Raw genomic sequence first — 57,671 nt, 5'->3', positions numbered from 1 at the left:
TGATCGAGTAGAAAGGCACGCTGCCCACACCTGCAATATTCACCAGTGCTGCACCGCCGTTACTTGGAATTCGAACCTGTTCAACCGTGCCAGCCAGCAAGATATTAGGATTCGCCTGTCCGTCCTGAACCTTGACAGATAGTGTGTATTCACCCGGTTTTAGCCCCAGCTTTTCCGGGTCGATAGAAAAATCCACATCGCCCTTTCCGTGAGCGCCCAGCGGCACTTCGGTTTTCTGACCATAGGCATCCTGTACCACCAGCGTGACCTGATTAGAGGCATGCTCCAGCTCGATTTTTCCGTTCTGGATGCCTTCCCCAAGGCCAAACTCGTTGGAATCCACATACACGGTTTGACCCACCAAACCTGCCGTAGAAAGCACCTGCATGTTGTCCATTAGCACCATGCTGTTTTGCATCATGCCGGACATGTTCTCCATGCTCTGAACCTGGGAAAACTGCGCTAGCTGGCTGACATATTCAGTGCCATCAAGGGGATTGAGCGGATCCTGATTCTGGATTTGCGCTACCATCAGAGTGATAAATTCGTTTTGCAGAGAGGTAGAATTGTTCATGTCGAGCGGATTATTGGCGATCCCAGACTCGTCAGCGGAAGTTTTCACCGGCGTATCTGCAGAAAGAGCGGAATAGTGTGCAATGCTCATTAGCTGCCCTGCCCTAATTTCAGCAAGCCTTGCTGCATGCTTTTCACATTCGACATCACTTCAACATTGGTTTCGAAGCTTCGGGTGGCCGACATCATGTCTGCCATCTCAGAAACCACATCAATCCCCGGGTAGTAAACATAGCCCTCGTCGTTTGCCAGCGGGTTATTTGGCTCAAAGCGCTTTTCTGCTTCGTTGCTGCCCTGCACCACATCAACAATTCGCACTTCGGCATTCGGGTATGTATTCTTCCCCGCGGTGAGTTGGGTATTGCTGTAAACAGTGGCAAATACTGGCTTGAGTGCCTTGTAAGCATCATCCGGATTCGCTGATACCGCATCAGCGTTGGCGAGGTTACTCGCGACGGTATTCAGGCGGACAGTCTGAGCTGTCATAGCTGAACCTGCGATGGTGTAGATATCCGTAAATGCCATGGTTAACGTCCTTCAATCACTTTCGCCAGGCCATTGAATTTCATATTCAGGAAGGTCAGGCTGGTTTGAAAATCCATATTGTTCTGGGTGAACTTGGCTTGCTCGACCCCAAGCTCAACGGTATTACCGTCTTTGCTGTTCTGATAAGGAATCGAATACTGTGCAGCTATCTGCATTTTTGGCGGCGCTTTCTTCACGCTACCAGATGACATTTCACCCATCACAGTGGTAAAGCTCAGGTCCTTGGCGAGGTATCCGGGCGTATCAACATTCGCTAGGTTACTCGCGAGGACTTTGGTACGCTGGACGCGAAAATTCAGCGCATCCGGGTGCACACCCAAGGCTTGTTCAAATGTGATAGCCATGCCTCTCTCCTTTTCGGGTTAATTCCAATACCCAAGGAACAAAACAAGATGCATGCCAGAAATATAAGCATTAAATTTCAATGATTTACAAAAAAGAAAGGAAGCCTAACTTCCGCATGTCGGAAGTCTCCGCCAGAAGAGGGAAACACCAAACTTCCCTTCAGAACGTGTTGCTGGTGTTAACGTTAGGACTGGTGACATCACCCGCTTTCGCCAAGCCTGAAACCATGACACTCAAAAGCGTTGAAGATGCGGTTTCGAAAGCCTATGAAGACGAAATAAACCACATTGCCGCATTGAGAAACTGGCCAAAATTTCAATTCAGCACAGACATTCGGGTGCCACCCTCTGCCGTACACTTACCAAGATGCCAATCCGAGCTTGTGATAGAAGGAAGGGACAACCAATCTCTGCCTATCGGTAACCTGCGCAGAACCGTGAGCTGTGAAGATGGGGATAGAAACTGGCGGCTGAATGTATCGCTCAAAACCTCCCTGACCCTGCCCGTGGTCGTCGCGAAGCATAATCTTCGACGCGGTGAGACAGTGACCCCCCTGGCACTCTCAGTTGAGCTCCGGACATTGACCCGCAACGATCCCTTTTTCACCAAAATATCTCACGCCACCGACTATCAAACAGCGAGGCGAATTCGAACAGGACACATCTTGAACCCCGACAAGCTGATTGCTGTCCCCCTGATAGAGAAAGGCAATGAAGTGGTGGTGATTGCCAGTAAAAATGGCTTCTCGGCCAGCACGAAAGGTGTAGCGTTAGAAAGCGGGAAGAAAGGAGAACAAATTGACGTGCAGAACCATTCTTCTAACAAAGTCGTTCGTGCCATCGTGACGGGACTCAATCAGGTTCACACTCAGTTTTAAACCTTAAAAGCTCAAAATGCTTTCTATTTAGTTTAACTTTGAGCTTTTGTGTAAACTTACTCTTATCATTGCTCGGTATTCTGGCTCTCACTTAATGAAAAGGAGAGCCAAAATGAAATTCACCGTTTTAATTCCAATCCTTGCAGCCGCCGCATTTAACAGCCAGGCATTCACCTTGACGAGCAATGATATTCAGGAAGGCTCACGAATGGCTGACACCTATGCGTTTCAGGGTTTTGGTTGCAGCGGAGAAAACCTCTCACCGCAACTGAGCTGGAAAGATGCTCCGGAAGGCACCAAGAGTTTTGCCATTACCGCTTACGACCCCGATGCACCGACAGGTAGCGGATGGTGGCACTGGGTAGCATTGGATATTCCCGCTTCCACCAACAGCATTAAACAAGGCGCTTCGGGGCATTTGAAGCAAGTGAGTGAGATGGCAAATGATTATGGTGCAATTGGCTATGGCGGCGCTTGCCCACCTGTAGGCCACGGCATGCACCGCTATCAATTTACAGTATGGGCGATGCCTGCCGAAAAGTTAGCGTTACCAGATAACCCATCCAATGCGCTAATCGGGTACATGCTCAATGCCACCGCATTGGATAAAGCGACGCTGACTGCAACCTATGTGAGAGAGTAAGAAATAGAATGACGAGAGCATTGGTACAAACAGGACAATTTCGAGGCATCACTAATCAACCACTGCGTAATGTGCTCGTATACGCTCCGACGATTGTCTGGGTTAACCGTGGGCTCAAACAACTCTGGTGGCACGACAGTTCCCGTCATTACTCGCCACAAGACTGGTTGGTGGTTCCAGCCAGTCATTCCCTCACATTCGTTAATGAGCCTTCACAGACCGATTTCTTTTCAAGAACACTGACTTTTTTGGAGCCGCCGCCACGTGAATGGCTAGAGGAAACGCAGCAAGTATCGATCACTGAAGAACCACGGCTCACAGTGACACCGCAACTCGCCTATTGCTTTGAAACCCTCTATGAAATGGCTGGAAAGTCGCTGTCAGAAACCACGCAGAGGCATTTCCTGATGGGATTCTACGCTGAGCTGAAAGAGGCTAAGGCACTTCATCTGCTCTATCCTGGCGCAGAAACCTCACTAAAAGAAAAGCTCGCCAGCTACCTCAGCCTCAACCCTGGCGAGGCACATAGCATTGAAACCATTGCGGCAAACTTTTCCATGAGCCCCGCAACGTTAAAACGGAAACTGGCCGCGGAAGACACTTCCTTCCGCACTGTTCTTACCAATGTTCGCATGGTCTACGCCTTATCACTGATGCAGAAATCCCGTTCACAGCTCAACGTGGCGCTGGCATGTGGCTATCAATCAGAAGCACGGTTTTCCAGCCGTTTCAAAGAAACATTTGGTCTTTCACCAAAGGAATACGTTCAAACCCTGCGGTGATCAAAGATTGACCAAGATTCCCGTTTTTCTGGACTGAGCTTGGCATTTTTTGCCCAGGCTTCTCGCGCCCGGATTCGTTTCTCGGTTAAAAGAGGCTTTGCGAAGGTAGAAAATTCATCATTGTATTTAATGTGGCAAATGTTCCGGTCGCATAACCTCAGTAAGCACCAACACCACTGATGAACCAGGACGAATACCATGAAAATCGACAAAGTCGCAGGTGGCCACGTTAACCACACCAACTTGAGCCAGACCGCCCCTAAATCGCCGGAAACCCCTGTTCGCCCATCAGTTTCTGAGACTCACATCAATACTAATACTGCTGCAATCGAAAAAGCACAGCAAGACATGGGAAAACTGCCAAATGTGGATATGGCGAAAGTTGAACAAATCCGCAGTGCGCTTCAGCGTGGCGAACTGGGCTTAGATATGCTGGCGTTGTCACAGGCTGTTATGAAGTTTCACACCGGACACGAGTGATTGAGAGATGATGGCGTCAGACAAAAAGCAGTTGATTCAGGTTTTCCTACGAACAGTTGGACATGATATCCGGCACTATCGGGCGCTTTTACCTTTACTCAAAGCGCAGCGAGCGCTCTACCTGACGTTTGATGCCAACTTACTTGACGCCAACACCAAGCAGCAATTACCGCTCTTGGCGGCGTTAAAACGTTCGTCCAATGAAAGATCGCAAAGCCTGACGCAGTTGGGGCTTTCCGCAGATGATAACGGAGTAGCCCGGCTACTTTCAGTGTTGCCGAATACGCTATCGACACAAGCCAAAAACCAATGGTCGATGCTCAAAAATCTCATTGAACAATGCCAAAAGTACAACGCCGAAAATGGCCAAACCTCTGCCAGTTTCCATGAAATGCTGAGTCAAATGACGACCGCTTCATCACCGACTTATCAAGAAAACACGCTCTAAACCATGCTAAGCAAGCACTACCGAAAAACACGTCAAACACTGCTGCTTTCGTGTGTTCTGTTTTTTGCTGTTTCGGTTTTTGCAAAGCCTTCTCAACAAGCCATTTCAAAAGAGCTCGCGGTGCTTTCGCCTTATGAAAAACAAATCCAGCAACGCTTCAATGCCAATACCTCATTGGTCTCTGACATCCTGAACAGGCTAAAAGCATATCATTTACCCCAAAGCTTTGTGCTAGTCCCCATGCTGGAATCCTCTTTCAATCCCAATGCAGTTTCACCGGCTAGCGCCACTGGCTTGTGGCAATTGATGCCCGCCACCGCAGAGCGTTTTGGATTAAGCGTTTCACCCAATCATGACCAACGTTTTGACGTCTCCGCGAGTACAGACGCCGCGTTGGCTTACCTCAGCTTTCTGCACAAGAAATTTAAAGGCGATTTGTCACTTACACTGGCTGCTTATAATGCAGGTGAAGGACGTGTATCCAGAGCGATAAAGCACGCTGGCAATTCGCGATTTACCGCACTGACACTGCCATCAGAAACCCATCAATACGTCAGCCGCTTTTACGCCCTTTCCAAGTTGGTCGATGTAAACGACCTCACCCCTTCACCACGATTCTTTTTGTTTGCCAATGGCGCAGAGGTTTCAACCTCTCCGTTGATCGAGTTCGAGACACTTCCACCTTTGATCAAACTTTAGTCGGTCAGCTATAAGGAATTTAAGATACAAATAAGCCCGCTCAGTGAACGGGCTTAATCTAATTTGGCGGAGAGATAGGGATTTGAACCCTAGATACGCTATTAACGTATGCCGGTTTTCAAGACCGGTGCTTTCAACCACTCAGCCATCTCTCCGTAAGTGCGGGGAATATTAGCGGCAGTTCAGAAAACTGTAAACATTTTTTTATCCAATTAAGTTTGTTTGATGCTTTTAAAATCAATATGCTTCTATTCTGTCCTCATGCAAGCGCAATCTTAAGAAACAACCACGAAACACATTCACATTTGCCTTACTTTAAAGACAAACTTTCAGAAGTTTTAGAGCATAATATGTAATCGCAAATGGCACTTCACTTTGCTGTATCATCCTGTTAAAACAGATCGTTAAGGAAATGCTTGGCGAGGCTTTTAAACGAATGGCCTAATATTTAGCTCATTCCAAATGCACACTAAAAGCCAGTTTATTAAGCAATAGCAGTTAGGATTATCATGCAACTCAGTAACTTCTTACTTAAGCTCTCTAACACTCCCGAGCTCGTTGAATTCGAAGACACCATTTCAGTTATTGATCGTTTTTATCAGTACTCTCCGGCGGAATTCATGAATGGCGACTTGATCAACAAAGCGGGTCAAAACACGGGGTCATGCAAGATTTTTGCGTTTGGAAAGTTACACGGACTTGATGAACGTTCTGTATTAGCATGTTTTGGCAGATACTACAGAGATGATGTTCTGGGCCACCCTAGCGGTAAAGACCACCTAAACATTCGAAATTTCATTCATAATGGTTGGAAAGGTGTTTCCTTCGACAGACTTCCGTTGTCACCCAAAGAACCTCGAAATAACTAAGAGAAATCCCCTCGTTTGAGGGGCTTTCAATCTTTAACCATCTTTGTTTATTTGCACGATGAGTTCGTCTTCTATTTGCGCGGCCATCTCATTGGCGACCTGACATGTCCCTGCATTTTCATGACCACCTCCACCATACTTCAACATTAATTCACCAATGTTTGTTTGTGATGATCTATCAAAAATAGACTTACCACATGCGAACACTGTATTTTGTTTTTTGAGTCCCCACAGCACGTGAATAGAGATATTACACTGCGGATAAAGCGCGTAAATTTCGAACCGATTGCCAGCCCAAATTGTATCTTCACGGCGTAGATCTAACATAACTAAATTGCCACATACTGATGCACAGCGTCGGATTTGTTCTTGGAACTTTTCTCGATGGCTGAAATAAAGATCAACACGCTCTATAACATCAGGAAGTGCCATTATTTCTGCGATAGACTTGTCTTTGCAGTGATCAATTAAGTCCATCATCAATTCATAGTTTGAAATACGGAATTCACGGAAACGCCCAAGACCAGTTCTGGAATCCATAATGAAGTTTAGCAACCCCCACCCCTCGGGATAGAGAACCTCGTCTTTGGTATATTGTGCTGAGTCGCCTTTGTCGACCTCTTCCATCATTTCATCCCAGGCCGCCGGGAAAGTACTCTCTCCACCAAAATGCTTCCAGACGACACGAGCTGCCGAAGGCGCATCTGGGTCAATAATATGATTCGCGCTCAGGTCCTGATTTCGGACCATTTCAGAGGAATGATGATCGATGCACAAGTGTGCTTTCGCGTTGTAGGGTAAGTTGGTCGTAATGTCATATTCAGTGATCTCAATGATCCCGTCCTGCATGTCCTTGGGGTGCACAAATTTGATCTCATCGATCAGGTCTATGTGCTTTAACAGCACAGCACATACTAGTCCGTCGAAGTCACTTCGTGTGATAAGACGATATCGTCTTTCTGGCATTAACTTAACTCCCGTAATTAAAGGCTCGCCATCTGATGGCTTTTTATTTCCAATAACGCTACATACCTTTAAGAATAAGACGAATACCCAAATCTGCAACTTCACCGAGGAAATCTGTTGTTTGTTGTGCTATGCCCGAAAAGAAAAAGCCGCTTTTTTTGAAGCGGCTCTTTGAAGTTTCTTTCTTCACCGTGGCAAGAAGTTCTCACCCAACATGCACCTCACGCTGCCACCCCCGATGGTCTCAATAGTCGATACGTCGATTGGAACCAGCTTGCCATGCTTACGCAATACACGCTTTTGCTCTAGGGTGAAAGCATTATAGGCAGAGAGAGACATGGCAATCAGACGTTCGCCTTTGCTGTTTTGTAGCTGGAGGATATTGCCGCAAAACTGCCCCATTTGCTCTTCACTGATTGAAACAACGTCTTTTGTCTTTTGTAGGGAGTTCAGCACCCTGCGACGCTCAAACTCTTCGATGATTTCATCACAGATCACTGCAAACCCTTCACCTACTGACATCATCACATTGGTGTGGTAGACCGGTGAGCCAGAAGACATATGGGTATCGAAGTAAATCACTTCTTTGAACCCAGCCTGATTAACGTACTGCTGAAGTAAATCGCGATTGCAACGAACGGATAAAGCTGCATACACGGTGGAATTGACATGATCCATGATCATCACACCCGTGCTTTCCAAAAAGGCTTCTGGTTCCTCCAAATCACCTAGGTGATGCACCTTTCCAGATTTGAACCCGGACTCTTGCAAGGCACTCAAGAGCGCTTCAGGACGTAATTCACGACGACGGTTTTCACACGCCATTGGGAACAGGTAAATGTCACCATTGGCTGAGGTAGAAAACCAATTATTGGGGAATACGGCATCTGGCGTTTCGCCTTGCTCCGAGGAGTAATCCATCACCGTCACATTCACTCCATGTGACCGTAATAGCTCCACCATACCGTAAAATTCGCTTAACGCTTTAGTGCGGATTTCAATGTCAGAAAGAGCCAGAGATTTTTGAAACTCATTATCTGCGCTGGTTTCCACATTAAATTTGAAATCAATAGGTGGCACCATCACTACAGCACTCGCTGCATGGACAGTGGCCTGAGAGTTGATCGTATCTCTCGGAATGGGTGCGACCATCCAAACACCTCAACATATTATTAACATTATTGTTGTGAGTTTAAGTTTAGCCATGGTCACATGGGAAAGTTACCTGAATATGAAGGGAATACATCGTCTTAGTTCAAGCATTAACTGATTTAGTATAAAAATTTAGTTAATTTAACTATATGACACAGATTTACCCATCACTTTATCTTAACGTTTCTTTATCAAGACACCGCAATTAAGTCAGGGTTGATCCCAGCGTTTCGCTTGTATTCGGCAATAACAATTTCGCTTCGGGTTTGGATAACACCAGGGAGTTGGATAATACGGGTCGACATGAAGTTCTGATAGGCTTTGATGTTCTTCACCCTTACTTTCACCATGGCGTCAAAATCACCAGAAAGTGAATAGCACTCTTCAATTTCAGGGATCAGCATGGCTGATTTAGCGAATTTATCGAAGATTGAAAGGTTGGTTTGATCAAGACGCATGTGAATAAAAACAACCACATCCAAGCCCAACTTCTCCGCCGAAATATCGGCGTGGTAGCCAGAAATGTACCCTTCCCTTTCAAGGCGTTTTACCCTTTCAGAGCATGGCGTCGTAGTGAGATTCACCCTTTTTGCCAGTTCAACCACGGGTAGACGGCCGTTAGTCTGAAGAATACGAAGTATTTCGATGTCAGTGCGATCGAGCGTAGAGGTAGTATTTGCCATGCTGTTGCTTCCTTTCCTGCGAAAAACCTATCGTAGTCAATTAGAGCAGGTAATATGACTTTTTCCTATATCCCTAACAGCAATAACCCTTACAGTTTTCGGTTCGTCAGTAATTTGCGTATCTTTGATAAGAGCCACGCTACAGAAAAAGCCGCAGGCACCAGCGTCGCGAGAATTAAGATTGAAGCAAGTGCATTGGCAGATACCTCCCTAGGGGCTATTGATCTTTGGTGTCTCAACATAACTCGTCGGGTATTTCACTTCAAAGTGCAGCAGCACTGTGTTGTTGTCGATAACAAGTTTCACAGCAATGATGAGGAAAAAAGAAACAAAGAATAGGAGTAGGCTTCTGATTTTGAATTGAAGCTTGGTCAGAAGAATACTTTTACTTTGACAATACGAGGTCGGAAGTGTGCGGTTTCTTACACGACCCTTGAAGCCTACTGCGAGACATGCAACTTGGACGTTGCGCCGGTGCTGCTTTCTGCCTGCGGGCTATCTGATAAAGCTATCGGCGCGCTTATCACTACTGGTTGGGATATCCCCAGTTCAACACTACACCGCTACAGACATCGCCCTTGAGCTCGGAGTATCAGCGCAAAAGGTGGGTAAAACGGTCAACGTAACAGTTCAAACCCGAGAAAAGAATAAAACCCGTGTCGATAGTTGTTGCTGGGTGTTCTTGTTTGGCCTGAAAAGAAAATCTGGCGACTTAACAAATCATTACAAGCCCAATGGTATCTCCGAGCTTTGGGATAGTTGCGTCAAGCGCGCAGGTATCCGGCGCCGTGGACCCTATCAAACCCATCATACGTTTACCGGTTAGATGCTGATCGAGGATGCCAACCCGAGTTGGATTGCTACTCAAATGAGCCATAAGTGTACAAAGATGGTGCTGGAAACCTATAGAAAGTTCATGCCCTATGCTTCCCATAATCGGGTTGAAAAATCGAATAAGAGATTCAGTTCATGCTCCATGTAGAGGACACAGAAAGAAGTAATTCCACTAATTCAAAAAGTTATACGTCACAGTAATTTACACATACAAAAAAGCCCAGACCTAAATAGGTCTGGGCTTTCGAATGTGGTTGCGGGAGCCGGATTTGAACCGACGACCTTCGGGTTATGAGCCCGACGAGCTACCAGGCTGCTCCATCCCGCGTCCGTATCTCACCGTTCAAGTGCGATGACAACTTCCCACCTCTTCTAAGAGAAAGTGGAGTGACACACGAGGTTCCCAATCTTCAAGGCTTAGGCGTGACCTCAACCTTGGCAAGGTTTCTTGCGTATCACACTTCCGGAGAACCGAAAGTCAAAATTTGGAGCGACACACGAGGTTCGAACTCGTGACCTCAACCTTGGCAAGGTTGCGCTCTACCAGCTGAGCTAGTGTCGCATGTTACCCGGCGAAGCCGAATAAACTGAATGTGGTTGCGGGAGCCAGATTTGAACTGACGACCTTCGGGTTATGAGCCCGACGAGCTACCAGGCTGCTCCATCCCGCGTCCGTATTTCACCGTTCAAGTACGATGACAACTTCCCATCTCTTCTAAGAGAAAGTGGAGCGACACACGAGGTTCGAACTCGTGACCTCAACCTTGGCAAGGTTGCGCTCTACCAGCTGAGCTAGTGTCGCATGTTACCCGGCTAAGCCGAATAAACTGAATGTGGTTGCTGAACTGACGACCTTCGGGTTATGAGCCCGACGAGCTACCAGGCTGCTCCATCCCGCGTCCGTATCTCACCGTTCAAGTACGATGACAACTTAATTGGAGCGACACACGAGGTTCGAACTCGTGACCTCAACCTTGGCAAGGTTGCGCTCTACCAGCTGAGCTAGTGTCGCATGTTACCCGGCTAAGCCGAATAAACTGAATGTGGTTGCGGGAGCCAGATTTGAACTGACGACCTTCGGGTTATGAGCCCGACGAGCTACCAGGCTGCTCCATCCCGCGTCCGTATCTCACCGTTCAAGTACGATGACAACTTAATTGGAGCGACACACGAGGTTCGAACTCGTGACCTCAACCTTGGCAAGGTTGCGCTCTACCAGCTGAGCTAGTGTCGCATGTTACCCGGCTAAGCCGAATAAACTGAATGTGGTTGCGGGAGCCAGATTTGAACTGACGACCTTCGGGTTATGAGCCCGACGAGCTACCAGGCTGCTCCATCCCGCGTCCGTATCTCACCGTTCAAGTACGATGACAACTTAATTGGAGCGACACACGAGGTTCGAACTCGTGACCTCAACCTTGGCAAGGTTGCGCTCTACCAGCTGAGCTAGTGTCGCATGTTACCCGGCTAAGCCGAATAAACTGAATGTGGTTGCGGGAGCCAGATTTGAACTGACGACCTTCGGGTTATGAGCCCGACGAGCTACCAGGCTGCTCCATCCCGCGTCCGTATCTCACCGTTCAAGTACGATGACAACTTAATTGGAGCGACACACGAGGTTCGAACTCGTGACCTCAACCTTGGCAAGGTTGCGCTCTACCAGCTGAGCTAGTGTCGCATCATGGAGGCGCGTCCCGGAGTCGAACCGAGGTCCACGGATTTGCAATCCGCTGCATAGCCACTCTGCCAACGCGCCTTCGTTTGTTCCGCTTCAGTAAGTTGCCTTCCTCTGCGGTACGGAGCGCATTCTACGGATTCACGTGATCTAGTCAACACTAATTTTGAAAAAAAAGTTCGTTCGCTCAAATTCACGGCAAAGTCGATATAAATCGACCATATCGAGCCTTTTTTACTCAGGATTTCGCTAAGAAGTTAATATTCCGGAAAGTGAGGTTAATTCTCGGCCCCCTCAGTTTTGCGGTTTTCGGCACTGCATGCTGCCAATAAGTTTGGGTTTTGCCCGCCATAATCAGCAGAGAACCAGAACCTAATTCAAATTCGCGTTTTTCTCCAGTTTGAAGATGCCGAAGAACAAAGCGGCGAGTCTCACCAAAACTGAGTGAGGCAATGCTGGGCTCAGGGCCTAACTCTATTTCATTGTCTTGATGCCACCCCATGTAATCCTGTCCATCACGATAAAGATTCGCGAGCACAGAATTGTATGTCACACCAGACGTTTGCTCACATTGGGACTTCAATGAAAGTAATGATTCAGGCATAAGTGCGGCCTTCAGGTGGAGCCCTGAATATGAGTAGGCATCACCAAACCACGCCTGCAACCTAGGTTGAAGCACTTCGCGACCAAACATTTTGATGGGGAGTTGGTCCCAAGGAAGAGATAGGGAGAGATGTTGAAAAATGTCAGAAGCGATATTTGTGGGAATAAACTCAGGCTCCCAGAACAGTTTCCCATCTGGAATGTCTATCCATCCTGTTTGCTGAAAAAGATCGCCCTGAAACATCTCACCTCCACTATTGCTTGTGTGAGATGAAGATACCGTTTTACCTCCCAACAATCGAGAGAGATAAAACGGTACAACAAATTAGCGAGATGGATCGACGCGGTTGCCGCGCATACCGTTCACACGGAACCAACCTGCAATGCTGTAACGCTCTCGGTTGGTCGGTAATACCTCATGGGGAAACTCCTCCGATAGGAACACCAACAAACGTCCAGCTTTCGGCCAGAGGGTATTGAGATGATTATCGTCGATATCATAAATCACAATCTCACCACCATCTTCATCCGCCCACTCATCATTGAGGTACATCACCGTGGTTAAACGGCGGTTGGAGCGGCCTTCAAAAGTATCGAGGTGTTTTTGATAGAAATCACCGATGTCGTAACGCGCGAAGTGCGCTTCATACTCGAACAAACCCAAAAAGAAGTGGCGGTTGACGTCGTTCTTTATCGCTTCCATTCGAGAGAGATAATCGTCCGAGGCAGCATGCTTTCCGCGTTCCAGCCAGGAAATCTTGTCACTACGGATTTGTTTGTTGGTATGGTGCTGCTGGTGTCGTCCGATGCCAGCAGGTTTCATACTTTCAGGAATGGCATCACGAAGCTGTTCGACTTCTTCTGCATTCAAGAAATCATCCCACACGTACCAACCTTGGGTATGAAGTGCGTCTAATAACTTATCTGTGTTCATTGCCAGCACCTCTAAGTACAAGGGGTAGCGAATCTACCCCTTGTGTTAGTGCCGCTTCAAATCACAGATTTTATGGAAAGGATTTAAAAATCTAATCGTGAGATCGGAGAGCAATCAGTTCGCTAATGCGTCTTCCATTTTTGCTTTCAAGATCGCCATCGCGAGCGCAGGTTTACGCAGCACTTTCGGCGTTGGGATCCAGCCATGATCGATGCGTGAGAACACATCGAAACGTCCTGCCTGCCCTGCCATTGCTTCAGCAACAACGCGGCCTGCGATATTAGTCAAACCAACGCCATGACCAGTGTAGCCATGGGCTGTATAGATATCGTTACCCAAATGCGAGATTTCCGGCATGTAGCTGCGAGTCACCGCAAACAGACCACCCCAGTGATATTCCATCTTCACATCACCCAGCTGAGGGAACACTTTCAACATGCGCTGACGCAGACGCTCCTGACTGTCTGAATACTCGCCATTGAACGGATGGTTCACACCGCCGAACAGAATGCGTCCATCAGCAGTCGGGCGGAAATAATCCAGACAGTTATTCAGATCAGACATCGCCATCTTGTTAGTGATTGGCTGGCGATCGCCAAGCTGCTCAGTCACACCAATGTAAGAGGCTACAGGCAGCACTTTTGATTGCGCCTTGCGATGCAGGCCATCAAGGTATGCATTACAAGCCAACAGAACCTGTTTTGCCTTCACGCTGCCTTTTGCAGTTTTTACCGTGTTAACCCCTGCGCCTTTTTCCAGTTTGATCACTGGGCTGTTTTCATAGATTTCCGCGCCAACGGAAATCGCCGCTTGTGCCAAACCCAGCGTGTAGTTCAGGGTGTGAACGTGACCGCTGTTTGGGTCGAATAAGCCGCCCAAGTAACGACGGGTGTTCGCTACCTGCTCAATCTTGTCAGTGTCCCACCACTCGGCAACCGGATAGTTGTAACGACCATGCTTCAGCTCGTGCCAAGATTTCAGTTCTTTCTCCTGACCTTTGTTCAACGCCAGTTCGATGTAACCTTCCTGGAAGTCACAATCGATGTTGAACTCGCTGATGCGTTCACGAATGATATCGATAGACTCAACGGACAGATCCCAAAGCTGCTTGCCCCATTCTGGGCCGTACTCTTCGTCAACTTCACGAAGACCCAGACAGTAACCCACCAGCGCCTGACCCCCATTACGACCTGAACCACCAAACGCGATGCGTTGGCCTTCCAGCACCACGACACTCATGCCCTTCTTCCGAAGTTCAATCGCTGCATTCGTGCCCGTCAAACCAGCTCCGATAATACAAACGTCCGCTTGAATATCACTGGTTAGCTCCGGTTGTTCAGGCAAAACATTTGCCGTTGCTTGATAGTAGCTATCGATATACCCGTGTTCTTTCGCCATTTCGCGACTAAATCCTGCTAAAAGGGTTAATTAAAAAGACGGCGAATATTCGCACTAAGCCACATAGCAAGCAAGGGGTTCTTGCTCCCTCACCAAGCTCAAAAATAACAGGCTTCGTTGATGCTGTGAGCGGCGCACAAATTGTTACCTTTTCAAAGGGATTCTCATTGACAGAGGGGACAAATGTTTTGATGATGCGCGTTCATTTTTCAGCTTGGTATATACCCAAACTACCTCAAGGCGCTTTTTCAGCGAAAAGACTGGTTTCACAAGGGGTTCTGTGGTTCCGGAGTAAATGGTTCTACTCCACACGGCACTATAAGTGAAGCACGTAGGCAAAAGGAAGGATGTCTGCCTGTGCCTTAAGGTAGTTTGGGTATGCCACTTAAGGATAAAACCAAATGAACCAATATCTTAAAGGGGTGAAAGCGGCAAGCATCGCACTTACCGCAACAGTTTCTTTCAACGTTTCTGCAAACAATGAAGTACTGAATATCTACAACTGGGCCGAGTACATGCCAATGGGTGTGATTAAGGCGTTTGAAAAGGAGTACGATGTTTCAGTTAACTATTCAACGTTTGAAAACAATGAATCCATGTATACCAAGCTGAAGTTGCTTGATGGGAAAGGCTATGACCTTGCGTTTGCATCGACATACTTTATCCAGCGCATGAGCGACGAAGGCATGTTGGCGAAAATCGATAAATCGAAAATCCCACATGTTAAGGACATTATTCCTGGTCTGATGGGTCAACCATTCGACAAAAACAATGACTATTCCCTTCCCTATATCTGGGGCGTGACGGCTATCAGTTACAACGGCGACATCGTTGATGGCAGCAATGTGACTAAATGGGCTGATCTTTGGAACGACGAGTTCGCAGGCCAAATCATGCTGCTCGACGACGTGCGAGATGTTTTCGGGATGGCTCTGAAAGCCAAAGGCTACAGCATCAACACCACCAACGAAGCAGAGATCAAAGAAGCGTATGAAATGCTGAAAGATCTGCGTCCTAATGTCGTGGTTTACAACTCAGATGCACCGCACGTACCGTTTGTGACCGGCGAAGTCGGTATCGGTCAACAGTGGAACGGTAACGCCTATCTGGCGCAAGCCGAGATGGAAAACATCGAGTTCGTGTACCCAGACGAAGGCTCAATCCTGTGGATGGATAACTTTATCATTCCGAAAGGCGCTGAGAAGGTCGATCTGGCACATAAGTTCATCGACTTCCTGTACCGCCCTGAAAACCAAGCAGCAATGGTCGAAGAACTGGGTTACCCAGCACCAAGCAAACGTGCAAAAGAAAAACTGTCTGCGGAATACACTGAGAACAATGTAATTTTCCCATCAGACGAAGATGTTGAAAAAGGCGAATTCACGAACGATGTGGGTGAAGCAGTCAGCATCTACAACCGTTATTGGCAACTGCTGAAAAGCTAGTTCGCTTTTCGTGAAACAAGAAAGCCGCGGTCATTGCCGCGGCTTTCTGCTTTGTTACTGTGCTCAATTCGATTTGAAAAACAGCATATGTGCAGCACTTAGCGAAATCGCTCCCCGGACAATCATTTTCAGTTGTTCTGGTGAGATACGGGCAAAGAATTTATAGCCAAAGAACATACCAATGAACAGAGCAGGTAAGCCAACTGCACTCCCCTGTAATGTCTCCGCATTGACTAACCCTAAGTAAACCAAGCCCACCAGCTTCATAATGTTGAGCGTCATGAAGGCCCAAACACGGGTTGCCACATAGGCAGACTTCTCCATTTTCTGTTCAAGAAGAAACAATCCCATCAACGGGCCAGCCGCATTCGCTAACACCCCAACAAATCCGCACAACATACCTGCAATACTTGCCGCATAGCGATTGGTAAAGATAGGAAGCGGACGATAGTCCAGCCAAATAGAAAGTCCCAGCAACGCAAAAATAAGCAGCCCCAGTACTGTCATAAAGGTTCGCGCGTCAATGTTGCCAAGCACAACGGTGCCTAATGCCACACCTACTGCGCCAAAGGGGATTAGCCTTGCTAAAACAGACCAATTAATGTTTTTCCGATAAGTCAGGACGGCAATGAAATCAGTAAGTAGGTATAGCGGCACGATGACAGCCAAGGCCTCAGGTCCTGGGAAAGCGAGCATCATCAACGGGAGAATAACCAGCCCTAATCCACCGACGGAGAATTTGGAAAAACCCGTGACCAGACAAGCTAAAGAGATGAAAAGCCAAGACCATTCCATGGGCATAATTTCCTTGTTTTACCGTCGCCCATTCTGTGGCTCAAGATATAGACGAGTAGGATGATTCCAATGTTTTGTAATTACTTTTTCTTCAATCAGGAGTAATCTGCTTACTCGATCATAGTTGTAATCAGGACAGATAAGAATGATTGATTTCCGCTCAGACACAGTGACACAGCCGGATCAAAAAATGCGCGAAGCCATGGCTAACGCACCCGTGGGTGATGACGTATATGGTGACGACCCAACGGTCAATGAGCTGGAGCAGTGGGCTGCTGAGCGCCACGGTTTTGAGGCAGCAGTATTTACCTCATCGGGGACCCAAGCGAACTTGCTGGGTATTCTGGCACATTGTGAGCGTGGTGACGAATATTTGTGCGGTCAACAAGCGCACAATTACAAGTACGAGGCAGGTGGTGCAGCGGTACTGGGCTCTGTTCAACCTCAACCCATCGAGAACAACAAAGACGGAACCCTATGCTTTGAAAAGCTCGCGGCAGCGGTTAAACCGGATGACTCTCATTTTGCGCGCACCAAACTTCTCAGCTTGGAAAACACCATAGGTGGGAAAGTGCTACCTTTGGAATATCTGGCGAGAGCGCGAGAATTCGTGAATCAGCACAACCTGAAACTCCATTTAGATGGCGCTCGTGTTTACAACGCATCCGTAGCGTTGGGCGCAGACATCAAAGAAATCAGCCAGCATTTCGACTCCATGACCATTTGTTTGTCAAAAGGTCTAGGGGCACCGATTGGCTCTTTGCTGTTAGGTGATGCTGACTGCATTCAGCGTGCACGTCGACTGCGTAAAATGGTGGGTGGTGGGATGCGTCAGGCTGGCATTTTGGCGGCAGCGGGTAAGATTGCCCTGACTGAAAATGTCGAACGTCTCAAAGATGATCACGACAACGCCCGATATCTGTCTGAAAATCTCGGGGCGATTCCGGGTTTCAATACCTTTATTTACCCAGTTCAAACCAACATTGTTTACGCCGACGTTGCGGCACATATCGACATTAGTGCGATTGCATCCGTGTTGAAAGAACAGGGGATTCTGGTTTCCCCATCTTACAAGGCGATGCGTTTTGTGACTCACAAAGACGTGACGAAATCAGACATAGATACGCTACTTTCGGCTATCGAAAAACAGCTCTGAGCTGGAAGTAAATAACGAAGAGAGAGGCGGTTTTCCGCCTCTTTTTACATAGATAAAAGAGGAATGACCATGGCAGGAGCCAGCCTTCTTACACTGCTTGATGACATTGCCACGATTCTGGATGACGTTTCTGTCATGAGTAAAATCGCCGCGAAGAAAACTGCCGGTGTATTGGGAGATGATCTTGCCCTTAATACCGAACAAGTTTCCGGCGTCAAAGCTGACAGAGAGTTACCCGTCGTCTGGGCCGTCGCCAAAGGATCCTTTCTCAATAAACTGATACTGGTGCCTGCGGCCCTCGCAATCAGTGCCATTGCACCTTGGCTGATCACCCCTCTTCTTATGCTCGGCGGTCTTTTTCTTTGTTACGAAGGAGCAGAGAAAGTACTGCATACCTTCTTTCACAAAAAAGAAGAACATCCTGCCAGTGAAGCGCAGGACTTCAATACTGCTACGCTGGACGCCGCAGAATACGAAGCGCAGAAAATAAAAGGCGCGATCCGGACTGACTTTATCCTTTCCGCCGAAATCATTGTCATCACCTTGGGTGTAGTATCAGAAGCTACCTTCCTCACCCAAGTTGTCACTCTGTTTGGCATCGCGTTTTTAATGACGATAGGTGTTTATGGCTTGGTCGCCGTGATTGTCAAAATCGATGATGCCGGACTTTATCTCAGCCAGAAAGCGGGCAGTATCAAACAAACCGTAGGCCGTGGTCTGCTCTCCTTTGCACCCTACCTGATGAAAGGGCTGTCTATTGTCGGCACCATCGCGATGTTCTTGGTGGGCGGTGGCATTCTCACACACGGCGTTCATGTGCTATCTGAGCTCATTACAGACGCCGCACAGGAGACTGCGCTGATACCGACCGTCGGCACTGTGATTTCCGCGCTGGTGCCAACGCTACTCAATGGCTTGATTGGATTGGTTGCAGGACTTGTCATAGTGGGATTCTTTAGCTTGGCCAGCAAAATGAAACCTTCAAAGTCATAAGTGTTCACTTCACGCGCCATTTGCGTACTACTACGGATTGCCACATTTCTTGTCTACCCTTAACGTTGGATAAACCAGCCAACGTTAGGGAGAACAGAAATGGCGGCAAAACATGTATTTATTACCGGTGGTGCAAGCGGAATTGGCTTTGGTATGGCGCAGGGGTTCGCGCAGGCAGGCCATAAGATCACTCTATCTGATATCAACAAAGAAGCGCTGGATAACGCCGTCACTAAACTAAAAAGCCAGTTCGACGTAGATGTTCAGGGCGTAGAGCTCGATGTCACTCACTCCGAGCAATTGGCTTCTGCTCCTTCACGTGTCGATGCGCCTGTCGATATTCTCGTTAACAATGCAGGTATTCAATTTGTCTCCGCGCTGGAGCAATTCCCCGAGGAAAAATGGCGTCTTATCATCGACATTTTGCTTTGCGGCCCAGCCATGCTGACCAAAGCCTTTCTCCCCTCGATGTATGAACGCAATTTTGGGCGAATCATCAATGTTGGCTCCATCCACAGCCTTGTCGCCTCGCCATATAAATCCGCCTACGTGTCTGCGAAACATGGCTTGTTGGGCTTTTCCAAGACCATCGCGTTGGAAAGTTCAGAGCATGATGTCACCATCAACACGCTTTGCCCTTCCTACGTAAAGACGCCACTTGTCGAAAACCAAATCACGGCACAGGCACAAAATCACGGCATCACGGAAGAGGAAGTCATCAACACCATCATGCTTAAACCCATGCCCAAAAAAGCCTTCATTGATCTTAATGAGTTAGCCGAAACTGCCCTTTTTCTCTGCTCTCCTGCCGCGAAGAACATCACAGCACAGGCCATAACGATCGACGGCGGTTGGACAGCGCACTGATTCCTTGCTCCCAAAAGCTGAACCATATCGACTACTTTTTGCGCACTTGTTCACCATAAACCAGTGAATATAGTGCGCCAGCCCACAATGCCAACACGTCTGCGATTCTTTAGCTCAAAATCAGTAAGTTAACGGCGCTACACTGAGTTTCATGAGAAACACAGTGAAAGGAGAGCGCTATGCCACATCAGCCATTAACCAGTGACATGCTCTATCGCACTTCACAACTGACCAAACTCGACGTTTCATCTACCAAGCATCTTGAACCACTCGAAGAGATTGTGGGACAGGATCGCGCCCGTCAGGCCGTTGAGTTTGCGATGTCCATTAAGGAAAAAGGCTACAACATCTACGCAGTCGGCCAGAACGGTCTCGGCAAGCGCACCATGGTGATGCGCTATCTCAGCCGTCATTGGCAATATGCCCATCCGGTTTATGACTGGTGTTATGTCGCCAACTTTCAGGATTCGCGCATCCCTAAAGTGCTGCAGGTGCCTGCCGGCCGTGGCCTGAAGCTGAAAAAAGACATCGAGAAAATGATGGGTCGCTTGGGCAAATCCCTGCAACTCGCCTTTGACAACGAGATGTATTACTCCCGTGCAGATGCTCTGAAAAACCGCCTGACTGAGATGCAGGAAGGTGCGTTGGCAGAACTTAGCCAAGAGGCGAAGCTGCAAAGCGTCAGCCTTTCGATCACCACTTCCGGCGACTATCAGTTTATTGCCTTAAACGGTGAGGAACCACATACCGAAGAGACCTTCGATGCTCTTTCTCAGAAAGAACAGGAGCATTTCGATCAGGCTATTCGAGATCTGGAAATCCAACTCCGCGGTCTGGTACGCAAACTCACCGAGTGGGAAGAAACCTACGCCGAGAAACAGCAAAAGCTGGATGAAGAAATTGCTAACGAAGCGATTTCCCATCATATGGTTAAGTTGATCGAGTCCTATTCTGACCTGCCTCAGGTGAAGAAATACCTGAAAGAAATGCAGGGCGATGTGCTGGAAAATCTCGATATCTTCCTGCAGGAAAGCGAAGAGCAAGCCGCCCTCGCCTATGCAGCGCTGGATAAGAAATTGCCGCGTCGCTATCAAGTCAATGTGCTGGTCGCGCAGGAAGAAGAAGTGCCACCGGTTATCGTGGAAGACAGCCCGACGTACCACAACATTTTCGGCTACGTCGAAAATGCGACCTACAAAGGCACGGTATTCACCGATTTCTCGCTGATCCGTCCAGGCAGTATCCATCGTGCCAATGGCGGTGTGCTTTTGATCGATGCAGTGAAAGTTCTTGAGCGCCCTTACGTTTGGGATGGCTTAAAGCGCGCACTAAGCTCGCGCAAAGCCTCGCTCAGTTCTTTGGAACGTGAAGTGACGCTGAGTGGCACTATCTCGCTTGAGCCAGAGCCAATTCCACTGGACGTAAAAATCATCCTGTTCGGTGACTACCACACGTACAAGCTGCTGCAGAACTATGATGCAGAGTTCAGTGAGCTATTCCGTGTCACCGCAGATTTTGAAGACGACATGCCACGCAATGAAAATAGCGAAATGAAGTACGCTATGCTCATTTCCAGCATTTGTCACGACAACAACCTGCTGCATTGCGACCCAGGTGCCATTGGCCGGATCATTGAGCACAGCAGTCGTCAGTCCGGCGATCAGGATAAACTTTCCCTGCACTCTGCTGACATTGCCAACCTGCTGCGCGAATCAAACTATCAGGCAAAAGTCAGCAATGCCAACATCATCCGAGCATCCCACGTCGAAAAGGCGCTGGCGAGCCGCGATATGCGCGTTAGCCGATTGCGTGACCACGTCATGGAAGGTTTCACTACAGGCACCACACTGATTGATACCAAAGGCAAAGCCGTGGGTCAGGTGAACGCACTGTCTGTTCTGGCAACCAATGATTTTAGCTTTGGTGCACCGAACCGAATCACCGCAACGACCTCGTTTGGTGATGGTGCGGTGCTGGATATCGAGCGCAGTGTTGAGCTGGGCGGCAGTATTCACTCTAAAGGTGTGATGATCCTGACTGCTTACCTGTCGTCGCTGTTGGGTAAGCAAGCGAAAATACCACTCACCACCCGCATTACGTTTGAGCAGTCTTACGGCGGTGTGGATGGCGATAGCGCTTCTATGGCGGAATTTTGTGCCATTGTGTCTGCGATTTCAGGTGTACCGCTGCGTCAGGATCTGTCTATTACAGGTTCAATGAACCAGTTTGGTCAGGCACAGCCGATTGGTGGTGTGAACGAGAAAATCGAAGGCTTCTTCGATGTTTGTACCATCAAAGGGCCAAAGTCTTCACAAGGTGTGATTATTCCCCGCTCTAACGTGCATAACCTGATGCTGCGTAAAGACATCATCCATGCCGTTGAGAAAGGCAAATTCCACATCTACGCGATTGACCATGTCAGCGAAGCTATCGAACTGTTCACCGGCATATCCGCCGGTAAGCCAGACAGCAAAGGCAAGTTCAAGCCTGACACCGTGCTACATAAGGCACACCTGTCACTTGAAAGCCTGCGCAACAAGGACAAAAAGAAAAGCTAATTTATACATAGATACAGCGGCTTAAGGATGTAAGCCGCTTTTTTACATCTCATGTCGGCAAGTTTTACGTCACTGTCCAATTTATTGTCACTTCGCCTTATTTTCCGCATACCGCACTCACGCCCACACGAAGCCCGATTTTTATGTGCTAGATATTAGCTGTTGCTGCATTAGACATAGCTTCAATAAGCACAGAATCGCAGCCGCTCTTTCTAACCATTGAAGAAGGAACAATCATGACGTGGATGATGAAACGGCAATGGCTCGCCACTCCTCTGGCCGCCGCTCTAACCATGACCCTCTCACTTTCCCCCGCTTATGGTCATGAAGATGCCACCGCAGACGGAAGCAAGGCCGATAACAAACACCTCCTTCATGACACCCCCAACCCCGATGGACACATCCCCAGCAACGTGAACTATGGCTTCTCTGTCATAGGCAGAGATACATTAGGGGGAATTTCAGACGGGAGATACACGGATGTCTGGGCACACAAAGGCTTCGCTTATGTAGGCACTTTCCAAGAGCCCACCTGTGACCGTTCGGGTGTTTACATCTCCGACATCAGAGACCCTGCGAACCCGGTGACAGTCAAGATGATCAAGTCGCCACCGAACACCCGCATCAACGATGTGAAGGTTTACTCCATCGCGGGTAAAGACGTCCTTATCCATACACTGGAACCATGTGGAAAGCTGGCAGGTAAAGCACCTCAGCGCGGACAAGGCGGCATTTCATTGTGGGACGTTTCCGACCCAACCAACCCTCATGCGCTGAAACAGAACTTCCTGGATTTCCCTGTTCACAATACGTTTGCATGGCAGCCAGCAAACGGTAAAACCTATTTGCTGATTGTTGATGATATCGCGGCCAACGACCTGAAAATCGCCGACATCTCGAAGCCACAATCTCCGAAATTACTGGGAGAAACCGGCATTGAAGATTGGCTGGAAACGAACCCGGAAATTGCTGATGACGGCCAACTGTTCACCGGGACATTTGCAGCTTCTCTTCTTCATGATATCTGGGTGAACGACATGGACTCAGGTGAAGGGGAAGATTGGCATGCCGTGCTTTCCTACTGGGACGCCGGTTTTGTCGTACTGGATGTCAACGATCCGAACAATCCAGTATTCATCAAAGACTCCACCTATCCAGACCCTGATCCTGTTCTGGATTCCAGCCCCGCGGAGGGTAATGCGCATGCTGCCGTCTTTGGTGGACCAGGCTTTGACAAAATCTTTGGTGGTGATGAGGACTTCGATTCGCTCTATTCTGCTGTCACTGTCAATGGCGAAGACTACGCTGCTTCACAAGGCAACAATGTGCCTCAAGTCGGTCCGGGGGCAGATATCGAATCCCTTGTGGGGCAGACTGCATTCGTCGGGCTTGCGTGTGGCAGTGCATTGACACCAGCAAGTGAAACAGGCGCTTCTATCGCTGTCATTGAACGTGGAGAGTGTGCCTTTACGACGAAAGCCCAAACTATTGAGGCCGCGGGTTATCAAGCCGGTATTGTATTTAACGCCGCCGCAGAAGGCCGTTGTGATGCCACCGTTTCTATGCTGGTTGATGGTGGCGTTCCCATGGTGTTCGTTCCCCGTTCAAGTGCCTACGCTATCCTGGGTATCGAAGGTTATGACCCTGCCCTTTGCCCAGACAATGAAGCGGACAACCCGCCGCTGCCAACCGTCGACACTTGGGGCTTGGTTGCTACACTCGGTGCCGCTTTTGACGGCTGGGGTTATCTACATGTGCTCAACAACAAAAATGAGGACGTGACGGTGAAATATGGCCGTGACGGTGATACCCGCACCGTGGGCTATCTGGGAGAAATCGGTTACTACGCGCCGTCAGAGCTTACCGATCCTGAGTTGGCAACCGGTGCCGGCGATCTGACCATGCATAATCTTGAAATTGACCCTCAATATCCTAACCGTGCGTTTATCTCTTGGTATTCACTGGGTATGCGCGCGGTGGAATGGCGTGAAGGCCACCTGCATACCAACGCCAGAGGCGAAGGGGTAAATTCATGGAACATGCACGAAGTCGGTCGCTTTATTGCGGGTGATGAATATGTGGATTCCAGCGGTTCTAACTTCTGGGGTGTTCATGTGACCGAGGTGGGCGGAGAGCAATACATTCTTGGTTCCGACCGCAACACTGGCTTGTGGATATTCCAGTGGAGCTGTGAAGACGTCAGCGATGTCTTTTACTGCAACATGCCACAAATGTAACACCTTATTTTTAAATACAAAAAGCCGACTTTGCAGTCGGCTTTTTTCAATCATCTTTTCCCGTTCCGCTTAACCATAAGCAATCGACGGTAGCCACAGCACCAAATTTGGCCAGAACACCAACATCACCAACGCCAGCAATTGGAGGATAATAAATGGAATTACACCTTTATAGATATCCATCAGTTTTACTTGCGGAGGGCACACCCCTTTCAGATAGAACAAAGCAAATCCGACGGGAGGTGTTAAGAAGCTCGTCTGTAAGGCCATCGCTACCAGCATCACAAACCACACTAACTCTGGATTATCCAAACCCGGATAGTCGCCAATGCTTAAATCCAAGCCTAGCACCACAGGCGCTAACAGCGGCAGCACAATCAAGGTAATTTCAATCCAATCGAGGAAGAACCCCAGAAGGAAAATCACCAACAGAATGAAAGCCACAATGCCGTAAGGACCAAATGGCAAGGCTTCAAAGGCACTTTCGATAAACTCGTCACCACCGAGTTCACGCAGCACCAATGCAAAACAGGTCGCACCAATAAATATCGCGAAGATATAGGCGGTGGTTTTGTAGCTGTCGAGCAACACTTCTTTCAGCACTTCCAGCGAAAAACGTTTGTAGTAAACCGCCAGCAAAATGGCGCCAAACGCACCGACACCAGAGGCTTCCGTGGGTGTCGCAATACCCGCAAAGATAGAACCCAACACCACAATGATCAGCATGAAAGTCGGCACAATCGCTTTGGCTACATCTTTGATCACTGCCCAATCAAAGCCTTTGGCATTTTCCGGTAACGGCAAAGAATCTGCCTTCACCATCCCCATGATCAACAGGTACACAATATAAATCGCGCCCAGCATTAAGCCCGGAAACATGGCCCCCATAAAGAGGTCGCCCACGGAAAGCCCCAGCTGATCCGCCATGATCACTAGCATGATAGAAGGCGGCAGTAAGATCCCTAGTGTGCCTGCTGAGGCGACGGTACCCAGAGCTAATGGGAGGTTATAGCCCTGCTTCATCATGGCAGGCAGAGACATGGTCGCCAGCAACACCACCGATGCACCGATGATCCCAGTCGACGCAGCGAGGATGATACCAATTGCCATCACGGTAATTGCCAAACCACCATGTACACGGCCAAACAACGCCTGCATCGCATGCATTAAGCTGTCAGCAACACCGGATTTATCCAGCATGTTCCCCATGAATATGAACATCGGTAAGGCCACCAATATCCAGTTGTCCATGATTTTGTAGAGCCGGTTAACCACCAGCCCAAGAGTGGTGAAGTCCAGCCCTGTCCAAGTATCGAGGTAGATATCGCTGTAATAACCAATGAAGGCAAACGCCACACCAACGCCACCCAATACCCAAGCGACCGGAACACCGACAAACAGCAGCACAATAAAGCTGCCGAACATCGCCAGAATAAGAATCTCATTCGCTTCCATGCGAACCTCCTTTTCTCAGGTAAGCCACAGCACGGAGCAATCGGGCAAGGCTGGCAAAAGCCAACAAAGCCGCACTGAATGGGATCGCAGATTTGATCACCCATCGCCAAGGCAAACCGGATGGCGCATTGGAACGCTCGTTCACCCGCCAGGCTTCATACACGAATTCGAGAGAGTGAATGAAGATGACGTACATAAACGGCCAGACGAAAAACACCACAGTGATGATTTCTATCCAGGATTTGGTTTTCTGCGAAAAGCGGTGATAGAAAATATCGACCCGAACGTGCGTTCCGGTGATCTCGGCATAAGACAAACCAAACAACACGCCGATGGCATAGAGGTGCCACTGCAACTCTTCCAGCGCAATTTGGCCATTGTTGAAAACTTTTCGAAGCACTACCTGCATGATGATAACCAGAAACAGAACCAAATAGCTCCAAGCCAGTGTGCGTCCGATAGCCCGGACGACATGCTCAATGCTGTCTGCAAGTGGTGAAGCAGGGAGTGAGTGAGAAGGCTGGGTCATAACGAACTCCTACACCCATAGAAAAAGGAAAAGTGGGCAGCATCCTGCTGCCCAAAAACCACACAGCCTGTTATTGACCGCGCGGCAGGAACCCTTTCGACACCCAAGTCTGGTAGTTCATACGGAAGTCAGACATGTCAGCCCATACCTTTGCAAAGTAAGGGTCTTTCTTCTGCTCTTCCACCACTTCCAGCCAGGTCGATTCAAACAAGTTCAGCATTTCGTCATTCCAGTAGCGGAGTTCAACACCCTGCTCCTGCGCTTTTTGCATCGCTTCAAACTGCATCGCTTCGCCTTCAGCAATCGAGTTCGTCATTGAAGCCAGACACAGTGTTTCTAAACCAGACTGCTGATCTTCATCCATCTTGTTCCAGGTGTCTTTGTTGATCAGGAGTTCAAACATGGTGGCCTGCTGGTGCCAGCCTGGGAAGTAGTTGTATTTAACAATCTTATGGAAGCCCAAACGCTGGTCGATAGCTGGCTGGGAGAACTCACTCGCGTCAATGGCACCTTTTTCCAGCGCACCGAAGATCTCGCCACCCGGAAGTTGAACCGTGCCGACACCGAGTTTTTCCATAACCTGACCACCGAGGCCAAAGAAGCGCATCGTCAGGCCTTTCAAGTCTTCAGGCTTCTCGATAGGATTTTTGAACCAACCTGAGGTTTCAGGCGAAATGATCGCACAAGGCAAGACTTTCACGTTGTAGCCCGCCTCATCGTACATGCCTTGATACAGTTTCAGGCCGTTACCGTAGAACATCCACGCCATGTATTCCGGTGCTTCAGGGCCAAAAGGCACAGCAGAGAACAAAGCCGCTGCTGGCATTTTCCCTTGCCAGTATCCCGCAGTCGCGTAACCAGAATTCACTTTACCGCTGGATACCGCATCAAGAATTTCCAGCGGCGCCACCAGCTTACCCGGCTCGTACACTTTCATTTTGATGGTGTTACCTGACACAGGCTGAATGCGTTCGGAGACCCACTTAATTGGGGTGCCAAGCGCTGGCAAGTGAGTGCCGAAAGCAATAGGCGTTTTTAGCAATACTTTGTCAGCCAGCGCTGAGCCTGAAAAACAAAGTGTTGCTAAAGCGACCGCTTTGATTGATGTTGACATTGCCTTTTTCATTGTCCACTCCTTGGTGCGCAGCTTCACTTTTTAGAATGTATGCGGATGCTGCATATAGGGTTGAGGTTTAGAGCACATTGAGACCGTTAAGAAGTTGTTAACATCCAGACTATCCCTGCAACATCGAAAAAAATATCAGGTAGAAAACGGACTTAGCGTCCATAGCATTGCGTAATCGCTGTAAGTAGTAATACGTAGCAAAGCGATTTTTTACGAAGCTGGCGGAGTGATAATGACGAAGTTATCAGGCATAGTGATGCCACTCAGGATAAAATTGCTGGTGCTGGCAATGCTTCCTTTGCTCTTGATGTTTGGGCTGATTATTGGGCTGGTGGTTATCCAGTCAGATAGCCTGTCTAAAGATCAAGCCAGCCTCATCCGCTCGGAAACTTTGGCTTCCAAGAAACAAGAGTTACAGAAATACGTAGAACTCGCCCGGGCATCAATTTCTCCTGTTTATGACGCTGCCAGCGAAAGCGATGAAAAAGCGAAGCAACAAGTCATCGATATTTTGAATAACCTCACTTACGGTGAGGATGGCTATTTCTTTGCCTACACCTATGACGGCACCAATCTTGTCCTTCCGTATCAACCTGAACTGCTTGGCCAAAACATCTGGGAAGTGGAAGATGCCCGTGGTTTTAAACTCCTTCAGGCGCTGATCCGGACCGCCCAACAAGGTGGCGGCTTTGTGGATTACTACTGGCACAAGCCTTCCCGCAAAGAGCAGGTGAAAAAGCTCAGCTACGCCATTGGACTCGATAAATGGGGCTGGATGGTGGGAACGGGTGTTTACATTGATGATATTGAAATTCAGGTCGGGTCGGTTCATAGCAAAATTGATGAAACCATAAGCAAAACATTTATCGGTTTGGGGATTACACTGGTGATCACTATTGGGATCATGGCAAGTCTTGCTACCACTATCCATATTAACGCGAGAGAACTGGCCGACCAAAAACTGCAGGCGCTCAACCGTCAGATCATCGAATCACAGGAAGAAGAACGCACCCGTGTAGCCAGGGAGCTTCATGATGGTATTAACCAAATTCTGGTATCAGTGAAATACCGCCTCGATAACATCAAAGAAGCCAAAACCGACAAAGAGCGGGAACAGAACATCGCATTGGGTCAATCGACCCTGAATGAAGCCGTTCGCGAGCTTCGTCGAATATCCAAAGACCTGCGTCCTGCTTTACTTGATGACTTGGGGCTATTAGTGGCATTGGAAGATCTCGCCAAAGAAGTCTCACAGCGCTCTGGTATGACAGTGTTGTTTGAGCATCATCTGGATATGGGTAAGGTGTCAAAATCCGCTGAAATCACCTTGTTCCGTGTGGCGCAAGAAGCGCTGCACAACGCAGAAAAACACGCCAAAGCGAAAGCGGTAGACATGATTTTGCAGGAAGAAGAAGGCGAAATAGTGCTCACAGTTGCAGATGACGGCATTGGTTTTGAAGAGCATAGAGTGTCTAATACCAGCCAGTCGATGGGCTTAAAAAACATGCGGGAGCGTATCGAGAACCTCGATGGCACCTTCTCTATCAGTAGCTTGCAATACCAGGGAACGGAAGTGCGGGCAATTGTGCCTATTGCAGTTTAAAAGCGAAACACTAACCAGTGACAAATAGGAGAATCACATGACCACGCTATTACTTGCAGACGATCATGTCTTGCTACAGGATGGACTAATGGAGCGCTTATCCAAGCAGCCTCAATTCACCATCATTGGTGCTGCAAGTGACGGTGAATCAGCCATCGAGCAATCACTGGCTTTACGACCTGACATTCTGCTCACTGACATTTCTATGCCAAAGAAAACTGGCTTGGAAGTGCTGAGCGAACTTCGTGACAAAGCCCCGAAGATCAAAGTTGTTATCCTTAGCATGCACAACAACAAAGAGTACATTGTTTCTGCGTTCCGTGGGGGCGCTAAAGGTTATGTGCTGAAAGACGTCTCATCTCAAGAATTGGTGCAGGCTCTAGATATCATCGCAGGTGGTGGCTCTTACTTCAGTGCAGGCGTTTCTGAAACGCTCATGGAAAGCATGAGCCAAATGGTAAACAGGGAACACGAAGACAACGTCCCTACCCCTCGCGAAAAAGATGTGCTTATCCTTATCGCCAACGGCGCTTGTAACAAAACCATCGCTCGCGAACTAAACATCAGCGTACGAACCGTGGAAACCCATCGCCTTCGCGTAAAGAAAAAGCTTGGCGTGACCTCGACCGCAGGCTTAGTTAAATATGCGATTGAACAAGGTTGGATCAAAGGGGAAATGGAACATTAACCATTCTGATACTCCATTTAAAACCCACCGTTATAAACAGGTAAAATATTTGTTCAGAATTGCATATAAAATACTGATTGTTAGTTGGTTTTCTTTCTCATCTCTAAACTAAAGATAACGCCTCGACCACCGAATTGCCCCAACACAATAAGATGGTATGCAAGGCTTAGGATCTCTCCTGCTGTTCTGCTTTACCTGCACTGTTTACTGTTGCCAACAAACAGGAAAAATCCCGCTAGAATTGACCCACACCTCACCAGATACTTTCACCGATGCTATGCTTAAAACAACGAAGAATCAAAGAGGTAGCGTACGGTATTTCTTTGACACTCTGAGTATGCTTGGCGAACAGCAGTTCTACGAGGAACATGAAGCTAAGAAACATGTTCGCATCACACAGCCGATTATGGTGGACGGTATCGTCACGCACCGCTAGCCAGGCATTTCTTTTTACCGATATGGAGCGCGCATGAAAATAGTTCTCGTCACCGGCGGTAGTAGCGGCATTGGACTTCAAACCGTGCTTTCCTTTCATGACGCCGGGTATAAAGTCATTACCTGTTCCCGTAAAGAAGAAAAGTGGAATCAGGCAATGGCAAAGTATCCTCAGCTTTCAGCGGTCGATTACCTGCCTTTGGATTTGAAAGATGTTCACCAGGTTGACCGTTTCTTCGGTTATATTCGAGAGAACTATGGCCATATAGACATTGCCATCAATAACGCTGCACCAATAATCGCATCGCGGGGGGAGTTCTCTGAACTTCCCATTGATGCACTCTACAGCACTATGATAAGCGATTACTGGGTGCCTGCGCTGTGTCTGCGCTATGAACTTCCCTTGATGCAGGAAGGTGCTTGCATCATCAATGTCAGCTCCGTTAACGGGATTCGCCCAACCCCAAATGCTGCCATGTATTCCGGCACCAAGCATGGACTGGAGGGGATTACACGATCTGTAGCGGTAGAAGCAATCCGAAAAGGGATTCGTGTAAACGGTGTTGCCCCGGGCGTGACCTGGACACCCCGCTGGGAGCAAAAACAGCAAGAATTGGGAGCCACACTCAAACAGACAGTCGAAAGTCAGGTGCCTTGTCAGCGCTTTGCAGAGCCGCAGGAAATTGCAGATGCCATTATTTTTCTCAGCTCAGACAAAGCAAAATATATCGTCGGACACACACTGGTCATCGATGGTGGATTGAGTCTGACATAAGTATCAAAGAAAAAAGGGGCTGGATTGTGCTAAGTGGTAGCCACTCCCCTTTCATTTCGGTGAACATGTCATGGACCAAGACAGACATTTAGCATTCATTCAACCTTCCCATACAAGATGTATAGGCTTTGATAATACTCCTGCTTGATTGATGGGTACAACATACAAACAAGCCTAACTTGAGGTTCATTGAAACACCTGTGATCCCGGAGCATCCCGCCTTGCCTCATACCGTGGTACGCTATTCTCAATCTCTGAAAATGCACCAACCAGAACACTGTTAGCCCGACAGCTTTCAGTGTTCTGATTTCTTCCGCATCAATACATGGGGAATAACAATGAACGTGGGTCGTAATGAACCCTGCCCTTGCGGCAGCGGTAAAAAATACTAGCGCTGTTGCATCAGCACAAGCGAGACAGTACAAGATGAGATTGAACAGATTGTGGCCATGAGCGCCAACCTCACTATTGATGAGCTTAATACCCTGCTGAAAAGCAAGATGGACGGACGCAACAATCGTCCACTCGATGCATTTTGTGGCCTTTCTCCCACCCAAATGAGCAAGTGGCTTTACACCCCATTTGGTGACACAGCGGGGATGAGTATGACTATACCGGCCGACCTCTCAAAGAGCCCGGTCATGCGATATCTCAACGTTATCATTGAGGCCATTATCAATAGCAAAGGATCGCTAAAGGCCACTGCTAAGGGAAACCTTCCTGCAAAAATTGCCAAGGTTGCCACTGCACTGTTGCCCGAGTTTGCCACTGCTCAATTCAACGAAGATATCAGTATCAGCGAATTTGCCGGAAACAATGAAGACCACTTCACAGCGCTGCATTACACACGCTTATTGGCGGAAATCGCTAAGATCATCCAGCTGAAAAGGGGGTACTTCGTTTTGGGAGCACACGCAAAACGCACCTATGAGAAAGAAGGGATATCGGGTTTGTATTTCGTCATGTTGGAAACCGCTGTCACACATTACAACTGGGCATATCTGGATGGGTGGCAGGAAGACATTTCACTCCAACAGTTTTGGCGGTTTATGCTTTGGCGGTTGTCTTGTCACAGCGATATTTCTCGCCTGACACAAGAGATGTCCATTGCATTCCATGATCTTATTCATCAAATAGAACCATCCCCCTATTGCAACCAACAAGACACGCTGGGGCGCATGATAGAAACCCGTTTTGTATCGCGCTTTCTCGAGTATTTTGGAATGGTGGTCGTTAACCCGCTTCGCATGACGCCAGAAGGAAAACCAATTACCCCCAAAGCTACTTTACAGCCATTACTGAAACAGACCTTTTCATTTACAGTATGAGCGATTAAAGCACTCTTTTTATTCATGAGGATCCATGAGCGAGTATCAATTTTATCGGTTTGAGCGTGTTAGCGGTGTCTTAGATACAAACGAACTAAAAGCACTCAGAACCGTCTCAAGCCGCGCTGACATCACTCCCCGTTCATTTAGCGTGTTTTATCACTGGGGAGACTTAAAAGCAGAACCAGAAACCATGATGCAACACTTCGATACTGGGGTGTACTATGCCAACTGGGGAACCATTTTTGCGTGGATAAAAGTGCCGAGCCACGCTATTCCCAGCGCTTACCATCCCGCAAGTGATGATTGTCATCTCTCAATCACAGCCATTGAAGACCATACTCTTCTCACTTTTTCCATTGAGGATTTCGAACATTATTTTGACGATGATGATGCCCACGAACTGATTTGTCAGTTGCGCACCCTGAGAAGTGAACTTGTTGATGGCGACTATCGTCTTTTGTATTTCCCTTGGTTGATTCGCGCAGAATATGACGATGAACTGCCACTTATCCCCTTAGTGCAGTTCGACTTTACACAGTTGACTCCGGCACAGCACCACTTTGCCAACCTTTTTGGCGTACCTGAAAACTTGCTTCGCGCACTGACACATCTGCTGCGTGACACGCCATCACATCTACCAAACCAGACGACAGATGAAGCAATCATTGTGTCGTTAACAGACAAAGACAAAAGTCGGTTGATTGAAACCCTATTTGCCGAAGGCTCATTGACCCGTGAACAAGCCATGTCAATGCTAAGGACGCCTAAGCCTACGGAGAACATCACCTATGAGTACTGGCTTAGCGACACGCTGTTAACACCGCACATCGACACGGCTACCCAAGAGGTGCATAACGAACGAAAAGCAAAACAAGCGGCTGAGAAAGCAGCCCAGGAAGCAAAAGAAAATGCCAGATTGTCAGACTGCTACAACCAACGAGAGCACTTATGGCAAGAAGCGGAACAAGAAGCATCCAGAGGTTGCGCCAGCGGGTATGACAACACAAAGAGAACCTTGAAAGATTTAGCCAACGCTTACCTACTGAAGGGAGAACATACTTCATTTGAACAACGCTTCAGCACCTTCAAGACAAAGCACAAAAGGAGACCGGCACTTCAAACACGACTGAAAGAAATCTAGTAGAACGAAATGCTTGTATCGAGATGTCAGCCAGAGAACTTGGGTGGCTGCGTTGAAATGTACTGAAAAGAGGCCGCATCTGCAGCCTCTTTTCGTTTCATTAGCTCTGCTTTTATTAGCTCGTTTTTCTTACCATCACCAAGCGGCCAGCACCTAACAAGATCATGCTCAACAAGACCAAGATGTTCATACTACCGCCACTGCTGCCACCGCCGGAATGGGTCGGTGCCGGCTGGGTAAACATTGGCTGATTGTTATCCGCTCGGCTTGGTTCAACGGGTTTATTCTTTTTCACCTCACGAGCACTTTGCTCTTTGAGGACCCGCGTCTGATTCTTACGTTCTATTCCCAGTTGTTGGAAGACCTGTTCTTCCACGACCAGCAGCGAGGTGTAATCAGTCAGCAAACCATATTCCAGTGCAATGTCTTCGATAGCCTGCTCTTTGTCACTGTCTTTTTGCTCCAGGTAATCCATTTGCTCCTGCAAGTCGCGAATCGCTGAAAATGCCCACATTCTCTCAAGCTCAGGATGCGCTGCTGCAGAATCAGGCAACATCACTTTGGTGCGGTATTCGCGGGACTCACCGGCAATATCCATAGTGAGCTTGATATCAGCTTCCCCGCCTTTGAAGTAATGACCGAATACGGTCAGTTGTTCCCCGCGATACAGACTGCTGATTTGCTCCGGCGTCAGGTCTTTGATTTTCACACCATCAATATCGAGTTGGATGTTTCGGTACGCCTGATGCGTTAACTTACTGGTGATGTTCATTAAGTGGCCGATAATGTCATCCGCGTTAGATACTGACGTTGCCACGCCGTTCGACAACTTGGTCATCGGCACCAGCAGCGGCGTGTTGGCACTATTGCCCATGATGAAGGTAAACAGTCGCACATCGTGCTTCTCCATCAAATCGAAGAAGCGGCGCTTTTCGGTCACACCTACATTGGCTACCCCGTCGGTGACCAATACGATCCCGGTCGGACGATCGTCATCCAGTTTACGGATTGCAGCCGACATGCCTTCATAGAGATTGGTGCCATTACTTGGTTCAACCTGCTCAACGGACTGCAGTGCTTTGCTCACATTCGCAGGGTTAGCCGCCACAAAGCCGCCGGTGAGATCATAGGTATTGCTGTCAAACATCACGACGCGGAACCTGTCTTCAGAAGGCAACTTCCCTAATCCCTGACGGACACCATCAACAGGATATGACGAACGCAGTATCACATTGAACGAAAAGTCCTGCTCCACTTTGTCATTGCGCGTCCAAAAACTGCTTTTGGCTTCATCCACACCCCCTTCTTCCAACGGATAAACATAGCGCCCGATACCGTGATCCAACAATGCGTCCTGCATATATACCAGCTTCACTTTTACGCTCTGCAGAGGCTGCACCGGATACACCCTCATATCAAAGGTTCTGTATTCGTCTTTTTCGGTCAGCGCTGTGGCATTGCCCTGCACTTTTTGGTCATCATAAATCTTACGGGCTTTCTCTTTAGAGACCGCTTCCGCAATCACTGGCGAGCCGCTTATCCAATAGATAAATTCCCCAACTACCGCCTTTTGCGGCACTGGAAAAGAATACAAGGCTTCCAGCTCTACATTGTTTGGGTTGTAGAACGTCTGTTCTATCGAGGTGGTGGCATAGCCGTCCTGAATAGCAACATCAACATGGTGGGATTCAATTTGGAGATCTTTATATTGGCTGTTGACGGGTTTGAGCAAACCCGCTGCCAACGTTTTAGACGAAAACGTGGCGATAAACAGGGCGATAAAAACTACGCCCCAGATGGCGATTTGCGAAGTCATTTTCGGTCGGTTCAGCATTATTGCCTCCTTTACCTTCTGTCATCAGAGATTCTTTCTCCGGTTGCTCAGTAGGTTGCATTAAGGCTTGAAAGCAATAAAGCCTGACAGACAAGGTGGCTAATGGCGCTACTGCGGATATTATCTGGCGAGACTTTTCTCTGAACCGTCTTCGTTTTCAAATTCATCAAACAGCGGGAACGTCCATCGACGGAGGGCGATAACCATCGACGTACCATGTCTTTCTTGCATGGCTAAATCGCCGTCACTGCTACACGATTCATAGAACTCTTTAACGAGGCGCTGGATGCGTTGCTGGAATTTGTAATTGGTTGGCAGGGACATAAGCCCGGTAGACATAACAAGTTTTTCGTCGTCTTTGGAGAAATGAGTGCGAAAGAAAGTTTTAACGACCTGCTGCTGAAAGAACTGCTGAATAGGGCCACCGGAAATCCATGAGAAGGAAGGAGATATCTTCAATTTAATGCGGTTTTCAGGCATCAACTCAATCACCTTGATACGATCAAGATGTGCCAATTTTTGAATGATTTGCGGCTTAGTGAGGTTATATTGACTGAGGATTTGTTCAAAGCGATAGCCGTTGGTAATGCACACGGCCACGAGCAAAAGTGCCCCGTCAGCTACCAATTGTTCTTCTTGTTCCCAAGTCAATGAAGATAGGTTTTGGCTTTCCTCTTCGGCCAATTTAAACAACGCCGTCATTTCCAGGTCAATCAGTTTGCAAACAGCAGACAACCGTTCGAGGCTCATGCTTCCGCCATTGGCAAAAAGCCGCTTCACTGAACCTTCACTCAGATCGAGTGCTTTCGCGACATCCTGATAATTCACATTGCGTGATTTTAACTGCTTTTTCAGTGCTTGAATGACCTGATCACACTCTGACATGACTCTCTCCTTGATTGACCACCTAACGTTAAGCGGAATCTAAGCAAATGCCAAGGCGAACAAGTCATTGTCATGCAAGGATGCTCCCGTCACCATTGATACTGGTGGCACTATAGTCTTCCCCAAAAGCCTCCATCTGTCATCTGCAAAGCAGAAAGACTCAGTTCCGTGCGCGCACAAAAGATATGTTGTGTTGGATAACTGAATGCACAGTGTTTGCCCGGGTTTCCATTCTTGGTCAGTGCATCGTTTATATCCATATCAGCTCTCCTGATGATGGGAAGACGGGGTTTGAGAAGCGGATGCTTTCACTCTCAAGTGTCACATTGCCAGGTTTGGGAAGATAAAGTATCAAATATGTCTAATAGGTCGTTGGCTGCTTACATTGCTGGTATTGGGCCTGTGCCCTTGGCCCAGATTACGTCTTTGATTATGTCCTCGGTCATTCCTTTTACATGAAGGCCAGTAAACTGGCAGGATAAAGGACAAAGTCTTATCTAACTGACCTCCAGACAAATTTCCCTATTCTACATGCCTAGTATTCCTAACTTTAGTGGTGGGTTTCCCTTGCTATTCTCCTACTCCCAAAACAGTAATGGAGAGCATCCTATGGAAACGCAGACCAACAAAGCTATGGCGACTTATGATGTAGTAATCGTTGGTGCTGGTGCTGGCGGCATCGCCGTGGCCTCCAGTCTTTTGAAACGTGATCGCGAGCTAAATGTCACTATCATTGACCCATCAGAGAACCATTTTTATCAACCTGGTTGGACGCTTGTTGGCGGGGGAGTATTTGATTTCAGCCAAACGGAGCGAGAAACAGCAGCAGTCATTCCCAAATCAGCCAAATGGATAAAACAGGCAGTCAGGGCTTTTACACCAGACAAAAACACGGTCACGCTGGATGACGGCAAGTTAGTGGAATATAAATATCTAGTGGTAAGCCCTGGTTTAACACTGGATTGGGATGCAATTGAAGGGTTAAAAAGTACGCTTGGCAACAATGGTGTTACGTCTAACTACCATGTTGATCTCTCACCCTACACTTGGGAATCAGTGAAGCAGCTCAAAAAGGGAAAAGCGGTTTTCACTCAACCCCCAATGCCGATTAAATGTGCTGGTGCCCCCCAGAAAGCACTTTATCTATCTGCACACTATTGGGAACGTAACCGTCTACTGGATAACATTAATATTCAGTTTCATACTGCATTACCCAGTCTTTTTGGTGTACCTGATTTCGTTCCAGCACTTCAGTCGTACATGAAACGTTATGGTGCTAGCCCGCATTTTAATTCACAGCTTGTCAGTGTTGATGGACAGAGTAAAACGGCCATATTCAGTTCAAACAATGAAAATCAAGAAACCCAAATGCGCGAGGTAAAATTCGATCTTTTACATGTTGTCCCGCCGCAGCGTGCACCACAATTCATTGCTGAAAGTGCCTTGGCCGATAGTAACGGGTGGTTGGATGTCAGCCATACCTCTTTGCGCCACCGTCAGTATGACAACATTTGGGGGATAGGCGATGTCATTGGTGCCCCTAACGCGAAAACAGCTGCTGCTGTTCGAAAGCAGGCACCGATTGTTGCGGAAAACATCATTCGTCGTATCGGAAATCAACCGCAATTAGAGATTTATGATGGTTATGGTGCTTGCCCGCTTACAGTAGAAAAAGGGAAAGTAGTGCTGGCGGAATTTGGGTATGGGGGAAAACTCAAGCCAACATTTCCTTCTTGGATACTCGATGGCAGCATGGCCACAAAGACAGCCTGGAATATGAAAGCACACCTTTTTCCATATGTTTATTGGAATATGATGCTAAAAGGGCACGAGTTGTTAACGAAAATGGAGTAGCTAGTTTTTCCAATGCGTGTTGCGGCGGCGAATAGCGGACAGTGAATTTCCCATTGGTGATCATCATCGAAACAAGCATTGTCGCTTACGCATTAGAGAACCGGTCGAAAGCTATTGAATAAGACTGATGATGCTTGCTTACTGTAACGTCAAATAGGGTAGAAACGTGCTAGACCACTGGTCTAACAGAAGTTTGGATGTTTTTTACGCAAAATAGTCGTTTTAGTAAAGACATCTGTAGGTAATAGACCGTATTTTTAAAACTTGAAAACTGTTCCCAGAAAAGTTAGAAACGCCACTTCCTGGGAAGTGGCGTTTCTCTATTCAGCATTTTTGTAGATACAACCAACGCATAAATTGTTTCAACAATTTTAGTTTCAAAACAACTTACTCTTTACCGAATATGTTGTTTTCTTGCTCTTGAACGCGAATGAACGTTGTGCGCTTAGTCAGTTCTTTCAGCTGCGCTGCACCAACATAAGTGCATGTTGAGCGCACACCACCCAGAATATCTGCAATGGTGTTGTGAACTGAACCACGGAAAGGAAGCATAACGGTTTTACCTTCTGCAGCTCGGTATTTCGCCACGCCACCAGAATGCTTGTCCATTGCTGATTGTGAAGACATGCCGTAGAACTTCATGAAAGACTTGCCGTCTTGCTCAATCACTTCGCCACCGCTTTCTTCGTGGCCAGCCAGCATCCCGCCCAGCATCACGAAATCTGCACCACCACCGAACGCTTTTGCTACGTCACCAGCACATGAACAGCCACCATCACCGACGATACGGCCGCCAAGACCGTGCGCAGCATCCGCACACTCAATGATGGCAGACAGTTGCGGGTAACCCACACCGGTTTTTACGCGGGTAGTGCAGACAGAGCCAGGCCCGATACCTACTTTCACGATATCTGCACCAGCAAGGATGAGCTCTTCAACCATGTCGCCAGTCACTACGTTACCCGCGCTGATCACTTTGTCCGGGAACTCAGCGCGCACTTTCTCAACGTACTCAACCAAGTGCTCAGAATAACCGTTAGCAATGTCAATACAAATGAAGATCAGCTCATCTGACAGCGCCATGATTTCCTGAGTTTTGACGAAATCTGCTTCAGACGTACCGGTAGATACCATTACGTTGTTCAACACTTTAGCGTCAGCTTCCGCTACGAATGCCGCCCAATCTTCTACTGAGTAGTGTTTGTGAACAGCGGTCATACAGCCATGTTCAGCCAGCGCTTTCGCCATCTCGAAGGACCCAACTGAGTCCATGTTTGCTGCGATCACAGGTACACCAGACCATTGACGGCCACTGTGCTTGAAGGTAAACTCGCGGGTTAATTCAACTTGAGAGCGGCTTTTTAGGGTAGAACGTTTCGGGCGAAACAGTACATCTTTGAAACCCAACTTCAAGTCTTGTTCGATACGCATTTGTCTTTCCTTACTTCATTGAGACATCTTGCCCTTTCGGACAGGTTGCTTTCATATGTTTTGAACCGTTGGCAGACAGTTCAAAACTTCACCAGAAAGCAGGCACAAAAAAACCGGAGCGTTGGCAGACGCTCCGGTTTTCAGCATTATAGGCACAGAAATTTTTCAAGCAAGTCTGATATTTGTATTTTTTTTGTGGTACCTTTTGTCAGATTACAACTTCAAAAAAGCGCCTTTTTGAACTTCCGCCTCTCCTCAGTAACTCCATTTATCTATCTGATTAAAAAAGAAAAACCGTGCATTCCTTATCGAAATACACGGCTTAATTTTAAGACTTTTTAGTCCTTACAGTACCTTTTTCCAAGGTCCCCATGCTTCACTCAGAAGTGGATCGTCGCCCTGTGTCCAGTACATGGCTTCGTAAGTGACACCATCCACCACCACACGGTCGCCTGTGTTGTAAACTTTGGTTGGACTCCATGCGTTCGGGTCTACTGGCTCACCGCCACCACCTGGATTACCTGTAGACGGCTTATCTGCATCAGCCACAACGCGCACCGTTGGCCAGTTAGCGTGCGAGCCATAGAAGTTAGTCACACATTTCTCGTAGTCGCCTGGTACAAGTGCAGAGTATGCCGTTTGGAAGCCCACTAACTCACACTCAAAAGAGAAACCGCCCGGACGGTCTGCATAGTATTTCCAGTTACCGTCCCAGTTGGTGTAAAGCACATCAGTTGCGCCTTGCAGGTTCAGGCTCCCGAATGGTGTTTGCTGCCAACAGGTATTTTTCTCGTCTGCTTCAATTGGAATTTCATAGTGCGCTGCCAAGCCTTCCCAGTAACGGATACGGTTAACTGGCTGGCCTTTGTTTTTGTTTTGCTCGCCACACTCGATACCGCCGTTGATGATGTTGATTGTGGTACCAAAGCCGTAGCCAATACCTGCATCAATTTCACGTTGCGAAGGTTTCCAGGTACGGTCGATAACGTGCAGCATCGCTGGTTTCGGTGCCTGCGGCGTGAGGAAGAACCAAATCGCAGAAGCCAGGTTTAACCAAGAGTCTGCCACCAGTGCTGGGTCATTCAGCAGGCGTGTGGCATCTCCGTCAAACATCACTTCAGAGAACATGCCGTAGTTAAAGTGATAGGAAAGCTGTTTTGCACCGCGACCAAAGTATCCCTGACCCGTTGCACAAGGCCAACGACGATTTTGCCAGTCATCCTGACCACAACCTGTGGTGTAACCTTCCTGCCCTTCTGCCCAGCCCATTTCACGAACATGCACGAGAGCCTGCTGCCATTCTTCAAGCGCCAGCGGGTTGTCAGAGACGTTGTCTTTGGCAATGTGGCCGCCAGTTTCCTGCGAGAAATGTGCAAATGCAGTGATGATAGATTTCTTACAGATGGCATCTGCATCACGGCCGTCGGTGTAGTCACCACAGAAAGCCGGGAATTTACCGATCGCTTTCAGGAAACGGGTGTAAGTGTACTCAGGCGCAGCCATCTGGGTCAGGAAATTCCAATCTGACTCAGGGAATACTCGCTCTACGCGCTTCACGTTTTCTGGGTTGGTTGCTGCTCCCGGCAAAATCGCATCAACCACAGCATTTGGCTGGGTGCGCAGTGCCTGAGACCAGGTGTCATACATTGGGTCCAGCGTTAACGCATCTTCCGCTGCCTTGATTTCAGACTGGGAAACAACAAACCCGTTCACGTTATTGGGGTCTTGTACAGGGTCCATGGTCACTGCGCTGTGAGCAAAGAAGCTCGCGCCGAACATAGCGGTAAATAAAGCCGTTCGTTTCATCTTAAATTCCTTATCAAAACTTTTTCTGCAACCGTCTTGAAGACGTTTCTGCTTCACGCTTTTTTGCTCTTTGTGCGTTACCGTTCGTCGCTGATTTTTCAGCGATTCGCTGCAACCCAAGGCGATTTAGAAATCTTTTATTGATAGCGCTGACAGTACGACTATATGCATGCATGAATACACAAGACGACAACTATTGAGGGCAGGAATGTCAGAATGAATGGTGCGCCGATGAAAAATGAGACGGATACATTTGTTGTGCGTTGATTCTTTGACCGTGAACCTTGCTTCAACAAGGAAGCTCAACACAATGCACTGAATTTTTGGCAGTTAACATTTAATTTATTCTGCGATGCAGGTCATTTAAAACAGGATAATTCTTATCGACAAGCCGCGTCCAGCTGGACGCGGCTTGGTTACAGAATACGTTTAAATCTTTTTCCAAGGTCCCCATTGCGCACCGGAAGCTGGGTCATCACCCTGTGTCCAGTAACGCGCTTGGTAGGTGACGCCGTTAACCAGCACCTGATCCCCACCAAAGTATACCGTGCTCGCACTCCAAGTGGTTTCACCCTGATCTGGCGTGGTGCCCGTATCAGGATTTGAACTGCCGGTATCGCCGCCAGTGCCTGCATCACCGCCCGTTCCGGTGTCACCACCTGTCTCTGTGCCAGAGCCATTGCCTGCATCTGGGTTTGTACCCGTGTCTGGGTTAGTTGGTGTACCACCGCCAGTGGTATCGCCTGCCACTACCTTCCATGCGCCCCACTGACCAGCTGTTTCTGGGTTCACACCCTGATTCCAGTATTTGGCTTCGTATGTCACACCGTTAATCGTGACGCGGTCACCAGTTAGGTAAACGGCTTTTTCATCCCAGGTGTTATCCGACGGAGTGCCGCCATCACCCGGATTGGTATCAATGGTTTCAACGACACGAACCACAGGCCAACCCGCATGGGATTCATAGAAGTTGCTGACACATTTCTCGTAGTCGCCTTCCACAAGCGCTGAGTATGCGGTTTGGTAACCCACCAGCTCACACTCGAACGAATAACCGCCCGGGCGATTAGCATAGTATTTCCAGTTACCATCCCAGTTGGTGTAAAGCACATCGGTTGCGCCTTGCAGGTTCAGGCTTCCGTAAGGCAGTTGTTGCCAACAGGTGTTGGTTTCATCTGTTTCAATTGGAATATTGAAATGTTTCGCTAGCCCTTCCCAGTAACGGATACGGTTAACTGGCTGGCCTTTGTTTTTGTTCTGTTCACCACATTCAATACCACCGTTGATGATGTTAATCGTGGTACCAAAGCCATAGCCAATACCTGCATCCAACTCTCTCTGTGAAGGTACCCAGGTTCGGTCAATCACATGCAGCATCGCTGGTTTCGGCGCTTGAGGCGTAAGGAAGAACCAAATTGCCGAAGCCAGATTTAACCAGGAATCTGCCACTAGTCCCGGCTCGTTGAGCAGCTTGGTCGCGTCGCCACCGTACATGACTTCAGAAAATGCACCGTAGTTAAAGTGATAGGAAAGCTGCTTCGCACCACGGCCGAAATAGCCTTGCCCTGTCGCACATGGCCAACGCTTATTTTGCCAGTCATTCTGTCCGCAGCCCGTTGTATAGCCTGCCTGCCCTTCTGACCAACCCATTTCACGGACATGCACCAGCGCCTGCTGCCACTCTTCGAGACCAAGTGGGTTGTCCCAATAATTGTCTTTGGCAATGTGGCCGCCGGTTTCCTGAGCAAAGTGTGCAAACGCGGTCACGATGGATTTTTTACAAATCGCATCAGAATCACGGCCATCTGTGTACTCACCACAGAAGGCTGGGAATTTACCAATCGCACGAAGGAATCGGGTATAGGTGTATTCAGGTGCTGCCATTTGGGTCAGGAAATCCCAATCAGATTCTGGGAAAACACGCTCGACACGTTTGACGTTTTCGGGGTTGCTGGCTGCGCCCGGCAAAATCGCTTCCACCACATCATTGGTGCGTGTGCGTAATGCCTGTGCCCAAGTGGTGTACATCTTATCTTGGGTTTGTGCTGCCTCAGCAGCTTGCACTTCTACCCGGGTGACGACATAACCCTCAGGGTTTTGCGGATCAGGCTGCGGGTTCATTGCCATCGCACTTGGCACAGCAAAGCTAGCCGCGATCATCGCGCTCAGAAAAGCGGTCTGTTTCATCTTCTAAAGTCCTTATCAAAATAAATGGTTGGCAAGCCCTTTCGCTTTTACTTCTTTGGTATTTAGCGATTTTCTCGCTCAGCAAATATTTTGCGGAAAGCGAATTTGACTGCCACATCAACTATATGCATCAATAAGCAAAGGGCTCGACAGGTATTCAGCAAAGAAATGTAAGACTGGATGCGACCTGACTAAATTCTGATAAAGCATGATTTGTTGTAAGGTTAATTTTTGAAGTAAAGCAAGTTCAGGGGAGTTTGAGCGCCTTCCAACAATTTGAAGCCAAGTCATTTTTTAAAAATGAAATTTCCATTTCTATCAGTAGGCTAGCTATTTCATGCTTATAATTCCCTCACTGGAGGGAAGGGTATGACTGACGCACAACGCATCATTGCTGAAGCAAGGCAATTAGGCGACACCAAAATCGCTGAACATTCGGGAAGATTCTTTAAATCCGGCCCAGGAGAATACGGTGAAGGTGACAAGTTCATCGGTATTCGGGTGCCTGTTGTCAGAGGCCTAGCCACACGTCATAAGACAGTTTCTCTCAAAACAATTTCAGCGCTGCTGGCAAGTGAATGGCATGAAATCAAGCTACTGGCTCTGGTGATTCTGTCAGAACAATTCAAAAAAGCAGATCCTGAATTCCAAAAAGTCATTTTTGATTTCTACCTTTCCCGCACTCACCTTATTAATAACTGGGATCTGGTAGACAGCTCCGCACACCATATTGTCGGGGGCTATCTGGTTGATAAAAAGCGCGACATTCTCTATTCACTGGCAGAGTCAAACAGCCTTTGGGAAAGGCGCATCGCCATGATGGCGACCTTCCCTTTTATTCGGCTGAATCAGTTTGACGACACCATCAAGCTGGCGGAAACGCTGCTGCACGATAAAGAGGATTTAATACACAAAATGTGCGGATGGATGTTGCGGGAATTAGGGAAAAGAGACTTGCCTTTGCTTCGCACGTTTTTGGATAAGCATGGTTCTGTTATGCCTAGAACCATGCTGCGCTATGCCATTGAAAAAATGACCTCCGAGGAAAGGCAACACTACATGGCAATGAAGTAACTAAAGTGCACGGATCTTTTTGTCCAACTCGTACCCTTGATCAGTCACCAGCTTTTCAAGTACTTCAATGCGGTTTTTAAGCGCATCAATTTCAGCGACTAACTCCCCTGACCCCTCTGCGACTTTGTTCGCTTCGAATTCACGCACCTGTGCCCGGTAGGCAAAGTAGCTTTTCAGTGTCCGTGTTCCAACAACCAGTGCAACAATGATGATGACAGATAGCAGTACGTCCATTTTTGCACCTCCTGAGCCAACACGCCAATAACTCAGCGTGTTTCGATAAATCCACGTGATGGTCGGATCATTAGTTAGTTTCGGTGCAATTTCCAAGCAATAAAAGCTGACACTCTGACACGATTCATAAAATCAGAAGAAACGAGTATTAAAAAAGGGAGCCGAAGCTCCCTGACATGTGTGATTGAAAAATCACTTCACCGACCATTGCGACAGCGTGCGTTTGAAATCCTGATAGTCAAACTCGTTTAAGAGCTGGACTTCGCCGCTGCTGCGCTGGCAATAAACTGATGGCATACGGAGGCCGTTAAACCAGTTCAGTTTCACCATGGTGTAGCCTGCGCTGTCTAGGATGTGCAGACGTTGACCGACTTTCAGCGGTTCATCAAAACTCGCCACGCAGAACTGATCACCCGCCAAGCAAGAACAGCTGCCAATCACGTATGTGTGTTCGCCATTCTCGCTTGCTTCACCTATGGAAGCAGGTTCGTTGTAGATCAGCGTGTCCAGTCGGTGCGCTTCGGTCGCGCTATCAACAATCGCGGTTTTCATCTCGTTTTCGACAATATCCACCACGGTAACAACCAGGTCAGTCGTTTTGGTAATAATGGCTTCACCCGGCTCCAGATAAAGCTGCACACCATGTCGCTCACCGAACGCTTTCAGTGCAGCTGCCAGTTTTTCGATGTCGTAACCCGGCCAGGTAAAGAAGACACCACCGCCGAGGCTTACCCACTCAAGCTTATCGAGGTAGCTGCCGAACTTCTCTGAAATGGCATCAAGCAGGCCGACAAACGCATCCACATCCTTGTTTTCACAGTTCATATGGAACATCACACCATTGAGCGATGCGAAGATTTCAGGATCGATCTGATCGAAGTGGACACCTAGGCGAGAGAACTTACGGGCTGGGTTCGCGAGATCCTGACCTGCGTAGCTGACACCCGGGTTCAAGCGAAGGCCAATTGAGGCTTTGCCTTCCACCAAATGGCGGTACGCCGTGAGTTGGGATTGGCTGTTGAAGATCATTTTGTCGCAGATATCCGCCACTTCACGCACGTCATCTTCGCTGTAACCAACGCTATAAGCGTGGGTTTCGCCACCAAAAGTTTCGTAGCCCAATTTCACTTCAAAAGGACCACTGCTGGTGGTGCCATCAAGGTAAGGCTTGATGATGTCGAAAACACCCCAGGTAGAGAAGCATTTCAGTGCCAGCACCAGCTTAACGCCAGAGAGCTCTTTCAGGCGTTTCGCTTTTTCGAGGTTTTCAATCAGCTTATATTCTTCAATCAGAAAATAAGGGGTTTTCAATTCTGTCGGATTCATGGTCTTTCTCTATAGAAAAGCCTGCACAACAGATTCTGTTGTGCAGGCATTCGCTAACGCTGGGCTTATTTCAGGATGTTGATAACCGGCTCGCTTGGTGACAGTTCTTCAACGCCCCAATCCAGACCAATTGATGGCATCAGCTCCAGGAACGGATCTGGGTCCAGCTGTTCCATGTTGAATACGCCTTTACCGTTCCACTCACCTTTGAAGTAAAGCAGGGCTGCAGTAATCGCAGGAACACCCGTGGTGTAAGCAATCGCCTGATGCTCTACATCTTTGTAAGCCACTTCGTGGTCAGCATTGTTGTAGACGAACACACTGCGCTGCTTGCCATCTTTTTTACCCTGAACCCAGGTACCGATACAGGTTTTACCTGTGTAACCCGGTGCCAGAGATGTTGGGTCTGGCAGTAGCGCTTTCAGCACTTTCAATGGCTCAACCACTGTGCCATCACCCAGAGTGATTGGGTCTGGGCTCAGAAGACCAATATCGCGCATGCAGTTAAAGTAGTTCAGGTAACGGTCGCCAAAGCCCATCCAGAATTCGATGCGCTTAGCTGGGATGAACTCTTGCAGTGAACGCACTTCATCATGCGCCATAGAGTAAACCTTGTGGCTGCCGACCAGCGGGAAATCAAACTCCATCATACGGGTATGACAACCCACTTGTTTCCACTCGCCGTCTTCCCAGTAGAACGAATCACCCTGGATTTCCAGCATGTTGGTTTCTGGGTCGAAGTTGGTCGCGAATTTCTTACCGTGGTCACCGGCATTCACGTCCATCACATCGATGGTGTCGATTTCATCGAACAGGTGCTTGTTAGCGTATGCAGCAAAAACACTCACTACGCCCGGATCAAAGCCTGCCCCCAGAATACCTGTGATACCCGCTTGTTCGAATTTCTCGCGATAGCCCCACTGCCAATCGTAAGCTTGTGGCACCTGCTGGCCTTCAGAGCACAGGTCAACAGCGACAGACGTGTCGAGGTAAGACGTTTTAGTCTGGTAGCACGCTTCCATGATGGTCATATTGACCCACGGAGGACCGGCGTTAATCACCAGATCAGGTTTTACATCGTTGATTAGCGCAACCAACGCTTCCACATCATCGGCGTCAACCGCACGGGCTTCCAACTTGTAGCTGGTATCTTTCTGGTTGTTGCGGCCTTTGATTGACTCAATGATCGCTTCACACTTCCCTACTGTGCGGGATGCAATGGTGTAGTCGCCGAACACATCGTTGTTCTGCGCAGCTTTATGCGCAACAACCCAACCAACACCACCTGCACCAATTTGTAGAACTGCCATGTTAAATTCCTTTCAAAAACTGCTGGGCAAATCCCCCAGCAAAAAATTAGAGAGATTGCTTGGCGATTTCGCCGCCCAGCGTTTCAAGTTCGTTGAGTAGTTGCTCAAAGTCGTTCAAAGACAGACAAGGGTTGAGCAGCGTGAATTTCAAGGCAACGTTGCTATCCACCACGGTTTCACCCACAACTGCGCGTCCTTGTACCAAAGCATCCAAACGGATTTGCTTGTTGAGCGAGTCCAAATCCATCCCTTTGTTTGATCCGGTGAAACGGAACAAAACAGTAGACAGACAAGGCACAGCCAACAGCTCAAAGTCTGGACGTTGATTCACCAAATCTGCCACCTGTTGTGTCTGGTTGAGCAGGTGATCGACCATGGAGCCCAGTGCCTGCGGACCGACGTTTTGCAGCGTCATCCATACTTTCAGCGCATCGAAACGGCGGGTTGTCGCGATAGACTTATCCACCAGATTCGGCAGCACGTCTTCTTCGCGGTTCAGGTAATCTGCATGGTGACGGATATAGCCAAAGTGCGCTTTGTCTTTCAGCAGTACAGCACCACAGCTGATTGGTTGGAAGAACATTTTATGGAAGTCGACAGTCACGGAATCCGCTCGTTCGATACCTTCAAGACGCGCATGGTGGCGGCTCAGAATAAGTGCGCCACCGTATGCTGCGTCCACATGCATCCAAAGACCGTGCTTTTCAGCCAGATCAGCCACATCGTCCAGATCATCAATAGAGCCGTTATCCGTGGTGCCGGCAGTGCCAGTGATCACAAACGGGATCAGGCCTTCAGCTTTCAGTGACTCCACGGCTTCTTCAGCAGATTCGATACTGATGGTGCCATCGGTATAGGTGTCGACACAGACCACAGCATTTTCACCCAGACCCAACAATGACGCTGACTTCTGCATGGTGAAGTGGGAGTTCTTTGAGCAGATCACACGAAGTTTGTCAGCATATTCCGGCAAGCCATCTTTCTGCACATCATGACCGCTGGTTTGCTTGATGATGTGGTCACGCGCCATCAGCAGACCCATCAGGTTGCTTTGCGTTCCACCACTGGTGAAGACACCGTCTGATTGCTCGTCAAAACCAAAACGCTTGCACAGCCAGTCAGTGACTTCTTGCTCTACAAACGTCGCCGCACTTGCCTGATCCCAGGAATCCATTGACTGATTCAGCGCAGTGATAAAGGCTTCGGCTGCAACGGCTGGCAACATTGGCGGGGTATGCAGGTGCGCGATGCAATGAGGATGCTGAACGATGATAGAGTTTTTGCCGATCAGATCTGTCGTTTCTTCGATCACGTCACTCAGTGATTGCGGATTTTCACCCAGTTGTGCGCGGCGGATTTGCGATTGCAGCACCATTGGGTCGAGACCACTGTATGGCGAATCTGTGGATTCGAACAGTTTCTTCAGCGCCAGCGTGCTTTGGTTCATGGCGGATTCAAAACCGTCAGCACCTTGCTTGCCAACATGGATAAAGTGCTCGCGCCAGCTTTGCTGGATGCTGTCCATTGGCAGTGAAACAGGTTTTGGTTCAACCAGAGAATCAATCGCCTCTTCCAGCGCTTTCAGTGCGAAGTCGATTTGCTCGAAAGTGATGATGATTGGCGGTAGGAAGCGCAATACTGAGCCGTCGCGTCCGCCTTTTTCAATGATTAACCCGCGCTCAAGTGCTGCACGTTGAATCGCAACGGTAAGCTCTGACGCTGACTGAGGTTCACCAAATTTATTCTTGCTGCCTTCTGGGTCACAAATTTCAACACCCAGCATCAAGCCTTTGCCACGTACTTCCGCGATACAAGTCGTTTTCTCAGCAATCTTTTCCAGGCCACGGCGCAAGTATTCACCCGTCACTGCCGCTTGGTTTGCAAGGTTGTCACGACGGATAATTTCCATCGCTTTCGCACCGGATACCATGGCCAGCTGGTTGCCGCGGAAGGTACCGGTATGCTCACCCGGGCGCCAGGTGTCGATTTCTTTATTGAACACCAGCAGCGACATAGGCAAACCGCCACCGACAGCTTTTGAAAGACAAAGAATGTCTGGTGTGATACCTGAATCTTCAAACGCAAAGTGGGAGCCGGTTTTACCGATACCACATTGGATTTCATCGAAAATCAGCAGAATGCCGTGCTCTTGGGTAATACGGCGCAGTTCTTTCAACCAGAACGCTGGTGCTGGGATCACCCCGCCTTCGCCTTGCACTGGCTCAACAATAATGGCAGCAGGTTTCTGCACACCACTTTCATCATCAGCCAGCATACGTTCAATGTAACGCAAGCCCTGACGCGCACCTTGCTCACCATGCAAGCCATAAGGACAGCGCAGATCGTATGGGAAAGGCAGGAAGTGAACATCAGCCATCAAGCCTTGGCGACGCGCTTTGGTGCCGAGGTTACCCATCAGCGCCATGGTGCCGTTGGTCATACCATGATAAGCACCATGGAAAGCGGCAATCGTATTGCGGCCAGTGGTTTGTTTAGCGAGTTTGATTGCCGCTTCAACGGCATCAGCACCGGAAGGGCCACAGAATTGAACTTTAGCGTTTTCTGCAAAGTCCTGTGGAAGGAAAGCCATCAGTTCACGAATGAATGCATCTTTCGCTGGTGTTGTAATGTCCAGCGTTTGATAGGGAATACCCGCGTGAAGCTGTTCAATCAAAGCTTGATTGATTTCAGGATGGTTGTAGCCAAGCACTAATGTGCCAGCACCCGCCAGACAATCCAGGTAAATCTGACCACGGCTGTCTTCCACCAACACACCATTTGCCTTAGCAATAGCGACCGGTAGACGGCGAGGATAAGAACGAACCTCAGATTCGTAGTGTTCCTGACTCAGTAGCAACTCATCTGGAGTCAGGTCGTGAAGGCCTTGCAAAACAGGAACTGGGCTTGCCGCCAACTTGTCCTGAGTTTCAGTGGGAAAGTTAATCATTATTCTTGATCTTCCATGTTCACCACTACGTCGCTGCCGACATTGCGTGTAGCAACCCTTAACACCAAATCGGCGTTATTGAGAAATCAGCAGGTAAGTCGTGGAGCACACCCCCGAGTCATCGGGAAATACCCGTCGAATCACTTCATGTGATATCAGCGGAAGCCTAAGTGTGTTCGAGTGCGCTAAAACAAGTACGGCAAAGCATCACGATCATGTCGTGGGGGAACAGCTTTAAATCGTTTGAAAAGCGTCTCTTTTGATCGGGTGGATCAAGGCTCAGTAATAATACTGCAGTTTGGTAAAACGAAGCTGAAGTGGAGGTAATACATAATCACTGTTGGGTTCCTCAATATGCCCCGACTTCGTTGAAGTCAGACAGCTCTATTAATGCCCTTCTACTAGGAAACCATTTCCTAGTACCTACGGTGCAGCGACAACTTCTTCAACATTGCGCCACGTGTGTCCCGAAAGCTCTATGTTCGAGATTGTCGCGAAAGGTAACATAGCTACTTTTTTGAACTCAAGCGTTTTTTTCAAATAAGTGAAAAATAGGTAACCCATTTACATTTGTTACATTTGGAATGTCGAGTACTTTCTCTTGAAAGTGAAAGCGGCGTTCCACGGAGGTCATCGATGAACAAAAAAATAAGAAAATAATAGGAAAAAAATAAATTGCTATTTTCATAAAAGTTATGAAAGTAAATTTTCATCACTCTCGAGTGTAATATTTTTAAGATTATAAATATTGGGTATTCATTAAATATTTTTTCTATGTTAAACCTAAAAATGAACAGCAGAAATGCAAAATCGTCGACGGGTTAATGTTCAAAAAATAACCAAATAATTGGTTATAAAATTTAATTCTATAGGAAGAAAACAAATGGATAAAAATACCCCTTTTTTTAGTAACTTTATTGAAGCAGACACTATTACTAAAGAAGAAGCGAACCAGATTTCTGGCGGATGGAATTTTCCTAACGAAATTGCAACACGTAAAGCTCCGTCTGATGACGATGAAGGTTTTTCTTCATCCGCAATTGTATTTCCAACGGACGAGTTGCCTGCGTTGCCTGAGCTGAGCTGAGCTGAGCTGAGCTGAGCTGAGCTGAGCTGAGCTAATATAAAAATCAGACTTAATTAATATAGACTGATATTCATGTCTATATATCAAGATTTTGTCTCTAAGTTCTCACCCCCAATTGTTGGGGGTGATATTGAAAGAATAATATGCATAACTCCAAAAAAAGTATCCTGTGCATCACGCACTCACAGGACACCTTTCCGGTTGAATGGGTAATAGAACATCTGAATTCAGCGGGTATAGAAGGAATCCGTTTAAACAGCGATCAGTTTCCCCTACATGTTCAAATCGGTGGAAGCATAAGACAATCTAATTTTAATTCAGAGAATGTATTCGTTCAGAGTGATGTCGATAGAATTATATCGACAAAAGACTGGTTGATTGATGAGTCTAATATTGGTGCTATATGGCATAGAAAAAATTTAGTGAGTGATTTGTCCTCGGCACTAGAGGGGGAAATATTAGCACAGGCCACTCGTGAATCAGAGAGCATTAAGTGCGCATTGTTGTACAGCTTAGGTGACGTGTTTTGGCTTGATCATCCCAATATACAAATGGCCAGTGAAAATAAGTGGCTTCAGCTTAAACTGGCTAAAAAAGCTGGTCTTGACATCCCGGCGACATTATTTACTAACATTCCCAATCAAGTGAAGGAATTCTACAAACAGTGCGACGGTGATATTGTAGCAAAAATGCATACGGCTCTCACTGTATCTATGGGAAAGCCACCCGCCTTTGTCTATACCTCGAAGGTGACAGAGGAGCACCTCAAAGATCTTTCCTCATTGCGTTTTTCACCAATGATTTTCCAAAAAAGAGTGAAAAAGAAAACGGAGTTGCGAATTGCATATATAGATGGACATTTATTCCCTGCTCAAGTGAATCTTAGTAGCGAAGATGACAAGGAGTTACTCGACTGGCGTAAAGCTCCCCCAACCACCTCAAACTGGAAACATGTTGATATTCCCGAAGACCTGATACGAAAACTTCGCATCTTCATGGCTTCTATGAATTTAAAGTTTGGTGCTATCGATATCATATTGGATATAGAGAACAAATATCATTTTCTGGAAGTAAACCCGGCAGGAGAATGGGGAATGTTGGAGGCAGAGCTGGGCTTGCCTATTTCGGAACACATCGCCCAAACACTCATTAAATATAGCAATTAGTAAAAGACAGGCTGAAAGAAGCATGACTAAAAACAAAGTACTTATTATTACCCACTCAAAAGATAACCCGAGTATTGATACAGTTTCTGAGCACTTACGCACTTTGGGCGCCATTCCAATCCGATTTAATACTGATCTTTTTCCAACAGAAGTTCAAATTGCAAGTCACCAGCTTAACGGTGGTAATATAAGCGTGTTAACCACGGAAACGGGTGAAGTAGTACAAAGCAGTGAAATAATGGCAGTTTGGTATCGTCGTTTCTACCCTGCCAAAGGACTACCTGCGGATATGGACATTCAGTTGAAACAGCCATCAATAGAGGAGAGTAAGCGAACTATCCTTGGCTTTTTAGATAGCTTGCAGTGTTTCAAACTCGACGATTATTGGGATGTAAAGCATGCATCAAATAAAGAATATCAACTAATGTTAGCTCGCAAAGTGGGTTTGGATTTACCGAACACGTTAACCAGTAACTCACCAGATGCGGTTCGCCAATTTTTTACTGATAATAAGGGGAGAATTATCACCAAAATGCAGACTGCCTTTTCAATATGGCATGAAGATATTGAACAGGTAGTATTTACCAATAAGGTCACAGAGGAACACCTTGATAAATTAGAAGAATTAAACCTCTGTCCAATGGTATTTCAGGAGCATATAGAAAAAGAAGTTGAGCTTAGAGCAACAGTCGTTGGCAACCAAGTATTCTGTGCCTCCATTGACCCTGAAATTATGAAAGGCATGGAAACTGATTGGCGTAAAAGAGGTATGTACACTCTCGATAAATGGCAGCCTTATGAATTACCAAAAGAAGAAGCTGAAAAATTGGTCAAGCTTGCCAAAAAGTTGAATCTCAATTACGGCGCGGCAGACATCATATTAACGCCTGATGGAGCTTACAAATTTCTTGAGATAAATCCGTGCGGTGAGTTTTACTGGATGGACGTATACCAAGAGCTTGGGATCTGTGAGGCTATTGCAAACAACCTAGTATCAGCTGGGCGCTAACCAAAAGTTTATTGTGCTTATGCCCGAGTTCAGTCCGAGGTCGGGCTTGTATACCATTGGAGATCACTATTGAGCCAGCTGTATCGTCAATCTGTTATTGACGCACAAAAACAACGACTCCATGGCGATGTGTTGCTTGCACAACCCTTGTCCATTTCTCTTATCGTAGCCATTTTGTTTATTTCACTCAGCTTACTTGTGTTGTTTCTTAATTACGCAGAGTACAGTCGTAAAGAGACTGTTCAAGGTTACATTTTACCAGATAGAGGCATTATTAAATCTTTTTCGCAACGTAAAGGCATCGTTGAAACTGTTCACATCATGGAGGGACAAGAGGTCGAGAAGGGCCAGCCTCTGGTCACTATTATATCGAGAAGCAAACTAGAGAATGGACTCGATCTCAATCAAACGATTGTTAAAGAATTTGAAAAGCAATATCAGTACATCAACAAAGAAATTGAGTATCAAAACACCATGCATGTCCAGCAAATGGAAAAACAAAATATACTCGTTTCCGATATCGAGCGCCAACTTTCTGCTATTGAAAGTCAGCAGTCACTGATAAATGAAAAATACCAACTTCAGCTCGAACGAGAGGCGCAGCATCTGAAGCTACACAGAGAAGGGCATCTTTCCGCTCTGGACCTTCAATCTCAAAAAGAAGCTTTAATTGAAATCAAAGCCCAGAAAGAGAGAGTGATAGCTAATGAGCTGGATTTGCGAAAGGCTCGAAATACATTGCAGTCTGATTTGACTATTCTTCCCAAGCAACATCAGTTGAACGTTTTGGAATTAGAGCAGCAGAAGTCTTCGATTCGGCAGCAGCTCAGCCAAGCACAGGGGAATGCTATCCATGTATTGACCGCTAATGAAAAAGGAAAGGCAACAGGGATAAACGTCGTAACTGGAGAAACGGTTCAAGATAATGATTTGTTGTTGAGTCTAATTCCTGAAAACGCAAAGCTGATCGCTGAACTTTTTTTGCCAACTCGGTCAGCAGGATTTGTTAAGAAAGAGGATTTGGTCAAGCTCAGGTTGGAAGCTTTCCCATACCAAAGGTTTGGTTATTTAAGCGGGAAAGTTTCACATATTGATACTGTACTTCTACAGCAAGGAGAATCTCCCCTACCAATTAATGAGCCGGTTTATCGTATACGCGTATCTCTTGACAAGGAGCATATCGACTTTAAAGGTTCAACTATTCCGCTTAAAAACGGCATGCTGCTGGAGGCAGACATATTATTGGAAAGCCGAAGCATTATGGGTTGGATCCTTGAACCCGTCTATGGACTATTAGGAAAGATTTGATATGAACTCAATCGTAAAAGAGCCTCATATTACAGAACTTCTGGAGTATTCTGGCAATAAAAAAGTGGCCATGATTTCACAGACAGAAGCAGCAGAATGCGGAGTTGCTTGTCTCGCAATGGTTTCGACCTATTATGGACACAAACTTGATATGCCTGCAGCACGAAGGTTCCATACTCCTGGTCTAAAAGGTATTAATGTTCAGCAATTAATCCAAACGGCAGACAAGATGCAATTGGCTGCTCGCGCACTCAAATGCCCATTAGAGCATGTCGGGAAGTTAACTTTACCCTGTATATTGCACTGGGACCTTAATCACTTTGTTGTCCTTACTGGAGTCAAGAAAAACAAACTCACCATCAATGATCCAGCGTCTGGTACACGTATATTATCTCTCGAAGAGTTCAGCAAACACTTTACAGGGATAGCCATTGAGTTGATCCCAACAAAACAGTTTGAGAAAAAAGATTCGCGCCAAAAAATGGGGATTAGCCAGCTATGGACTCGAATCTCGGGTATCGGGAAAGTGTTAACCACACTCGTGATGCTCACCATTCTATTGCAGATTTTTATGCTGCTGAGCCCTTATTACATTCAATTGGTCGTCGATGAAGTATTGACGAGTTTCGACAATTCTCTATTGGTGGTGTTGGCAGTTGGCTTTAGCCTTCTATTGTTTTTTAACATTATTACCAAAGCGATAAGAAGCTGGTTGATCTTGCGGTTATCGAGTCAGTTGAATCTACAAATGGGTGCTAACCTATTACGTCATTTGTTGCGTTTACCTATGAGTTATTTTGAGACACGTCACATCGGCGATTTAGTATCACGCTTTGGCTCACTCGGTCAGGTAAGAGAGCGCATGACAACTGGGCTGGTTGAAACCATTGTGGATGGCTTCATGTCATTGGCTATCTTAGGTGTGATGTTCGCATATAGCCAGTTCTTAACCGCTGTCGTCTTGTGCATCATTTCTATCTATCTCGCGATTCGACTGGCTCTGTATAATACGTTGCGACAAGCAACGGAAGTGTCAATTGAAGCTAAAGCCAAAGAGCAAAGCCAATTTTTAGAAACCGCTCGTGGAATTCAGACTATTCGTCTGTTTAATGCAGAATCCCTGCGCCAGAGTAACTGGCAAAATCACTATAGCGCCGTCATTAATGCCGACATAAAGTTAGGAAAGCTCAACATTGGTTTTGAGTCAGCAAACCAATTTCTTTTCGGATTGGAGAATATTTTTATCATTTTTCTTGCTGCTACTGCCGTCATGAATGGAGAACTGACGATAGGGATGCTATTCGCTTTTCTTGCCTATAAAGATCAACTGACTACCCGAATGTCAGTGTTAATTGAACAAATTGTGCAGTTTAAAATGTTGCGATTGCACTTGGATCGTATAGCTGATATCGCCCTGCATGAGCAAGAACCTCATCGCGAAAAAGGTCGCAATCTCATACAAATGCGCGGTAGCATCAAGTTAGTGGACTTGTCTTTTAAATACTCGCCAGATGAAGAGTATATATTTAAAAACGTAAATTTAGAGGTGAATGCGGGTGAGTCGGTAGCGCTCATTGGACCTTCTGGTTGCGGGAAATCGACGTTACTGAAAATCATGCTGGGCTTGTTGCAACCGACATCTGGTAGAGTGTTAGTTGATGGGGAAGATATCAGAGACTTGGGGTTGTCTAACTATCGAAATTACATCGGCTCTGTGATGCAAGACGACACTCTACTCACCGGAACCATCGAAGAGAACATATCATTCTTTGACCCAGAGCCTGATCAACAACTGCTATCTCATTGCGCTCATTTGGCGGGGATTCACGAAGATATTCTCAACTTACCGATGAACTATCGAAGTTTAGTGTCTGACATGGGTTCTAATTTCTCAGGTGGACAAACTCAGCGGTTATTGCTTGCTCGTGCTTTATACCGACGTCCCGCAATACTCTTTTTGGATGAAGCGACCAGTCATCTAGATGTCGAGAACGAAAGTAGGATAAATGAAAATATCAAAAACCTACCATTCACCCGTTTAATGATTGCTCATCGACCTGAAACGATAGAGAGCGCAGATCACGTGGTGAACTTAGCGGATCTATAAACCAAGACTTCTCATTACTCAGGAACGGGCTTTTTGTTGACCGGTCCGTTCGATAATGTGCCCCTTCCCGTTTCGGCAAATCCACCCTGAGTTATTCTATGCCTGTGCATATCCCAAATCAGCGTATGCGCCCCATGAACCCACAGGGCGATCTTGCTAATGTTTGAGGTTCCATGGCAGGAGCGCATCGATATCAGGCTCTGCTTTCGCAAGCTCTTTCATGCACTTGACCATGTAATCTTAGAGGATGAGTCCGTTGGCCTTTGCTGTCTCGACGATGCTATAAAGCATCGCGCTCGCGTCATCAGCCCCAGCAGGGTTGGTCGAGAAGAGCCAGCTTTTTCGGCCAATGACCAGCGATTTAATTGCGCGTTCAGCGCGATTATTGTCTATCGATAAATGACCATCGTCGATATAGCGGATGAGCTTCGGCCATTGACCTAGCGTGTATTTTATCGCTTTACC

General features: G+C 47.5%; 50 protein-coding genes, 13 tRNA genes and 1 pseudogene (1 of these 64 running past the window's edge). 27 read left to right on the top strand and 37 right to left on the bottom strand.

What is annotated here, in order from left to right; all coding sequences use genetic code 11:
* The 3 genes in view from flgD to flgB are tightly spaced (at most 2 nt apart) and all read right to left on the bottom strand, a layout consistent with a single transcriptional unit that may run on beyond the window.
* Positions 1-664 carry the 5' portion of a flagellar hook assembly protein FlgD gene (gene flgD, locus GMA8713_RS14665; protein WP_062711296.1) on the bottom strand. 17 nt of this gene lie to the left of the window's left edge, so only the first 664 of its 681 coding nucleotides appear in the window; it begins with the start codon at positions 662-664; its stop codon lies beyond the left edge, outside the window.
* On the bottom strand, positions 664-1,098 hold the full coding sequence (gene flgC, locus GMA8713_RS14660) for a flagellar basal body rod protein FlgC (RefSeq protein WP_062711294.1): 435 nt from the start codon (positions 1,096-1,098) through the stop codon (positions 664-666). Before flgC ends, flgD begins: the two co-directional genes overlap by 1 nt.
* 2 nt (positions 1,099-1,100) lie before the next feature.
* Positions 1,101-1,463, bottom strand: a complete 363-nt coding sequence (flgB, locus tag GMA8713_RS14655; protein WP_062711291.1) for a flagellar basal body rod protein FlgB — start codon at positions 1,461-1,463, stop codon at positions 1,101-1,103.
* A gap of 80 nt (positions 1,464-1,543) precedes the next feature.
* Between flgB and flgA the strand changes: the two genes are divergently transcribed.
* The 6 genes from flgA (at position 1,544) to GMA8713_RS14625 (ending at position 5,393) form a co-directional block, all read left to right on the top strand.
* Positions 1,544-2,341 carry a flagellar basal body P-ring formation chaperone FlgA gene (flgA, locus tag GMA8713_RS14650; protein WP_084387750.1) on the top strand — a complete coding sequence of 266 codons (798 nt, stop codon included), beginning with the start codon at positions 1,544-1,546 and terminating at the stop codon, positions 2,339-2,341.
* Between the two features lie 112 nt (positions 2,342-2,453).
* Positions 2,454-2,984, top strand: coding sequence for a YbhB/YbcL family Raf kinase inhibitor-like protein (locus GMA8713_RS14645; RefSeq protein ID WP_062711286.1), 531 nt, complete (start codon positions 2,454-2,456; stop codon positions 2,982-2,984).
* An 8-nt stretch (positions 2,985-2,992) separates the two neighbouring features.
* Entirely contained in the window at positions 2,993-3,766 is a 774-nt protein-coding gene (locus GMA8713_RS14640; RefSeq protein ID WP_062711283.1) for a helix-turn-helix transcriptional regulator, read from the top strand.
* 198 nt (positions 3,767-3,964) lie between these two features.
* Complete coding sequence (gene flgM / locus GMA8713_RS14635; RefSeq protein ID WP_062711280.1) at positions 3,965-4,246, top strand: flagellar biosynthesis anti-sigma factor FlgM; 282 nt, start codon at positions 3,965-3,967, stop codon at positions 4,244-4,246.
* Between the two features lie 7 nt (positions 4,247-4,253).
* A complete protein-coding gene (flgN, locus tag GMA8713_RS14630; RefSeq protein WP_232314449.1) occupies positions 4,254-4,694 on the top strand; it encodes a flagellar protein FlgN in 441 nt (146 codons plus the stop codon).
* Between the two features lie 3 nt (positions 4,695-4,697).
* Entirely contained in the window at positions 4,698-5,393 is a 696-nt protein-coding gene (locus GMA8713_RS14625; RefSeq protein ID WP_062711274.1) for a lytic transglycosylase domain-containing protein, read from the top strand.
* A gap of 64 nt (positions 5,394-5,457) precedes the next feature.
* Here GMA8713_RS14625 and GMA8713_RS14620 read toward each other — a convergent pair.
* Positions 5,458-5,548 (bottom strand) — tRNA-Ser (locus GMA8713_RS14620).
* Positions 5,549-5,902: 354 nt separating this feature from the next.
* Between GMA8713_RS14620 and GMA8713_RS14615 the strand changes: the two genes are divergently transcribed.
* A complete protein-coding gene (locus GMA8713_RS14615; protein ID WP_062711272.1) occupies positions 5,903-6,262 on the top strand; it encodes a HopJ type III effector protein in 360 nt (119 codons plus the stop codon).
* A 33-nt stretch (positions 6,263-6,295) separates the two neighbouring features.
* Here the strand turns inward: GMA8713_RS14615 and GMA8713_RS14610 are convergent, their stop codons facing one another.
* The 3 genes from GMA8713_RS14610 to GMA8713_RS14600 form a co-directional block, all read right to left on the bottom strand.
* A complete protein-coding gene (locus GMA8713_RS14610) occupies positions 6,296-7,228 on the bottom strand; it encodes a DHH family phosphoesterase (RefSeq protein ID WP_062711268.1) in 933 nt (310 codons plus the stop codon).
* 186 nt (positions 7,229-7,414) lie between these two features.
* A complete protein-coding gene (locus tag GMA8713_RS14605; protein ID WP_062711264.1) occupies positions 7,415-8,380 on the bottom strand; it encodes an arginine deiminase-related protein in 966 nt (321 codons plus the stop codon).
* A 191-nt stretch (positions 8,381-8,571) separates the two neighbouring features.
* Entirely contained in the window at positions 8,572-9,063 is a 492-nt protein-coding gene (locus tag GMA8713_RS14600; RefSeq protein ID WP_062711261.1) for an Lrp/AsnC family transcriptional regulator, read from the bottom strand.
* A 54-nt stretch (positions 9,064-9,117) separates the two neighbouring features.
* Between GMA8713_RS14600 and GMA8713_RS14595 the strand changes: the two genes are divergently transcribed.
* Positions 9,118-9,402 (top strand): hypothetical protein, encoded by a 285-nt coding sequence (locus GMA8713_RS14595; protein WP_062711257.1) that lies wholly within the window; start codon positions 9,118-9,120, stop codon positions 9,400-9,402.
* Positions 9,403-10,148: 746 nt separating this feature from the next.
* Here GMA8713_RS14595 and GMA8713_RS14590 read toward each other — a convergent pair.
* From GMA8713_RS14590 to GMA8713_RS14515, 15 genes are all read right to left on the bottom strand, one after another.
* Positions 10,149-10,225 (bottom strand) — tRNA-Met (locus tag GMA8713_RS14590).
* 158 nt (positions 10,226-10,383) lie between these two features.
* Positions 10,384-10,459 (bottom strand) — tRNA-Gly (locus tag GMA8713_RS14585).
* A 32-nt stretch (positions 10,460-10,491) separates the two neighbouring features.
* Positions 10,492-10,568 (bottom strand) — tRNA-Met (locus tag GMA8713_RS14580).
* Between the two features lie 55 nt (positions 10,569-10,623).
* Positions 10,624-10,699 (bottom strand) — tRNA-Gly (locus GMA8713_RS14575).
* A gap of 134 nt (positions 10,700-10,833) precedes the next feature.
* Positions 10,834-10,909: transfer RNA gene (locus GMA8713_RS14565), tRNA-Gly, on the bottom strand.
* A gap of 32 nt (positions 10,910-10,941) precedes the next feature.
* A tRNA-Met gene (locus tag GMA8713_RS14560) sits at positions 10,942-11,018 on the bottom strand.
* A gap of 37 nt (positions 11,019-11,055) precedes the next feature.
* A tRNA-Gly gene (locus tag GMA8713_RS14555) sits at positions 11,056-11,131 on the bottom strand.
* 32 nt (positions 11,132-11,163) lie between these two features.
* A tRNA-Met gene (locus GMA8713_RS14550) sits at positions 11,164-11,240 on the bottom strand.
* Between the two features lie 37 nt (positions 11,241-11,277).
* Positions 11,278-11,353, bottom strand: a tRNA-Gly gene (locus GMA8713_RS14545).
* 32 nt (positions 11,354-11,385) lie between these two features.
* Positions 11,386-11,462, bottom strand: a tRNA-Met gene (locus tag GMA8713_RS14540).
* Between the two features lie 37 nt (positions 11,463-11,499).
* Positions 11,500-11,575: transfer RNA gene (locus GMA8713_RS14535), tRNA-Gly, on the bottom strand.
* A gap of 4 nt (positions 11,576-11,579) precedes the next feature.
* A tRNA-Cys gene (locus GMA8713_RS14530) sits at positions 11,580-11,653 on the bottom strand.
* A 157-nt stretch (positions 11,654-11,810) separates the two neighbouring features.
* Positions 11,811-12,419 (bottom strand): alpha-ketoglutarate-dependent dioxygenase AlkB family protein, encoded by a 609-nt coding sequence (locus GMA8713_RS14525; protein ID WP_062711254.1) that lies wholly within the window; start codon positions 12,417-12,419, stop codon positions 11,811-11,813.
* A gap of 81 nt (positions 12,420-12,500) precedes the next feature.
* Entirely contained in the window at positions 12,501-13,109 is a 609-nt protein-coding gene (locus GMA8713_RS14520; RefSeq protein WP_062711251.1) for a 2OG-Fe(II) oxygenase, read from the bottom strand.
* A 114-nt stretch (positions 13,110-13,223) separates the two neighbouring features.
* Positions 13,224-14,507, bottom strand: a complete 1,284-nt coding sequence (locus GMA8713_RS14515) for an NAD(P)/FAD-dependent oxidoreductase (RefSeq protein ID WP_062711246.1) — start codon at positions 14,505-14,507, stop codon at positions 13,224-13,226.
* A 401-nt stretch (positions 14,508-14,908) separates the two neighbouring features.
* On the opposite strand from GMA8713_RS14515, the gene GMA8713_RS14510 reads away from it, so the two are divergent.
* Complete coding sequence (locus GMA8713_RS14510; protein WP_062660949.1) at positions 14,909-15,952, top strand: ABC transporter substrate-binding protein; 1,044 nt, start codon at positions 14,909-14,911, stop codon at positions 15,950-15,952.
* Positions 15,953-16,015: 63 nt separating this feature from the next.
* On the opposite strand, the gene GMA8713_RS14505 is transcribed toward GMA8713_RS14510, so the two are convergent.
* Positions 16,016-16,747: a sulfite exporter TauE/SafE family protein gene (locus tag GMA8713_RS14505; protein ID WP_062711243.1), complete on the bottom strand. Its 732-nt coding sequence runs from the start codon at positions 16,745-16,747 to the stop codon at positions 16,016-16,018.
* A 145-nt stretch (positions 16,748-16,892) separates the two neighbouring features.
* Here GMA8713_RS14505 and ltaE point away from each other — a divergent pair, with 145 nt between their 5' ends.
* The 5 genes from ltaE to GMA8713_RS14480 all read left to right on the top strand — a co-directional run bounded on the left by ltaE (position 16,893) and on the right by GMA8713_RS14480 (position 24,558).
* Complete coding sequence (gene ltaE, locus GMA8713_RS14500) at positions 16,893-17,903, top strand: low-specificity L-threonine aldolase (RefSeq protein ID WP_062711240.1); 1,011 nt, start codon at positions 16,893-16,895, stop codon at positions 17,901-17,903.
* Positions 17,904-17,972: 69 nt separating this feature from the next.
* On the top strand, positions 17,973-18,896 hold the full coding sequence (locus GMA8713_RS14495) for a DUF808 domain-containing protein (protein WP_062711237.1): 924 nt from the start codon (positions 17,973-17,975) through the stop codon (positions 18,894-18,896).
* Positions 18,897-18,995: 99 nt separating this feature from the next.
* Complete coding sequence (locus tag GMA8713_RS14490; RefSeq protein WP_062711236.1) at positions 18,996-19,763, top strand: 3-hydroxybutyrate dehydrogenase; 768 nt, start codon at positions 18,996-18,998, stop codon at positions 19,761-19,763.
* A gap of 179 nt (positions 19,764-19,942) precedes the next feature.
* Complete coding sequence (locus GMA8713_RS14485; protein ID WP_062711233.1) at positions 19,943-22,321, top strand: Lon protease family protein; 2,379 nt, start codon at positions 19,943-19,945, stop codon at positions 22,319-22,321.
* Positions 22,322-22,557: 236 nt separating this feature from the next.
* Positions 22,558-24,558, top strand: a complete 2,001-nt coding sequence (locus GMA8713_RS14480; RefSeq protein WP_062711230.1) for a PA domain-containing protein — start codon at positions 22,558-22,560, stop codon at positions 24,556-24,558.
* Between the two features lie 69 nt (positions 24,559-24,627).
* Here GMA8713_RS14480 and GMA8713_RS14475 read toward each other — a convergent pair whose 3' ends face one another.
* The 3 genes from GMA8713_RS14475 to GMA8713_RS14465 all read right to left on the bottom strand — a co-directional run bounded on the left by GMA8713_RS14475 (position 24,628) and on the right by GMA8713_RS14465 (position 27,668).
* Positions 24,628-26,013 (bottom strand): TRAP transporter large permease, encoded by a 1,386-nt coding sequence (locus tag GMA8713_RS14475; protein ID WP_062711227.1) that lies wholly within the window; start codon positions 26,011-26,013, stop codon positions 24,628-24,630.
* Entirely contained in the window at positions 26,000-26,542 is a 543-nt protein-coding gene (locus tag GMA8713_RS14470) for a TRAP transporter small permease subunit (RefSeq protein WP_062711226.1), read from the bottom strand. The genes GMA8713_RS14475 and GMA8713_RS14470 overlap by 14 nt, the downstream gene beginning before the upstream one ends.
* A 70-nt stretch (positions 26,543-26,612) precedes the next feature.
* The gene (locus GMA8713_RS14465; protein ID WP_062711223.1) at positions 26,613-27,668 is read right to left on the bottom strand and encodes a TRAP transporter substrate-binding protein; all 1,056 of its coding nucleotides are present in this window, start codon (positions 27,666-27,668) and stop codon (positions 26,613-26,615) included.
* A 232-nt stretch (positions 27,669-27,900) separates the two neighbouring features.
* On the opposite strand from GMA8713_RS14465, the gene GMA8713_RS14460 reads away from it, so the two are divergent.
* The 6 genes from GMA8713_RS14460 (at position 27,901) to GMA8713_RS14440 (ending at position 33,641) form a co-directional block, all read left to right on the top strand.
* The gene (locus GMA8713_RS14460; protein WP_232314447.1) at positions 27,901-29,271 is read left to right on the top strand and encodes a cache domain-containing protein; all 1,371 of its coding nucleotides are present in this window, start codon (positions 27,901-27,903) and stop codon (positions 29,269-29,271) included.
* A 37-nt stretch (positions 29,272-29,308) separates the two neighbouring features.
* Positions 29,309-29,959, top strand: a complete 651-nt coding sequence (locus GMA8713_RS14455; protein WP_062711220.1) for a response regulator — start codon at positions 29,309-29,311, stop codon at positions 29,957-29,959.
* Positions 29,960-30,428: 469 nt separating this feature from the next.
* The gene (locus GMA8713_RS14450; protein WP_062711216.1) at positions 30,429-31,169 is read left to right on the top strand and encodes an SDR family NAD(P)-dependent oxidoreductase; all 741 of its coding nucleotides are present in this window, start codon (positions 30,429-30,431) and stop codon (positions 31,167-31,169) included.
* Positions 31,170-31,507: 338 nt separating this feature from the next.
* On the top strand, positions 31,508-31,561 hold the full coding sequence (locus GMA8713_RS28440) for an SEC-C metal-binding domain-containing protein (RefSeq protein ID WP_269747452.1): 54 nt from the start codon (positions 31,508-31,510) through the stop codon (positions 31,559-31,561).
* Between the two features lie 57 nt (positions 31,562-31,618).
* On the top strand, positions 31,619-32,497 hold the full coding sequence (locus GMA8713_RS14445) for a SecC motif-containing protein (RefSeq protein ID WP_232314446.1): 879 nt from the start codon (positions 31,619-31,621) through the stop codon (positions 32,495-32,497).
* A 34-nt stretch (positions 32,498-32,531) separates the two neighbouring features.
* On the top strand, positions 32,532-33,641 hold the full coding sequence (locus GMA8713_RS14440; protein ID WP_062711213.1) for a hypothetical protein: 1,110 nt from the start codon (positions 32,532-32,534) through the stop codon (positions 33,639-33,641).
* A 115-nt stretch (positions 33,642-33,756) separates the two neighbouring features.
* On the opposite strand, the gene GMA8713_RS14435 is transcribed toward GMA8713_RS14440, so the two are convergent.
* From GMA8713_RS14435 to GMA8713_RS27370, 3 genes are all read right to left on the bottom strand, one after another.
* Positions 33,757-35,475: a VIT and vWA domain-containing protein gene (locus GMA8713_RS14435; protein ID WP_062711210.1), complete on the bottom strand. Its 1,719-nt coding sequence runs from the start codon at positions 35,473-35,475 to the stop codon at positions 33,757-33,759.
* 120 nt (positions 35,476-35,595) lie between these two features.
* Positions 35,596-36,360, bottom strand: a complete 765-nt coding sequence (locus GMA8713_RS14430; protein ID WP_062711207.1) for a helix-turn-helix domain-containing protein — start codon at positions 36,358-36,360, stop codon at positions 35,596-35,598.
* 110 nt (positions 36,361-36,470) lie between these two features.
* Complete coding sequence (locus GMA8713_RS27370; protein WP_157515628.1) at positions 36,471-36,620, bottom strand: hypothetical protein; 150 nt, start codon at positions 36,618-36,620, stop codon at positions 36,471-36,473.
* 349 nt (positions 36,621-36,969) lie between these two features.
* On the opposite strand from GMA8713_RS27370, the gene GMA8713_RS14425 reads away from it, so the two are divergent.
* Entirely contained in the window at positions 36,970-38,214 is a 1,245-nt protein-coding gene (locus tag GMA8713_RS14425; protein WP_062711203.1) for an NAD(P)/FAD-dependent oxidoreductase, read from the top strand.
* Between the two features lie 387 nt (positions 38,215-38,601).
* Here GMA8713_RS14425 and GMA8713_RS14420 read toward each other — a convergent pair whose 3' ends face one another.
* The 3 genes from GMA8713_RS14420 to GMA8713_RS14410 all read right to left on the bottom strand — a co-directional run bounded on the left by GMA8713_RS14420 (position 38,602) and on the right by GMA8713_RS14410 (position 43,638).
* A complete protein-coding gene (locus GMA8713_RS14420) occupies positions 38,602-39,645 on the bottom strand; it encodes a GMP reductase (RefSeq protein WP_062711200.1) in 1,044 nt (347 codons plus the stop codon).
* Between the two features lie 345 nt (positions 39,646-39,990).
* The gene (locus GMA8713_RS14415) at positions 39,991-41,451 is read right to left on the bottom strand and encodes a chitinase (protein ID WP_084387748.1); all 1,461 of its coding nucleotides are present in this window, start codon (positions 41,449-41,451) and stop codon (positions 39,991-39,993) included.
* A 429-nt stretch (positions 41,452-41,880) separates the two neighbouring features.
* Positions 41,881-43,638, bottom strand: coding sequence for a chitinase (locus tag GMA8713_RS14410; protein WP_062711197.1), 1,758 nt, complete (start codon positions 43,636-43,638; stop codon positions 41,881-41,883).
* A gap of 369 nt (positions 43,639-44,007) precedes the next feature.
* Between GMA8713_RS14410 and GMA8713_RS14405 the strand changes: the two genes are divergently transcribed.
* Positions 44,008-44,712 (top strand): DNA alkylation repair protein, encoded by a 705-nt coding sequence (locus tag GMA8713_RS14405; RefSeq protein ID WP_062711194.1) that lies wholly within the window; start codon positions 44,008-44,010, stop codon positions 44,710-44,712.
* Here the strand turns inward: GMA8713_RS14405 and GMA8713_RS14400 are convergent, their stop codons facing one another.
* The 4 genes from GMA8713_RS14400 to GMA8713_RS14385 all read right to left on the bottom strand — a co-directional run bounded on the left by GMA8713_RS14400 (position 44,713) and on the right by GMA8713_RS14385 (position 50,529).
* A complete protein-coding gene (locus GMA8713_RS14400; RefSeq protein WP_062711191.1) occupies positions 44,713-44,946 on the bottom strand; it encodes a hypothetical protein in 234 nt (77 codons plus the stop codon).
* A gap of 192 nt (positions 44,947-45,138) precedes the next feature.
* Positions 45,139-46,272, bottom strand: a complete 1,134-nt coding sequence (gene nspC / locus GMA8713_RS14395; RefSeq protein ID WP_062711186.1) for a carboxynorspermidine decarboxylase — start codon at positions 46,270-46,272, stop codon at positions 45,139-45,141.
* Positions 46,273-46,337: 65 nt separating this feature from the next.
* Complete coding sequence (locus tag GMA8713_RS14390) at positions 46,338-47,582, bottom strand: carboxynorspermidine synthase (RefSeq protein ID WP_062711183.1); 1,245 nt, start codon at positions 47,580-47,582, stop codon at positions 46,338-46,340.
* Between the two features lie 46 nt (positions 47,583-47,628).
* Positions 47,629-50,529, bottom strand: coding sequence for a pyridoxal phosphate-dependent class III aminotransferase (locus tag GMA8713_RS14385; RefSeq protein WP_062711180.1), 2,901 nt, complete (start codon positions 50,527-50,529; stop codon positions 47,629-47,631).
* Between the two features lie 883 nt (positions 50,530-51,412).
* Here GMA8713_RS14385 and GMA8713_RS14380 point away from each other — a divergent pair.
* From GMA8713_RS14380 to GMA8713_RS14360, 5 genes are all read left to right on the top strand, one after another.
* The gene (locus GMA8713_RS14380; protein ID WP_062711178.1) at positions 51,413-51,616 is read left to right on the top strand and encodes a microviridin/marinostatin family tricyclic proteinase inhibitor; all 204 of its coding nucleotides are present in this window, start codon (positions 51,413-51,415) and stop codon (positions 51,614-51,616) included.
* A 143-nt stretch (positions 51,617-51,759) separates the two neighbouring features.
* Positions 51,760-52,782 carry an MvdC/MvdD family ATP grasp protein gene (locus tag GMA8713_RS14375; protein WP_062711174.1) on the top strand — a complete coding sequence of 341 codons (1,023 nt, stop codon included), beginning with the start codon at positions 51,760-51,762 and terminating at the stop codon, positions 52,780-52,782.
* Between the two features lie 22 nt (positions 52,783-52,804).
* Positions 52,805-53,791 (top strand): MvdC/MvdD family ATP grasp protein, encoded by a 987-nt coding sequence (locus GMA8713_RS14370; protein WP_062711171.1) that lies wholly within the window; start codon positions 52,805-52,807, stop codon positions 53,789-53,791.
* 69 nt (positions 53,792-53,860) lie between these two features.
* Entirely contained in the window at positions 53,861-55,099 is a 1,239-nt protein-coding gene (locus tag GMA8713_RS14365; protein WP_062711168.1) for a beta-barrel domain-containing protein, read from the top strand.
* Position 55,100: 1 nt separating this feature from the next.
* Positions 55,101-57,206 (top strand): peptidase domain-containing ABC transporter, encoded by a 2,106-nt coding sequence (locus tag GMA8713_RS14360; protein ID WP_084387747.1) that lies wholly within the window; start codon positions 55,101-55,103, stop codon positions 57,204-57,206.
* Positions 57,207-57,362: 156 nt separating this feature from the next.
* Here GMA8713_RS14360 and GMA8713_RS14355 read toward each other — a convergent pair.
* A pseudogene (locus GMA8713_RS14355) lies at positions 57,363-57,671 on the bottom strand (IS66 family transposase); the annotation flags it as partial.

It is taken from the genome of Grimontia marina (assembly GCF_900060185.1).
Lineage (GTDB): Bacteria > Pseudomonadota > Gammaproteobacteria > Enterobacterales > Vibrionaceae > Enterovibrio > Enterovibrio marinus.
This window is presented reverse-complemented; position numbering and strand designations above follow the sequence as displayed.

Excerpts from the sequence above, each read along its gene's own strand:
- GMA8713_RS14490 (WP_062711236.1), top strand. The coding sequence starts at position 18,996 with ATGGCGGCAAAACATGTATTTATTACCGGTGGTGCAAGCGGAATTGGC.
- GMA8713_RS14485 (WP_062711233.1), top strand. The coding sequence starts at position 19,943 with ATGCCACATCAGCCATTAACCAGTGACATGCTCTATCGCACTTCACAA.
- GMA8713_RS14390 (WP_062711183.1), bottom strand. The coding sequence starts at position 47,582 with ATGGCAGTTCTACAAATTGGTGCAGGTGGTGTTGGTTGGGTTGTTGCG.
- GMA8713_RS14525 (WP_062711254.1), bottom strand. The coding sequence starts at position 12,419 with ATGTTTCAGGGCGATCTTTTTCAGCAAACAGGATGGATAGACATTCCA.
- GMA8713_RS14645 (WP_062711286.1), top strand. The coding sequence starts at position 2,454 with ATGAAATTCACCGTTTTAATTCCAATCCTTGCAGCCGCCGCATTTAAC.
- GMA8713_RS14420 (WP_062711200.1), bottom strand. The coding sequence starts at position 39,645 with ATGCGTATCGAACAAGACTTGAAGTTGGGTTTCAAAGATGTACTGTTT.
- GMA8713_RS14510 (WP_062660949.1), top strand. The coding sequence starts at position 14,909 with ATGAACCAATATCTTAAAGGGGTGAAAGCGGCAAGCATCGCACTTACC.
- flgA (WP_084387750.1), top strand. The coding sequence starts at position 1,544 with ATGATTTACAAAAAAGAAAGGAAGCCTAACTTCCGCATGTCGGAAGTC.
- GMA8713_RS14450 (WP_062711216.1), top strand. The coding sequence starts at position 30,429 with ATGAAAATAGTTCTCGTCACCGGCGGTAGTAGCGGCATTGGACTTCAA.
- GMA8713_RS14505 (WP_062711243.1), bottom strand. The coding sequence starts at position 16,747 with ATGGAATGGTCTTGGCTTTTCATCTCTTTAGCTTGTCTGGTCACGGGT.
- GMA8713_RS14440 (WP_062711213.1), top strand. The coding sequence starts at position 32,532 with ATGAGCGAGTATCAATTTTATCGGTTTGAGCGTGTTAGCGGTGTCTTA.
- GMA8713_RS14520 (WP_062711251.1), bottom strand. The coding sequence starts at position 13,109 with ATGAACACAGATAAGTTATTAGACGCACTTCATACCCAAGGTTGGTAC.
- GMA8713_RS14445 (WP_232314446.1), top strand. The coding sequence starts at position 31,619 with ATGAGCGCCAACCTCACTATTGATGAGCTTAATACCCTGCTGAAAAGC.
- GMA8713_RS14460 (WP_232314447.1), top strand. The coding sequence starts at position 27,901 with ATGACGAAGTTATCAGGCATAGTGATGCCACTCAGGATAAAATTGCTG.
- GMA8713_RS14465 (WP_062711223.1), bottom strand. The coding sequence starts at position 27,668 with ATGAAAAAGGCAATGTCAACATCAATCAAAGCGGTCGCTTTAGCAACA.
- flgC (WP_062711294.1), bottom strand. The coding sequence starts at position 1,098 with ATGGCATTTACGGATATCTACACCATCGCAGGTTCAGCTATGACAGCT.
- GMA8713_RS14435 (WP_062711210.1), bottom strand. The coding sequence starts at position 35,475 with ATGCTGAACCGACCGAAAATGACTTCGCAAATCGCCATCTGGGGCGTA.
- GMA8713_RS14605 (WP_062711264.1), bottom strand. The coding sequence starts at position 8,380 with ATGGTCGCACCCATTCCGAGAGATACGATCAACTCTCAGGCCACTGTC.
- GMA8713_RS14595 (WP_062711257.1), top strand. The coding sequence starts at position 9,118 with ATGACTTTTTCCTATATCCCTAACAGCAATAACCCTTACAGTTTTCGG.
- GMA8713_RS14380 (WP_062711178.1), top strand. The coding sequence starts at position 51,413 with ATGGATAAAAATACCCCTTTTTTTAGTAACTTTATTGAAGCAGACACT.
- GMA8713_RS14415 (WP_084387748.1), bottom strand. The coding sequence starts at position 41,451 with ATGAAACGAACGGCTTTATTTACCGCTATGTTCGGCGCGAGCTTCTTT.
- flgN (WP_232314449.1), top strand. The coding sequence starts at position 4,254 with ATGATGGCGTCAGACAAAAAGCAGTTGATTCAGGTTTTCCTACGAACA.
- GMA8713_RS14385 (WP_062711180.1), bottom strand. The coding sequence starts at position 50,529 with ATGATTAACTTTCCCACTGAAACTCAGGACAAGTTGGCGGCAAGCCCA.
- nspC (WP_062711186.1), bottom strand. The coding sequence starts at position 46,272 with ATGAATCCGACAGAATTGAAAACCCCTTATTTTCTGATTGAAGAATAT.
- GMA8713_RS14610 (WP_062711268.1), bottom strand. The coding sequence starts at position 7,228 with ATGCCAGAAAGACGATATCGTCTTATCACACGAAGTGACTTCGACGGA.
- flgB (WP_062711291.1), bottom strand. The coding sequence starts at position 1,463 with ATGGCTATCACATTTGAACAAGCCTTGGGTGTGCACCCGGATGCGCTG.
- GMA8713_RS14470 (WP_062711226.1), bottom strand. The coding sequence starts at position 26,542 with ATGACCCAGCCTTCTCACTCACTCCCTGCTTCACCACTTGCAGACAGC.
- flgM (WP_062711280.1), top strand. The coding sequence starts at position 3,965 with ATGAAAATCGACAAAGTCGCAGGTGGCCACGTTAACCACACCAACTTG.
- GMA8713_RS14425 (WP_062711203.1), top strand. The coding sequence starts at position 36,970 with ATGGAAACGCAGACCAACAAAGCTATGGCGACTTATGATGTAGTAATC.
- GMA8713_RS14400 (WP_062711191.1), bottom strand. The coding sequence starts at position 44,946 with ATGGACGTACTGCTATCTGTCATCATCATTGTTGCACTGGTTGTTGGA.
- GMA8713_RS14615 (WP_062711272.1), top strand. The coding sequence starts at position 5,903 with ATGCAACTCAGTAACTTCTTACTTAAGCTCTCTAACACTCCCGAGCTC.
- GMA8713_RS14495 (WP_062711237.1), top strand. The coding sequence starts at position 17,973 with ATGGCAGGAGCCAGCCTTCTTACACTGCTTGATGACATTGCCACGATT.
- GMA8713_RS27370 (WP_157515628.1), bottom strand. The coding sequence starts at position 36,620 with ATGGATATAAACGATGCACTGACCAAGAATGGAAACCCGGGCAAACAC.
- GMA8713_RS14600 (WP_062711261.1), bottom strand. The coding sequence starts at position 9,063 with ATGGCAAATACTACCTCTACGCTCGATCGCACTGACATCGAAATACTT.
- GMA8713_RS14625 (WP_062711274.1), top strand. The coding sequence starts at position 4,698 with ATGCTAAGCAAGCACTACCGAAAAACACGTCAAACACTGCTGCTTTCG.
- GMA8713_RS14475 (WP_062711227.1), bottom strand. The coding sequence starts at position 26,013 with ATGGAAGCGAATGAGATTCTTATTCTGGCGATGTTCGGCAGCTTTATT.
- GMA8713_RS14430 (WP_062711207.1), bottom strand. The coding sequence starts at position 36,360 with ATGTCAGAGTGTGATCAGGTCATTCAAGCACTGAAAAAGCAGTTAAAA.
- ltaE (WP_062711240.1), top strand. The coding sequence starts at position 16,893 with ATGATTGATTTCCGCTCAGACACAGTGACACAGCCGGATCAAAAAATG.
- GMA8713_RS14410 (WP_062711197.1), bottom strand. The coding sequence starts at position 43,638 with ATGAAACAGACCGCTTTTCTGAGCGCGATGATCGCGGCTAGCTTTGCT.
- GMA8713_RS14375 (WP_062711174.1), top strand. The coding sequence starts at position 51,760 with ATGCATAACTCCAAAAAAAGTATCCTGTGCATCACGCACTCACAGGAC.
- GMA8713_RS14640 (WP_062711283.1), top strand. The coding sequence starts at position 2,993 with ATGACGAGAGCATTGGTACAAACAGGACAATTTCGAGGCATCACTAAT.
- GMA8713_RS14360 (WP_084387747.1), top strand. The coding sequence starts at position 55,101 with ATGAACTCAATCGTAAAAGAGCCTCATATTACAGAACTTCTGGAGTAT.
- GMA8713_RS14405 (WP_062711194.1), top strand. The coding sequence starts at position 44,008 with ATGACTGACGCACAACGCATCATTGCTGAAGCAAGGCAATTAGGCGAC.
- GMA8713_RS14455 (WP_062711220.1), top strand. The coding sequence starts at position 29,309 with ATGACCACGCTATTACTTGCAGACGATCATGTCTTGCTACAGGATGGA.
- GMA8713_RS14480 (WP_062711230.1), top strand. The coding sequence starts at position 22,558 with ATGACGTGGATGATGAAACGGCAATGGCTCGCCACTCCTCTGGCCGCC.
- GMA8713_RS14370 (WP_062711171.1), top strand. The coding sequence starts at position 52,805 with ATGACTAAAAACAAAGTACTTATTATTACCCACTCAAAAGATAACCCG.
- GMA8713_RS14515 (WP_062711246.1), bottom strand. The coding sequence starts at position 14,507 with ATGGCGAAAGAACACGGGTATATCGATAGCTACTATCAAGCAACGGCA.